Below are 42,525 nucleotides of genomic sequence, written 5' to 3'. Positions count from 1 at the left end.
CAGCGCATAACGCACCGGCACGACGAACAGCTCGGCCTGGCTCGCCGGGCACGGCATCACCGGGCTGTTGATGTCCACATGGGGCTGGGCTCTGGCCGCACGCTCGGCCTGAGCAGCCTGGTCAACCATGGCCAGTTTTTCGGCGCTCATGGGGCGAGGTCCTTGTCAGTCAGTGACGGCTGCGTCAATGCGCTGTTGAGGTTGTCCAGCCGCTGACGGGGTGTTAAGCCGGACTCAACGTGGATGCGGCAGGAGGTGCCGGAGTCTTCGGTGCTGCTGAAGGCCAGCACCCTGGAGTCGTGACGGAAAGGGGGAATCCGCAACGCGAAGTGCGCCGCGTCGGACGGCCGATACATACGCTTATCCTTGCGCAATGAGGAAAGGAGCGCGATGTCCAAACCCTCCATGGTTCGTGCTCGCGAGAATGGGCGGGCACGCTACCAAGGCCAAAAACGGATAGATGTAGGGATAATCTCCAAGTTTTGAAGGACGCTTCCGGTACGAGGATCCGCTGTTCAACAAGCGCAAAAAAAGCCGCGATCATGTCGCGGCTACTTTTCATGAACGCCCGTTCAGTCCCGGGCCAGCGCCTCGATCGGGTCGAGCCGGGACGCGTTGCGCGCCGGGACGAAGCCGAAGACGATGCCGATCAGGCTCGAACAGACCACGGCGGTGAGCACCGCCAAAGGCGAGAACACCATCTCCCATTCCTTGATGAACACCGAGAACAGGTGGCCGATGGCGTAGCTCAGGGCGATGCCGACGGCGCCGCCGAGCAGGCAGACCATCACCGCCTCCACCAGGAACTGCTGACGGATGTCCGACTGCCGGGCGCCGACGGCCATGCGGATGCCGATCTCGCGGGTGCGCTCGGTGACCGACACCAGCATGATGTTCATCACGCCGATGCCGCCCACCACCAGGGAAATCACCGCGATCAGCGACAGCAGCAAGGCCAGCGAGCGGCTGGTCTTCTCCACGGTCTGCATGACGCTGTCGAGGTTGTTGGTGAAGAAGTCCTTGGTGCCGTGGCGCTGCAGCATCAGTTTGGTGACGTTGTCCTCCACCACTTTGCTCGGCTGGCCGTCCTTGATGCGCACGCTGATGCTGTCCAGGTAGCGCTGGCCCAGCAGGCGCCCGGCGGCGGTCTCGTAAGGCACCCAGACGTTGAGGGTCTTGCTGGCGAACAGGTTGCGGTTCTCCGCCGCCACGCCGATCACCGTGCACGGCAGGTTGCCGATCAGGATCACCTGCCCCAGCGGATCGACGCCTTCGCCGAACAGCCGGTGGCGGGTGTTGTAGTCGATCACCACCATCTGCGCCTGGCGCCGGGCATCGCTGTCGCTGAACGGGATGCCCGCCTCCATCTTGATCCCGCGCACCTGGAAGTACTGGTGGCTGACGCCGTTGACCTGGGCATCGACATCGATGTTGCGGTAGCGCAGCAACTGGTTGCGCCCCACCACCGGGGTGGCGCTGTCGACGTAGTACAGCCCGTTGAGCGCGGTCACGTCGGCAGGCACCAGGGTTTCGATGACGCCTGAGCGGCTGTCGCCGAAACTGGCGCCGGGGTAGATGTCGATGGTGTTGCTGCCGATGGCCTGGATGTCGTTGAGCACATAGCGCTTGGCGCCCTCGCCGATGGCCGAGATCGACACCACCGAGGTGATGCCGATGACGATGCCGAGCATGGTCAGCAAGGTGCGCATGCGGTGCGAGATCAGCGCGACCCAGGCCATGTTGAACGCTTCCTTGAACAGCCCCAGGCTCGCCACCAGGCGCCTTGTGGTGCCGGGCCTGGGCGCGGCGGCGGTGTCGTTGGGCAGCGCGTCGGTGGCGCGTTCGTTGCGCCGGTCGCTGAGGATCTGGCCGTCGCTGACTTCGATGATCCGCTCGGCGTTGGCGGCGACCTTCGGGTCGTGGGTCACCAGGATCACCGTGTGCCCGGCGGCGTGCAGCTCCAGCAGGATGCGCATCACTTCCTTGCCGCTGGCGGTGTCGAGGGCGCCGGTGGGTTCGTCGGCGAGGATCACTTCGCCGCCGTTCATCAAGGCGCGGGCGATGCTCACCCGCTGCTGCTGGCCGCCGGAGAGCTGGCTGGGCCGATGGGTCAGATGGCCGTCCAGCCCCAGCCGCGCCAGTAGCTCCTTGGCCCGGGCATGGCGCTGCGGTTCCGGGGTGCCGGCGTAGATCGCCGGCATCTCGACGTTGTGCACCGCGCTCAGGTGCGGCAGCAGGTGGTAGCGCTGGAAGATGAAACCGAAATGGTCGCGGCGCAGTTCGGCCAGGGCCTGGTTGTCCAGGTCGCGGGTTTCCTGGCCGTTGATCTTGTAGCTGCCGGCGGTGGCGTAGTCGAGGCAGCCGAGCAGGTTCATCAGGGTCGACTTGCCGGAGCCCGAGGCGCCGATGATCGCGACCATTTCCCCGGCCTCGATGGTCAGGCTGATGTCGTTCAGCGCCAGGAACTCGCGGTCGCCGGCGGTGAAGCTGCGGCGGATGCCGCTCAGTTGCAGCAACGGTTCGGTCATGCTCACGCCCCTGCCGTGCGGGTCACCGGATCGCCGATCACCACCCGGTCGCCTTCGGTCAGGCCCTGGTTGATCTGCACCTTGACGTTGTTGTTGATGCCGGTCTGCACGTTGCGCGCCTGGGCATGGCCCTTGGCGTCCAGCACCCGCACCGGGAAGCTGCCGTCGGCGTTGCGCGGCCCCAGCGCGGCCACCGGCACGGTCAGCACCGACTTGGCGGTGTCGAGCACCACCCGCACCTGGGCGGTCATGGCGATGCGCAGGCGGTGGTCGGGGTTGGGCACGTCGAACAGGGCGTTGTAGAACACCGCCGTGTTCTGCTTCGGCGTGCCGGCCGGCGGGGTTTCAAGGAAGTTCTGCGGCGCCGGCTCGGTGCCGCGCAGCTTGCCGTAATAGCGTTTGTCCTCGCCGAGGATGGTGAAATACACCTCCTGCCCCGGCGCGATGTGGATCACGTCGGCCTCCGACACCTGGGCCTTGACCGTCATGGTGTCCAGGTCCGCGAGCTTGAGCAGCACCGGCGCCAACTGGTTGGCGATCACGGTCTGGCCTTCCTGGGTGACGATGCCCACCACGTCGCCGTCGATGGGCGCGACGATCCGGGTGTAGGCCAGGTTGACCTTGGCCGTGTCGATCTGGATGTGCGCGCTCTTGATCTGCGCATCCAGCGCCAGCAGGTTGGCGGCCTGCACTTCGTAGTTCGACTGCGCGGTCTCGAAGTCCTGCCGCGAGATCGACGCGTCGTCCTGCAGGTCCCGGTAGCGCTCGTAGATCGCTTTGGTCTGCTTGAGCTGGGCCTGGGTCGCCCGGCGCTGGGCCTGCAGGTTCTCTTCATCGACCAGGGCCTGGCGCAGGGTGTTCTGCAGCACCAGCGGATCGATCTCCGCCAGCCACTGGCCCTTCTTCACCTTGTCGCCGACCTTGACCTTGAGCGACTTCAGTTGCCCCGAGACCTGGGCGCCGACGTCCACCTGGCGGATGCCCTCCAGCAGACCGGTGGCCAGCACCGCGTTTTCAATGTCACCGCGTTCCACCGTGGCGGTCAGGTACTGCGGCGCCTCGGCCGGTGCCTGCACCGTGTAGAACACCAGCCCGGCCACCAGCGTCAGCGCCACGGCCAGACCGACTTTGCGCAACTTCGACTGTTCCATAAATGACCACAATTCCGTTCAGGGTTGGGCCCGGTCGGTGACCGGGCCCGGTTGGAGAAACACCGCTCAGGACAGCACCTGCCCCGCCGGCACGGTCAGCCCGTCATGCCACCACGCCGCGAGACTGAAGACGTTGGGCGCCTTGAGGATCGTGAAGTGGTTGCCCGGCCCGTACCACACCGCCAGGTCCGTGGCCTGCCGCCGCCAGCCCTCGACCATCGCCGCCTGCTCGCGCTGGTTGCCCGCCGCGTCCAGGGTCGGGTCGTCCACCAGCGCCAGCCGCACCGGCCCGGTGTAGGCCAGCGCCGGTCGGTAGACCGTGCGCAGCGCCGTGGCGAAGGTGCGCACCGGGCCGTCCATGGCCTGGGGCGAGGAACGCTCGGAAAGAATTCCCGCGCGCACCATGCCCCTATGCAACAGGCGCATCTGGGTGTCCCCGTCGGCCTCGGCGAAGGCCGGCGGGTCGATGCCCAGGGACTTGCCGCTGGCCAACTGCAGCGACTCGACCAGCCGCTGCAACGCCGCCGTGGCGGTGTACGGTTTGCCCGCCACGCCGTTGCCGCCGGGGGACTCGCTGTCGATCAGGCTCAGGGACGCCACCTCGCGGCCCTGGGCTTGCAACAGCGCCGCCATGGCGTACGCCACCCAGCCGCCGAACGAGTGGCCGATCAGGTGTACCGGCCCCTGTGGGTAGAGCTGCCCGAGGGCCTGCACATAGAACGCGGCGGCCGCCTCGACCCGGCTGTGCGGCACCGTCACGCCGTCGAGGCCACGGGGCTGCAAGCCGAAGATCGGCCACTCCGGCCCCAGCGCCTCGGTGAGGTGGACGAAACCGATGACGTTGTCCCCCGCCCCCGGCACGCAGAAGATCGGCGCATGGCCGGGGTGGCCGCTCTGGATGGTGAGCAACGGCTGGTAGCTGGCCGGTTCCGGCGCGGCCGCCGCCTCCAGCGCCTGAGTGAGGGCATGCCCCATCGCCTGGACAAGGGGCGGTTTCATCAGAGTGCGGTGATCGCCGGGCACGTCGATGCAGCGCAGCAGGTCTTGCGGCACATGCCCGCCCCAACCGCGCAGCGGGTCGGGCTGTTCCTGCCCGGGCATCAAGTCCTGCGCCCGGAACAGGTGCACGGCCTGGCTGGCCGGGCTCACCCGGTAGTGCTCCAGCGCCTGCCCATGGGCCGCCTCACGGTCGAAGTAGTGCCAGGCGTCGGTGACCCCGGCCGCCGAAAGTTCAGGGTCCGACAACTGCTGATCGCGGCAACGCGCGAACAGCTCATTGAAGTCGAGCCGTTCGATCTCGGCCTCCAGCAACGCCACTTGCGCGAGCGCCGCTTCGCCCTCCTCGCCACGGTCCAGGGAATAGGCCCGGCAGTGTTGCAGCAACTGGTGCCTGTCCAGGTGTTCGCCGGTCCAGCGCGACTTGTCCTGGTGGGCGGGGTGCGGCGCGTAGGTGTCGATCAGGCCGACGAAGGCCACCGGCTCGTCCATGCCGATCAGTTGCTGGGCGATTTCGTACGACAGCAGCCCGCCGAACGACCAACCGGCCAAGCGGTACGGCCCATGGGGCTGAACCGAACGCATGATGCCGATCATCCTCGCCGCCATGCATTCCACTGTACGCAGCTGCGGTTGGCCGAGGGTGACGCCGGGCAGGCCGTAGACCGGGAAGTCGCCGCCGATGTGCAGGGCCAGCGCCGGGAAGTACATCTCCCGGCCGCTGAACTCGTGCACCAGGAACAGCGGCGTGCCCTGGTCGCCGGGACGCACCACGATCAGGCCGTCAGGCTGTTGCTCGCCCTCCTGGCGCCCGGCAAGCCGCGTGCACACCCCTTCCACGGTCGGGGACTGGAACAGCTCGGCCAGCGTCACCGCAAGGCCGGCTTGTTTCATCTGATTGATCAAACGGATCGCCAGCAGCGAATGCCCGCCCAGTTCGAAGAAGCTGTCGTGGCGGCCGACCCGGCCGATGTCGAGCAGCTCGGCCCAGATCTGCGCCACCGCCTGTTCGGTCTCGCCTTGCGGCGCGACGTAAGGACGGTCGCGCAGCATTTCGGCATCCGGCGCCGGCAGGGCCTGGCGGTCGACCTTGCCGTTGGGCGACAGCGGCAAGGCGTCCAGCGGCACGAAGGCCCCCGGTGCCATGTACTCCGGCAGCCGCTGCGTGATGTGCGCCCGCAGCGCCTCCGCGGTCGGCATTTCGCTGCCGGTGCGCAGGGTGAAATAGGCCACCAGCCGCTCGTCGCGCATCAGCACCACTGCCGTCCGCAGCGCGGGGTGCTCGATCAGCCGCGCTTCGATTTCGCCCAACTCCAGACGCAGGCCGTGCAGCTTGACCTGAAAGTCGTTGCGCCCCAGGAACTCCAGGTTGCCGTCGGTGCGGTAGCGCACCAGGTCCCCCGTGCGGTACAGGCGGTCGCCGGCCACGAACGGGCTGTCGATGAACCGCTCGGCCTGCAGCTGCGGCAGGTTCATGTAGCCCCGCGCGACCCCCACGCCGCCGATGTGCAGTTGACCGCTGACACCCAAGGGCACCGGCAAGTCATTGGCATCGAGGACATACAGGCGGGTGTTGCAGATGGCCTTGCCGATCGGCAGCTCGGACTCCGGCACCGGCCGGTCCGGCTCCAGCGTCCAGGCCGTGCTGTCGACCGTCGCCTCGGTCGGCCCGTAGACGTTGTGCAAGCGCACCCACGGCAGGCGCCGGCGCACCGCACGGGCCAGCGCGGCGGTGAGTTCCCCGCCGCCGCAGAACACGTCGGTGAGGCTGGTGCACTGGCCGGCCTCCTCCAGTTCGAGGAACTGCTCCAGCAACGCCGGCACGAACTTGACCACGGTGATCTGCCGCTCACGGATCACCCGCGCCAGATAGGCCGGATCCCGGTGGCCGTCGGGCCGCGCGAGCTCCAGCCGCACGCCGCTGGTGAGGGGCCAGAAGAACTCCCACACCGACCCGTCGAAACTGAACGGTGCCTTTTGCAGCAGCGCGGCGGACGCCGTCGGCGGGCAGATCTGCGAGCCCCAGTGCACCAGGTTGCACAGGCCTCGGTGTTGCAGCATGACGCCCTTCGGCGTACCGGTGGAGCCTGAGGTGTAGATCATGTAGGCCAGGTGGCCGGCACTCAGGCCCGGCACCGGAACGTCATGGGCCGGAGCATCCTGCCAAGTGCAGCGGTCGAAGTCGATCAACAGGCTGTCGGCCCCGTCGAACAGCGGCCGAGTGGCCGGGTGCACCAGCACCGCCACCGGCGCGCTGTCCTTGAGCATGTAGGCCAGCCGGTCCGCCGGGTACCCCGGATCCAGCGGCACATAGGCGCCGCCGGCCTTGAGGATGGCCAGCAAGCCCACCACCAGGTCCAGCCCGCGCTCGACGCAGATCGCCACCCGCGCATCCGGCTGCACGCCTTGGCTGCGCAGGTGATGGGCGAGGCGGTTGGCCTGGGTATTGAGCTCGCGGTAGGTCAGGCGCTGCGGCCCCGCCGCGACTGCCACCGCATCTGGCGTGCGCGACACTTGCGCCTGGAACAGCTCATGCACGGTTTGCTCCAGGTCATAAGCGGTTTCGGTGGCGTTGAACTCGCCGAGTACGCGTTGCCGTTCCTGCGGCCCCAACAGGTCCACCCGATCCAGCACGGCCTGGTCATCCTCGACCATGGCCTGCAACAGACGCTTGAAGTAGCCGACAAAGCGTTGCACCGTCGCTTCGTCGAACAGCGCCGTGGCGTAGGTCAACGCACCGCGGACGCCGTCCGGCGTCTCGCCCAGCCGCATCGACAGGTCGAACTTCACGAAGCGGCTCGGCTCGGCAATGCCTTCGAGGGTCAGCTCGCCCAACGCCAAGACCGGCGCCATGCTGCTGTCCCAGCCCAGCAAGGTCTGGAACAGCGGGCTGTGCGACAGACTGCGCACCGGCCGGCTGACCTCCACCACTTGCTCGAACGGCAAATCCTGGTGGGCCTGGGCCTCCAGCGTGCACGCCTTGACCCGCGCCAGCAGCGCAGCGCCGCTCAGGCCCCCGGAGGTGTCGATGCGCAGCGCCAGGGTGTTGACGAACATGCCGATCAAGCCTTCGATCTCGGCCCGGATGCGGTTGGCCACCGGTGAGCCCACCACCACCTCGGACTGGCCCGAGAGCCGGGTCATCAGCACCGCCCAGGTGCCCATCATCACCATGTACGGGGTCACGCCGTGGCGCTGGCACAGCGCCTTGAGCCCGGCGCTCAAGCCGGCGTCGAACCAGACCTCCACACTGCCGCCGGCATGGTCCTGACGGGCCGGGCGCGGCCGGTCGGTGGGCAGGGTCAGCAGGGTCGGCGCACCGGCCAGGGCTTGCTGCCAGTAGTCGCTCTGGCGCTGCAGCACCTCGCCGCTGAGCCAGCGCCGTTGCCACACCGCGTAGTCGCTGTATTGCAGCGCCAACGGCGGCAACGGGTCGGCCTCGCCGCGGCTGAAGGCCTGGTACAGCGCCGTCAGCTCGCGGGTCAGCACCCCCATGGACCAGCCGTCGGAGATGATGTGGTGCATCGTCAACAGCAGCACATGATGGTCGTCCGCCATGCGCAGCAACCGTCCGCGGATCAGCGGATCGTCCTGCAGGTTGAACGGCTCGCGCGCCTCTCTCTCGATCCGCACCTGCAGAACGTGTTCAGGCCGCTCGACGTGCCGCAGGTCCTCGACCTGCAGCAACAGGCCGCTGTCGTCCGGCATGATCAGCACTTGAGGCCCGTCGTTGACGGCCGCGAAGCGGCTGCGCAAGGTCTCGTGGCGGGCGACGATCCGCGCCAATGAGCGCTGCAGCGCGTCTTCGTCGAAACGCCCGCGCAGGCGCAGGGCAAACGGAACGTTGTAGGCGGTGTTGCCACCTTCCATCTGCGCCAGGAACCACAGCCGCTGCTGGGCGAACGACAGCGGCAGCGCCTGGTCACGGGGCGCCGGCACGATGTCCGGCAGCGTGCTGCGGCCCGCGCGGGACAGCACCTCGGCCACGGCGGCCAGTTCGGCGTTGGCGAACAAGTCGCCCAACGCCAGTTCCACGCCCAGCCGCTGACGCACCTGGGACACCATGCGCATCGCCAGCAGCGAATGCCCGCCCAGTTCGAAGAAGTGGTCGTGACGCCCCACCCGCTCCACTTGCAGCACCTCGGCCCACACCTGCGCCAGGGTCTGCTCCAGCGCCGTGGCCGGCGCCTCGTAGGCGCGGGTCAGCAGCGCGTCCTGTTCGGGGGCCGGCAAGGCCTTGCGGTCGACCTTGCCGTTGTTGTTCAGCGGCAAGGCGTCGAGCCGCACCCAGGCCGACGGCACCATGTAGTCCGGCAGCCGCGCCTGCAACTGCGCGCGCAGGCCGGCGCTGTCCACGGACGCGTCATCGGCCGAGTAGTACGCCACCAGGCGCAGCGGCTCTTGGCCATCACGACGGGCCAGCACCACCGCTTCCTTGAGCCCGGCGCAACCGAGCAGGCGGTTTTCGATTTCCCCCAATTCAATGCGGAAGCCGCGCACCTTCACTTGATCGTCGTTGCGCCCCAGGCACTCCAGTTGACCCGGCGCGATCCAGCGCGCCAGGTCGCCGGTGCGGTAGAGCAAGGCGCCCGGGTGGTCGCAGAACGGATCCTTGAGGAACTTCTCGGCCGTCAGGTCGGGGCGGTTCAGGTAACCCATCGCCACGCCCTGCCCGCCGATGTACAGCTCGCCGGTCACGCCGAAAGGCACCGGCTGCTGCCGCGCATCGAGGACGTACACCTGGGTGTTGGAGATCGGGCCGCCGATGGACACGCTCTCGGCGTCGGTCGCCACCTCCTGCACCTCGAAGGTCGTCGCGTAGGTGGTGGTTTCGGTGGGGCCGTAGCAATGCACGATGCGCAGGTCCGGCGCCTCGGCCCGCAGACGGCGGAACGCCGCCGGGTCGCCGCGCTCGCCGCCGCACAGCAGGATGCGCAGGCCTTTGAGCGCCTGCGGAATCAGCTGCACGTACTGGTTGAACAGCGCGGTGGTGACGAACAGCACCGTCACCCCGCTTTCGGCCAGCTCACGGCCGAACAGCGCCGGATCGAGCAGCGTGCGGTGGTCGATCACCACCACCCGGCCGCCGTTGAGCAGCGGGCCCCAGACGTCCATGGTGCTGGCGTCGAACGCCGGGTTGGAGGCGAACGCCACCCGGTCCTGCGGGTTGAAGTCGGCGTAGCCGTTGTTGATCGCCAACCGGCCGATGGCCCGGTGCGGCACCATCACGCCTTTCGGCGCGCCGGTGGAGCCGGAGGTGTACATGATGTACGCCAGCGATTCGGACGACTGCGGCAGGTTCGGGTCGTGCGTCGGTTGCCCGTCCAGCGCCAGGGTGTCCAGGTCGATGCGGAGCACCGGGTGGTCGGCCTCTTCGCCGCTGAAGGTCAACAGCAGCATCGCTTCGCAGTCCTGCACCATGAACGCCTGGCGCTCGGCCGGGGCGTTGATGTCCAGCGGCACGTAGGCCGCCGCGCATTTGCTGATCGCCAGTTGCGCCGCCAGCAGGTCGAGCGAACGCGGCAGCAGGATCGCCACGTTGTCGCCCGGCTCCACGCCGTGCTCGATCAGGTGATGGGCCAGACGGTTGGCCCATCGGTTCAGCTCGGCGTAGGTCACCGAAGCCGCGCCATGCACCGCCGCCACGGCGTGCGGGTGTTCCTCGGCCTGCCACTCGAACAGACGGTGCACGGTCAGGGCCGCCGGGTATTTGCGGAACGTGGCGTTGAATTCCGAAAGCAAGCGCGTGCGCTCGGTGTCCGGCAGGATCGAGAGCCGGTCGAGCTGCAGTTGCGGCGTCTGTTCCAGCGCCTGCACCAGGTTGCCCACCGCCTGGAGCATGTACCGGCAGATCCGCTCGGCTTCGATCCCGGCGGCCGTCAGGGCCGTGAGGCTGAAGTCCTCGCCCAGGTCATCGACGCTCAGGCTCAGGCGGTAGCTGCTGTGCTCCTCGGCATTGAGCAGTTGCATGCCCTCCCACGCGGCACCGGTCTCGGCGGACGGCGCGGCCGCCGCACCGCTGTGGCGGTAATTGAGCAACGCATTGAACAGCGGCGCGCCGGAAGCGATGCCGCTGCACCGCTGCGCCAGCGCCAATGACGCTTGTTCGTGGCGCAACAGACGGTTGAGCCGCTCATGGACGGCCAATACCCCGTCCTTCACCGTCTGCCCGGTCATCTCGACCCGCAGCGGCAGCGTGTTGATGAACACCCCCAGCGCCCGCTCGACGCCTTCGCCGCCGTTCAGCCGCCCCAGCAGGACCGTGCCGAACACCACGTCGTCGCGGCCCGACAGTTGCCCCAGCACCTGGGCCCACGCCAGGTGCATCAGGCTCGCGGCGCTGACGCCCAGTTGCCTGGCCTGGGTTCTGACCCGGAGGCTGAGGCCACGATCCAGCGACTGTTGCGAATGGCCGGTGCAGAGGTCGTCTGCCGTGCCCTGGCCGAACGGCACGGTCGGCTCGTCGACATCGCCGAGCATCTCGCTGAAGAACGCCAAGTGCTCCTGCTCGCCCAACCCCAGACGGGTCTGGGCCACGTGGTTGCGGTACGGCACCGGTGCCGGCAGTTGCTCCACCCGGTCGAGCAGCACGGCGTTCATCTCGTGCTGCAGCACTTGCAGCGCCACGTGGTCCATCACCAGGTGATGGAACAGCAGCAACGCCACCACGCGCCGGTTGTCCGCGTCCCAGGCATGCACCACCCGCATCAGCGGCGCCTGATCGACGGCCATGCGGTAGTGCCCGACATCGAAGCGCGCGCGCAGCTGCGCCAGTGCGTCACCGCCGCCGATGTCCAGCGCTTCGCACACCAACGGTGCCCGGCGCCAGACCACTTGCACCGGCTCGTCCAGCCCTTCGTGGAACAGCGACGTGCGCAGGATGTCGTGACGCTCGATCACCCGTTGCAACGTCTCGACGAAGGTGTTCAGGCGTTTTTCGTCGGCAAACGCGAACTGCGCCTGCAGCACGTACGGATCGCCCTGGGTGGCCGACAGGTGATGGAACAGGATCCCGGCCTGCAGCGGCGCCAGCGGGTAGATGTCCTGCACGTTGGCCGCACCGCCCGGAATGCTGGCGATGATGCGGTCGATGGCGGCCTGATCGAGCGCAACCAGCGGCAGCAGCTCAGGGGTGATCCGCCGGCAGTCCGGCGTGATGCGGTTGGCCGGCACCTCGACCTCCGGCGCGCTGCTCACGGCGGCGGCCAGTGCGGCGAGGGTCGGCTGGCTGAACAGCGCATGCACGTCCACCGCCAGCCCGGCACGGCGCATGCGCGCCGCCAGGTTGACCGCCAGCAGCGAGTGGCCGCCCAGTTCGAAGAAGTGGTCGTGGCGCCCCACCCGCTCGACGTTGAGCAGTTCGCACCACAACCGCGCGAGGGTGATTTCCGTCTCGCCGACCGGGGCTTCGTACTCGCGCACGATCACCGAAGCCTGATCCGGCGCCGGCAACGCGCTGCGGTCGACCTTGCCGTTGGGGCTCAGCGGCCAGGCGTCGAGCCGCACCCACGCCGACGGCACCATGTAGGCCGGCAGGCGGGCGTGCAGATGCGCATGCAGGCTCTCGATGGCAGGCGCGTGTTCGCCGACGGTGTAGTACGCGACCAGCCGCACATCACCCGGCGCATCTTCGCGGGCCAGCACCAACGCCTCGCGCACGCCTTCGGCTTGCAGCAGGCAAGCCTGGATTTCGCCGAGCTCGATGCGCAGGCCGCGGATCTTCACTTGGTCGTCGTTGCGCCCCAGGTACTCGATGTTGCCGTCGGCCCGGTGACGGGCCAGGTCGCCGGAGCGGTAGATCCGTGCGTCGGCCTGCTCACTGAACGGATCCTTGAGGAAACGTTCCGCCGTCAGGTCCGCACGGTTGAAGTAGCCCCGAGCGACTTGCACGCCGCCGATGCACAGCTCGCCGACCGCACCGCGCGGCACCGGTCGGCCGTGGCCATCGAGAAGGTACACGCGGGTGTTGCTGACCGGTTTGCCGATCGGCGGCGCGCCTTCCGGCAGCGCGGCGCCGGGCTCCAGCGTCCACACCGTGCTGTCCACCGTGGCCTCGGTCGGGCCGTAGACGTTGTGCAGCCGCACCTGCGGCAAGCGCTCGCGCACGCTGCGCACCAGCGCTTCGGTCAACTCGCCGCCCCCGCAGACGATGTCGGTGAGGCTGGCGCACTGGCCGACCTGCTCCACGTCGAGGAACTGCTGCAGCAGCGCCGGCACGAACTGCACCACGCCGACCTGTCGCTCACGGATCACCTGCACCAGGTACGCCGGATCGCGGTGCCCCTCGGGGCTGGCGAGCACCAGGCGCATCCCGGCGGTCAGCGGCCAGAACAGCTCCCAGACCGAGGCGTCGAAACTGAACGGGGTCTTCTGCAGCAGCGCATGGCCTTCGCCCTGCGGACACAGCTGCGCGCTCCAGTGCAGCAGGTTGTTCAGGCTGCGGTGCTCGACCATCACGCCTTTCGGCGTGCCGGTGGTGCCGGAGGTGTAGATCACGTAGGCCAGGTGTTGCGGGGTCAGGCCTTCGGCCGGCAGGTTGTCGTCCGGTTGCGATGCCCAGACGGCCTTGTCCAGATCGACCACCGGCGCGGCGACGTCCCCGAGCAGCGTGCGGGTCGCACCGTGCACCAGCACCGCCACCGGCGCGCTGTCCGTCAGCATGTAGGCCAGACGCTCCGCCGGGTACGCCGGATCCAGCGGCACGTAGGCGCCGCCGGCCTTGAGGATGGCCAGCAGGCCGACCAGCAGCTCGGGGCTGCGCTCGACGCAGATCGCCACCCGCGCATCCGGGCCCACGCCCAAACCGCGCAGGTGACGGGCCAGTCGGTTGGCCTGGTGGTTCAGCTCGGTGTAGTTCAGCGCTTGATCGCCGCTCTGCACGGCCACCGCAAGCGGTGTGCGCAATGCCTGGGCCTCGAACCGGCCATGAACGGTCCCGTCCGCCGCGTCCGACGACGCGGTGGCGTTGAAGTCGAGCAGCAGGGTCCGTCGTTCGTCCTCAGACAGGATCTCCACCCGCTCAAGGATCGCTTGATCGTTGCCGACCATGGCCCGCAGCAGTTGCCGGAAGTAGCCGACAAAGCGCTGCACGGTCGCCTCGTCGAACAGCGCCGTGGCGTATTCGAGCGAACCGCCGATCACGCCCCGGGCCTCGCCCAGGGTCAGCGACAGGTCGAACTTGGCGACCGGGTTCTGACCGGCCAGCCCTTCCAGCGTCAACTCGCCCAACGCCAGGTTTGGCGCCACGCTGCTGTCCCAACCGAGCAGGGTCTGGAACAGCGGGCTGTGGGCCAGGCTGCGCTCCGGCTTGACGATATCCACCACCTGCTCGAACGGCAGGTCCTGGTGGGCCTGGGCTTCCAGCGTGCGCGCCTTGACCTGGGCCAGCAGCGCCTCGGTGCTCAGCTCGCCCGAGGTGTCGATGCGCAGCGCCAGGGTGTTGACGAACATGCCGATCAGGCCTTCGATCTCGGCCCGGCCACGGTTGGCCACCGGCGAGCCGATCACCACGTCCGTTTGGCCGGACAGGCGACCGAGCAGCATCGCCCAGGCGCTCATCATCACCATGTACAGGGTCACGCCGTGGCGTTGGCTCAGGGCCTTGAGCCCGACGCTCAGGGGCGCGTCGAGGATCACCTCGACGCTGCCGCCGGCATACGCCTGACGGGCCGGGCGCGGACGGTCGGTGGGCAGCGAAAGCAGCGTCGGCGCACCGGCCAATGCCTGCTGCCAGTAGTCGCTCTGGCGTTGCAGCACTTCGCCGCTGAGCCAGCGGCGCTGCCACACGGCGTAATCGGTGTACTGCAAGGCCAGCGGCGGCAACGGATCGGGCTCGCCATGGCTGAAGGCCTGGTACAGCGCCGTCAGCTCGCGGGTCAGCACGCCCATGGACCATCCGTCGGCGACGATGTGGTGCACGGTGACCAGCAGCACATGATGGTCATCCGCCAACTGCACAAACTGCCCGCGAATCAACGGGCCGGCCTGCAGATCGAACGGTGCCGAGGCTTCCCGGCCGATCAGCGCCTGCAAGGCCTCTGGCGCAGCGTTGCGCAAATCCACGGTCGGCAGCGTCAGACCTTCGCTGTCCGGGGCGATCAGCACCTGCGCTTCGTCGTTCACCGCTGTGAAGCGGCTGCGCAGGGTTTCATGGCGGGCCACGATCCGAGACAGCGCACGTTGCAGCGCGTCCCTGTCGAGGGTTCCGCGCAGGCGCAGGGCGATCGGGATGTTGTACGCCGTGTTGGCCCCCTCCATCTGCGACAGGAACCACAGCCGCTGCTGGGCGAACGACAGCGGCAGCGCCTGGTCGCGAGGCGCCGGCACGATGTCCGGCAGCGTGCTGCGGCCCGCGCGGGACAGCACCTCGGCCACGGCGGCCAGTTCGGCGTTGGCGAACAGGTCGCTCAGTGCCAACTCCACGCCCAGCCGCTGACGCACCTGGGACACCATGCGCATCGCCAGCAGCGAATGCCCGCCCAGTTCGAAGAAGTGGTCGTGGCGCCCCACCCTTTCCACTTGCAGCACCTCGGCCCAGACCTGCGCCAATGCGTTCTCCAGCTCGCCCTGCGGCACCTCGTACTCGCGGGTGAACAACGCGCTGCGCTCGGGTTTCGGCAAGGCCTTGCGGTCGAGCTTGCCGTTGGCGGTCAGCGGCAAGGCCTCCAGACGGACGAACGCGGAAGGCACCATGTATTCCGGCAGCTGGGTCAGCAGGTGCGTGCGCAGTTCGCCCACCTCCAGCGGCTCGACTTGTGTCTGGGCGGTGAAGTACGCCACCAGGCGCACTTGGCCGGGTTCATCCTCCCGGGCCAGCAGCACCGCTTCCTGGATGCCCGGCAGGTGGTTGAGGCGGTTCTCGATCTCGCCCAACTCGATGCGCACGCCGCGGATCTTCACCTGGTCGTCGTTGCGGCCCAGGTACTCGATGGAGCCGTCCTCGCGCCAGCGCGCCAGGTCGCCGGTGCGGTACATGCGGCCGGGGTTGAACGGGTCTTGCAGGAAGCGTTCTTCGGTCAGCTCCGGCCGGTTCAGGTAGCCCCGGGCGACGCCGGCGCCGCCGACGTACAGCTCGCCGGCCACGCCGATCGGCACCGGGCGCTGCTGTTCGTCGAGCAGGTACACCGTGGCGTTGGCCACCGGGCGGCCGATGTGCAGGGTCTGCCCCGCCTCGATCAGGCCCGAAGTCGCGACCACCGTGGCCTCGGTCGGGCCGTAGTTGTTGATGACGTCGAAGGTCTGGCTGCGGCCGAACTGGCGCAGGCGGTCGCCGCCGATCAGCAGCGTGCGCAGGGTCGGGTGTTCCAGGTTCTGGCCGAAGGCGTACTCGGCCACCGGGGTCGGCAGGAAGCTGACGTCCAGCGGCTGCTCGCGCCACCAGCCGAGCAGCGCGTCGATGTCCTCGGTGCCGTCGTGGACCGGCGCCAGGTGCAGGGTCGCGCCCGCGCACAGCGCCGGCCAGACCTCCCAGGCCATGGCATCGAAGCCGAAGCCGGCCAGGCTCGAAGTGTGACGGCCGGCGCACAGGTCGAACGCCGCGCAGTGCCAGTCGATCAGGTTGCCCAGGGTCTGGTGCTCGACCATCACGCCTTTCGGCAGGCCGGTGGAGCCGGAGGTGTAGATCACGTAGGCCAGGTGCCCGGGGGTGAGGCCTGGGATCTGCGGGTTGCCGGTGTCGTCCGCCGGCCATTGTTGGAGGTCGAGGTCGAGCACCGGCACCGCCAGCGCCGGCAACCGTTCGCGCAAACCGCTTTGGGTCAGCACCGCGACCGGGGCGCTGTCGCCGAGCAGGTACTCCAGGCGCTCGGCCGGGTGCGCCGGATCCACCGGCACGTAGCCGGCGCCGGCCTTGAGGATCGCCACCAGGCCGACCAAGGTGTCGAGGCCACGGCGGGCGACGATGGCCACGCGGTCGTCGGGGCGCACGCCCAGCCCGGTCAGGTGCCGGGCCAGGGCGTTGGCGCGGCGATTGAGGTCGGCGTAGGTCAGCTGTTCGCCGAGGAATGCGGCGGCCACGGCGTCGGGCCGCTGTTCGGCCTGGGCTTCGAAGCGTTGCTGGGTGGTGAGGCCTTGCGGGTAGGCGGCGGCGCTGGCGTTGAAGCCGTGCAGCACTTGCTCGCGTTCCGCCGCCGTCAGGATCGTCAGTTGATCGATCGGCAGGTTCGGCGACTGCTCCAACGCAAGCGCCAGGCGCTCCAGCGCGCCGTGCATGTATCCGCAGATCCGCCGGGCCTCGATCCCCGCCCCGGTCAACGCCGTCAAGCTGAAATCCTCGCCCAGGTCATCGACGCTGAGGGTCACGGGATAGTTGGTGTGTTCCTCGGCCTCCAGCAATCGCATGCCCTGCCAGGCGCGCTCCGCCTCGGCGGAGGCTGCACCCTGCGGTGCGCTGTGGCGGTAATTGAGCAACGTGCCGAACAGCGGCGTGCCCGGCGCCATGGCGCTGCAATGCTGCACCAGCGCCAGTTGCACGTGTTCATGCTCCAGCAGTTGGTTCAAGCGTTGCTGGACGGCCAGCGCGGCGGCCTTCACGGTTTGCCCGGTCAGGCCGATGCGCAGCGGCAAGGTATTGACGAACACCCCCGGCGAGCGCTCGACACCCTCGCCGCCGTGCAGGCGGCCGAGCAGGACGGTGCCAAATACCACGTCGTCGCGGCCCGCCAGTTGCCCCAGCACCTGAGCCCAGGCCAGGTGTATCAGGCTGGCAACGCTGATGCCCAGACGTCGGGCCTGGCGCCGCAGCGTACGGCTGAGCGGATTGTCCAGCGTCAGGTGCGCCCGCGCCGTCTCGCCGCCCTGGGCGGCATGGCGGCCATAGGGCACGGTCGCTTCCTCGACATCGCCAAGCATCGCCCGGAAGAACGCCTCGTGCGCCCGGTCGTCGAGGCCCGAATGCGCGCGGGCCACGTGGTTGCGGTACGGCACCGGTTCCGCCAAGCGCTGCTCGTGACCGAGCAGCACGGCGTTCATCTCGTGTTGCAGCACCTCAAGCGCTACGTGATCCATCACCAGGTGATGGAACAGCAGCAGCGCCACCACGCGCCGGTTGTCCGCATCCCAGGCATGCACCACACGCAGCAACGGTGCCTGATCCACGGCCATGCGGTAATGCCGGACATTGAACCGCGCGCGCAACTGCGTCAGCGCGTCCCCCGCCTCCGCGTCCAGCTCCAGCGTTTCGCTCACCAGCGACGCCTGGCGCCAGACCACCTGCACCGGTTCGTCCAGCCCTTCGTAGTAGAACGAGGTGCGCAGGATGTCGTGACGGTCGATCACATGCTGCAAGGCCTCGGCGAACGCGTTCAGACGCTGCTCGTCGGCGAAGGCGAACTGCGCCTGCAGCACGTACGGATCGCCCTCGGTGGCCGTCAGGTGATGGAACAGGATCCCGGCCTGCAACGGCGCCAGCGGGTAAATGTCCTGCACGTTGGCCGCGCCGCCAGGGATGCCGGCGACGATGCGGTCGATGTCGGCCTGCTCCAGCGCAACCAGCGGCAACAGCTCAGGCGTGATCCGCCGGCAGTCCGGCGCGATGCGGTTGGCCGGCACTTCGGCTTCCGGCGCCCCGCCGACGGCGGCCGCCAGTGCGGCGAGGGTCGGCTGGTTGAACAGCACGCGCACGTCCGCCGTCAGGCCGGCGCGGCGCATGCGGGCGACCAGATTGACCGCCAGCAGCGAGTGCCCGCCCAGTTCGAAGAAATGGTCATGACGCCCGACCCGCTCGACGTTGAGCAGCTCGCACCACAGTTGCGCAAGGGTGATTTCCGTCTCGCCGACCGGGGCCTCGTACTGGCGCACGCTCGCCGCAGCCTGATCCGGCGCCGGCAATGCCTTGCGGTCGAGCTTGCCGTTGGGGCTCAGCGGCCAGGCGTTCAGGTGCACGAACAGCGCCGGCACCATGTAGTCCGGCAGGTGTTCGAGCAGCCGTGTGCGCAGGTCCTCCACCGATTGCGCTGTGCCGGTGTAGTACGCCACCAGCCGCTTGTCCCCCGGCACGTCCTCCCGGGCCAGCACCGCCGCTTCCTGCACGCCGTCCAGGGCGCTCAGGCGCGACTGGATCTCGCCCAGCTCGATGCGCAGGCCGCGGATTTTCACCTGGTCGTCGTTGCGGCCCAGGTATTCGATGTTGCCGTCGGCCAGCCAGCGGGCGACGTCGCCGGTGCGGTACATCCGGCCCTGCGGCCGGAACGGATCCTCCAGGAACCGTTCGGCGCTGAGCGGCGCACGGTTGAGGTAACCCCGCGCCACTTGCACCCCGCCGATGTACAGCTCGCCGACTACGCCCAGCGGCACCGGTTGCCGTTGCCCGTCGAGGATGTACATCCGGGTGTTGGCGATCGGTTTGCCGATGGGGGTGTTGTCCGGCGTGGTGTCGAGGGGGCCCGCGCAGTCCCACGCGGTGACGTCCACCGCCGCTTCGGTCGGGCCGTACAGGTTGTGCAGGCCGATACCCGGCAACTGCCGCTTGAAGCGCCGCACCAGGCTGCCCGGCAGCGACTCGCCGCTGCACATCACCTGACGCAGGCCGGCGCAGCGGGCGGTGTCACCATGGGAGAGGAACACGTCGAGCATCGACGGCACGAAGTGCAGCGTGGTGACGCGCTCCGCCGCGATGATGTCGCTCAGGTACTGCGGATCCTTGTGGCCCTCGGGCCGGGCCATGACCAGCCGCGCCCCGGTCATCAGCGGCCAGAAGAACTCCCACACCGACACGTCGAAGCTGAACGGGGTCTTTTGCAGCACCGTGTCCTCGGCGCTCAGGCGGTAGGCGTCCTGCATCCACAGCAGGCGGTTGACCACGCCGGAATGCTCATTGATCACGCCCTTGGGTTGGCCGGTGGAGCCGGAGGTGTAGATCACGTAGGCCATGTGCTGCGGGGTCAGGCCCTGCGCCGACAGGTTGTCGGCAGGTTGCGATGCCCAGACCGCTTCGTCGAGGTCGACCACCTGGGCGGCGGATTCGCCGAGCACACTGCGGGTCGCGCCGTGCACCAGCACCGCCAGCGGGGCGCTGTCGTCCAGCATGTAGGCCAGGCGTTCCGCCGGGTAGGCCGGATCCAACGGCACGTAGCCGCCGCCGGCCTTGAGGATCGCCAGCAGGCCCACCACCATCTCCGGGCTGCGCTCGACGCAGATCCCCACCCGCGCATCCGGGCCCACGCCCAAGCCGCGCAAGTGACGGGCCAGGCGGTTGGCCTGGCGGTTCAGCTCGGCGTAGCTCAAGGAACGGTCGCCGCTCTTGACCGCCACGGCCTGCGGCGTGCGCAAGGCCTGGGCCTCGAACAGGCCATGGATCGTCTGTTGCAGGTCGTAGTCGACGTCGGTGGCGTTGAGATCGAACAGCAGCGCCTGCCGCTCGCCTTCCGCCAGCATCGGCACCTGCTCCAGCACCGCGTGGTCATCACTGGCCATCGCTTGCAGCAGCCGCTGCAGGTAACCGAAGTAACGCACGACCGTCGCTTCGTCGAACAACGCCGTGGCGTACTCCAGCGTGCCGCGAAGCTCGCCTTGCGCCTCGCGCAGGGTCAGCGACAGGTCGAACTTGGCGAAGTGGCTGGGCTCGGCGACGCCTTCGAGCGCCAGGTTGTCGAGGACCAGGCGTTCGCCCTGACGGCTCTCCCAACTGAACAGGGTCTGGAACAACGGGCTGTGGGCCAGGCTGCGCTCCGGCTTGACGATGTCCACCACTTGCTCGAACGGCAGGTCCTGGTGGGCCTGGGCTTCCAGCGTGCGGGCCTTGACCTGGGCCAGCAGCGCTTCGGTGCTCAGCTCGCCCGAGGTGTCGATGCGCAGCGCCAGGGTGTTGACGAACATGCCGATCAGGTCTTCGATCTCGGCCCGGCCACGGTTGGCCACCGGCGAGCCGATCACCACGTCCGCTTGGCCGGACAGGCGCGCCATCAGCATCGCCCACGCGCCCGTCAGAGCCATGTACAGCGTCACGCCGTGGCGCTGGCACAACGCGTTGAGGCCGGCGGTCAGGCGTTCATCCAAGGTGATTTCGATCTGGCGGCCGGCGTAGTCCTGCTGCGCCGGCCGCGGCCGGTCGGTGGGCAAGGCCAGCAAAGCCGGCGCGCCGCTCAGGGTCTGGCGCCAGTAGTCGCTCTGGCGTTGCAGCACCTCGCCGCTGAGCCAGCGGCGTTGCCACACGGCGTAGTCGGTGTACTGCAAGGCCAGCGGCGGCAGCGGATCGGGCTCGCCGTGGCTGAAGGCCTGGTAAAGCGCCATCAGCTCGCGGGTCAGCACGCCCATGGACCAACCGTCGGTGACGATGTGGTGCAAGGTCAGCAGCAAGACGTGGTGATCATCGGCCATGCGCACCAGCCGTCCGCGGATCAGCGGATCGCCCTCCAGGTCGAACGGGGCCGACGCTTCGCCCTCGATCAACGCCAGCAACGCGTCTTCGGCCTGCGGGTGGCGGCGCAGGTCTTCAGCCTGCAACGGCAAGCCGCTGTCCACCGGGGCGATCAGCACCTCGGCTTCGTCATTGAACTGGGCGAAGCGGCTGCGCAGGGTTTCGTGGCGGGCGACAATCCGCGCCAATGAGCGCTGCAGCGCGTCTTCGTCGAGGCGCCCGCGCAGGCGCAGGGCGATCGGGATGTTGTACGCCGTGTTGGCCCCCTCCATCTGCGACAGGAACCACAACCGCTGCTGGGCGAACGACAGCGGCAGCGCCTGGTCGCGCGGCGCCGGCACGATGTCCGGCAGCGTGCTGCGGCCCGAACGGGACAGCACCTCGGCCACGGCGGCCAGTTCGGCGTTGGCGAACAGGTCGCTCAGTGCCAGTTCCACGCCCAGGCGCTGACGCACCTGGGACACCATGCGCATCGCCAGCAGCGAGTGGCCGCCCAGTTCGAAGAAGTGATCGTGGCGCCCTACCCGCTCCACCTGCAATACCTCGGCCCAGACCTGCGCCAATGCGTTCTCCAGCTCGCCCTGGGGCGCCTCGTACTCGCGGGTGAACAACGCGCTGCGCTCGGGTTTCGGCAAGGCCTTGCGGTCGAGCTTGCCGTTGGCGGTCAGCGGCAAGGCGTCGAGCCGGACAAACGCCGACGGCACCATGTATTCCGGCAGTTGGCTCAGCAGGTGCGTGCGCAGTTCGCCCACCTCCAGCGGCTCGACCCCAGACTGGGCAGTGAAGTACGCCACCAGCCGCACTTGGCCAGGCTCATCCTCCCGGGCCAGCAGCACCGCCTCCTGGATCCCCGGCAGGTGGTTGAGGCAGTTCTCGATCTCGCCCAACTCGATGCGCACGCCGCGGATCTTCACCTGGTCGTCGTTGCGCCCCAGGTACTCGATGGAGCCGTCCTCGCGCCAGCGCGCCAGGTCGCCGGTGCGGTACATGCGGCCGGGGTTGAACGGGTCTTGCAGGAAGCGTTCTTCGGTCAGCTCCGGCCGGTTCAGGTAGCCCCGGGCGACGCCGGCGCCGCCGACGTACAGCTCGCCGGCCACGCCGATCGGCACCGGACGCTGCTGTTCGTCGAGCAGGTACACCGTGGCGTTGGCCACCGGGCGGCCGATGTGCAACGTCTGCCCCGCCTCGATCAGGCCCGAAGTCGCGACCACCGTGGCCTCGGTCGGGCCGTAGTTGTTGATGACGTCGAAGGTCTGGCTGCGGCCGAACTGGCGCAGGCGGTCGCCGCCGATCAGCAGCGTGCGCAGGGTCGGGTGTTCCAGGTTCTGGCCGAAGGCGTACTCGGCCACCGGGGTCGGCAGGAAGCTGACGTCCAGCGGCTGCCCGCGCCACCAGCCGAGCAGCGCGTCGATGTCCTCGGTGCCGTCGTGGACCGGCGCCAGGTGCAGGGTCGCGCCCGCGCACAGCGCCGGCCAGACCTCCCAGGCCATGGCGTCGAAGCCGAAGCCGGCCAGGCTCGAAGTGTGGCGCCCGGCGCACAGGTCGAACGCCGCGCAGTGCCAGTCGATCAGGTTGCCCAGGGTCTGGTGCTCGACCATCACGCCTTTGGGCAGGCCGGTGGAGCCGGAGGTGTAGATCACGTAGGCCAGGTGCCCGGGGGTGAGGCCTGGGATCTGCGGGTTGCCGGTGTCGTCCGCCGGCCATTGTTGGAGGTCGAGGTCGAGCACCGGCACCGCCAGCGCCGGCAACCGCTCGCGCAAACCGCTTTGGGTCAGCACCGCCACCGGGGCGCTGTCGCCGAGCAGGTACTCCAGGCGCTCGGCCGGGTGCGCAGGGTCCACCGGCACATAGCCGGCGCCGGCCTTGAGGATCGCCACCAGGCCGACCAAGGTGTCCAGCCCACGGCGGGCGACGATGGCCACGCGGTCGTCGGGGCGCACGCCCAGCCCGGTCAGGTGCCGGGCCAGGGCGTTGGCCCGACGGTTGAGGTCGGCGTAGGTCAGCTGCTCGCCGAGGAACGCGGCGGCCACGGCGTCGGGCCGTTGCGCGGCCTGGGCCTCGAAGCGTTGCTGGGTGGTGAGGCCTTGCGGGTAGTCGGCGGCGGTGGCGTTGAAGCCGAACAGCACTTGCTCACGCTCGGCCGTTGGCAGCACCGACAGTTCATGGACGGGCAGATCCGGCGTCTGCTCCAGCGCCTGGACAAGGCCTTCCACCGCGCTATGCATGTAACCGCAGACCCGCTGCGGATCAAGCTGCGTGGAGGCCAGCAGCATCAGGCGGAAGGCGTCGCCGAAATCGTCGACGCTGAGCGTCAGCGGATAGTTGCTGCGTTCCTCGGCATGCAGGTTGGTGATGCCTTCCCAGGCCGTCTGCGCCTGAGCGTGCGCAGCCGCCGCGCCATGGCTGTGGCGGTAGTTGAACAATGCGCTGAACAACGGCGTCGGCGCGGCCACCTGGCTGCACCGCTGGGCCAGCGCCAGCGGCGCATGTTCGTGGCGCATCAGGGTGGTGAGGCGCGCGTGGGTCGCCTGGACGGCGGCGCGTACGCCCTGCCCGTCGATGTCCAGCCGCACCGGCAGCGTGTTGATGAAGATGCCCAGGGCCCGGTCAATGGCTTCGGCGCCTTGCAGGCGCCCCATCAGCACCGTGCCGAACACCACCGACGGCTTGCCGGTGAGCGTGGCGAGCACCTGTGCCCAGGCCAGGTGGAACAGGCTCGCCGCACTCACGCCGAGTTGCCGCGCCTGCGTGCGCAGGCGCTGCCCCAGCTCCGCCTCCACCGGCATGCCCAGCTCGGCGATGCCTTGACCGTCACCCTGCACGTCCTGCAAGCCGAACGGCAGCGTCGGTTCGTCGATGTCGCCGAGCATGTCGCGAAAGAACGCCTCATGTTCCGCTTCGCTGATGCCCAGCCGCGCCTGGGCCACGTAGTTGCGGAACGGCACCGGCCGCCCCAGCCGTGCGCCCTGCCCCGACAGGCACTCGCGCATCTCGTGGCTCACCACCTCCAGCGCCGAGTGGTCCATCGCCATGTGGTGGAACAGCAGCGTGGCGATGATGCGTTGCCCGGCGGTGTCTTGGGCATACGCCAGACGCACCATCGGCGCCCGGCTGACGTCCAGGCGGAAATGCCGTGGGTCAAAATGTTCATTCAATTGCGCCAGCGCATCGGCTTCGCCGTCCTGCGGCACGAATTCTTCCAGCGGCAGGTGCGCCCGGCGCCAGACCACTTGCAGCGGCGCGTCCAAACCTTCCCAGACCACGGCCGTGCGCAGGATGTCGTGGCGGTTGATCACGGTCTGCAAGGCCTGGGCGAACGCCTGGAAACGCTGCATGTCGGTGAACGCGAACTGCGCCTGCATCACGTAGGGATCGCCTTCGCCGCCGCTGGCGTGGTGAAACAAAATGCCCTCCTGCAGCGGCGCCAGCGGGTAGATGTCCTGCACGTTTTCGGCGCCGCCCGGTACGTCGGCGACGAGGTGGTCGAGGGTGTCCTGGCTCAGCTCCGCCAGGGTGACCATCGCCGGGGTGATGCGGGTGGTGCCGGGGACGATGCCGTTGGCCGGCACCTCCACCTGGCCGTGTTTGGCGGCGGCATACCCGCCGGCCTTGATCAGCTCGATCAGCGCGGCCTTGTGCTCGCGCAGCAGCGCCAGCACCGCCGGATCGCTCAGGGCCTGCTTGTTGCCTTGCACCCGCAGTTGGTCGTCCGTGACCGCCAATTGGATGTCTTTCGCTTTGAGTGTCGCCAACAGTTCGATCAGGTTCACAGAACGATCTCCATTCTTTCCGTAATTGCCGCGTAACCGGCCAGGGTCGGGTGTTCGAACAGCGCCCTGACGTCGGCTTCCATGCCTTCTTGTCGCAACCGGCCGATCAGACTGACCGCCAGCAGCGAGTGCCCGCCCAATTCAAAGAAATGGTCGTGCCGGCCGATCCGCTCCACCTTGAGCAGTTCGGCCCACAGCCGCGCGAGGATGATTTCCGTCTCCCCCTGCGGGGCTTCGTATTCGCGGGTGATGACCGAGGTCTCATCCGGCGCCGGCAGCGCCCGGCGGTCAAGCTTGCCGTTGGGGCTCAGCGGCAACGCCTCCAGGTGCACGAACGCGGTCGGCACCATGTAGTCCGGCAAGCGCGCCAGCAGATGGCTGCGCAGGCTCGCGGCGTCTTGGCGCTCGCCGGTGCAGTAGGCCACCAGCCGCTTGTCTCCGGACGCCTCTTCGCGGATCAGCACCGCTGCCTCGCGCACGCCGTCGACCTGCTCCAGGCACGCCTGGATCTCGCCCGGTTCGATACGCAGCCCGCGCAGTTTCACTTGGTCGTCGTTGCGCCCCAGGTACTCAAGCTGGCCGTCGGCCCCGTACCGGACGATGTCGCCGGTGCGGTACATCCGGGCGCCCGGCCGGGCGCTGAACGGATCCTTGAGGAAACGCTCGCCGGTCAGCTCCGGTCGGTTCATGTACCCCCGGGCCACCTGCACCCCGCCGATGCACAGTTCGCCCGGCACCCCTTGCGGCACCGGTTGTTGCCCGGAGTCCAGGACGTACAGCAGGGTGTTGTCCACGGCACGGCCGATGGGCGGCGCGTGCTGCGGAGCGGGAGCGGACGGGTCCAGCGTCCACACCGTCGCATCCACCGTGGTTTCGGTCGGGCCGTAGACGTTGTGCAAACGCACCTGCGGCAGACGCTCGCGCACCTTGCGCGCCAGCGCGGCGCTCAGCTCGCCGCCGCCGCAGAACACATCGGTGAGGCAGGTGCACTGGCCGGCCTGCTCAAGTTCGATGAACTGCTGCAGCAGCACCGGCACGAACTGGATCACGCTGATGCGCTGCTCGATGACCAAACGCACGAGCTCGGCCGGGTCGCGGTGGTCGTCCGGGCCGGCCAGCACCAACCGCAGACCGGCGGTCAGCGGCCAGAAAAGCTCCCACACCGACGCGTCGAAACTGTACGGCGTCTTCTGCAACAGGGCGCCATCCACCGCCTGCGGGCAGTGCCGGGCGCTCCAGTGCACCAGGTTGACCAGGCTGCGGTGCTCGACCATCACGCCCTTCGGCCGCCCGGTGGTGCCGGAGGTGTAGATCACGTAGGCCAGGTTCGACGGGCTCAGGCCCGGCACCGGCGGGGCCGTGTCCGGGTTGGCCTGCCAGGTGCAGCGTTCGAGGTCGACCTGCGCCACCCCGGTGCCCTCCAGCAAGGCGCGGGTGGCGCCGTGCATCAGCACGGCCACCGCTGCGCTGTCCTTGAGCATGTAGGCCAAGCGGTCCGCCGGGTAGCCCGGATCCAGCGGCACGTAGGCACCGCCGGCCTTGAGGATCGCCAGCAGGCCGACCACCATGTCCGGCCCGCGCTCGACGCAGATCGCCACACGCGAGTCCGGCCCGACGCCCAGGTTTTGCAGGTGATGGGCCAGGCGGTTGGCCTGCCCGTCCAGCTCGGCGTAGCTCAGGCGCTGCCCGCCGCACTGCACCGCTACGGCCAGCGGCGAACGTTGCGCCCGGGCCTCGAACAGAGCGTGGACGGTCCGCTCCAGGTCGTGGCCGATCTCGGCGGCGTTGAGGCCGGACAGCACCTGGCGGCGCTCCTCGTCCGGCAGCACCGCCAACCGGTTCAACGGTTGCTGCGGTGACTGCTCCAAGGCGTCGACCAGCGCCGTCAGCGCCTGCTGCATGTAGCCGCACACCTTCGCGGCGCCGATGCGGGCCGGTGTCATCGCCGTGAGCGTGAACCCGCTGCCCAGATCGTCGACACTCAGGCTCAACGGATAGTTGGTGCGTTCCTCGCTGGCCAGGACCTCGACGCCCTGCCAGGCCTCGCGGATGGCCTGTTGTCGCGCTTCGCTTTCGCCATGGCGATAGTTGAGCATTGCGCTGAACAGCGGCAACGTCGCGGCCACCCCGCTGCAACGCTGGGCCAGCGCCAGCGAAGCGTGCTCATGCCCCAGCAGGGCCGTGAGCCGGTCATGGGTCGCCTTGACCCCGGCCCGCACGCCGGTCTCGCCCAGGTCCACCCGCAGCGGCAAGGTGTTGATGAACATGCCCATTGCCCGGTCGGCGCCGCTGCCGCCCTGCATCCGGCCCAGCAGCACGGTGCCGAACACCACCCGCTCCTGGCCGGACGCTGCCCCCAGCACCCGCGCCCAAGCCAGATGGAACAGGCTGGCGGCGCTCACCCCGGCGAGCCGCGCCTGGCTGCGCAGGCGCAGGGCCAGCGCTTCAGGCAGCGCCCGGCTGGCCTCTTCGATGCGATTGCCGTCACCGCGCACATCCTGCAAGCCGAACGGCAACGTAGGTTCGTCGATGTCGCCGAGCATGTCGCAAAAGAACGCTTCGTGCTCCTGCTCGCTGACGCCCAGACGGGTCTGGGCCACGTAGTTGCGGTAAGGCACCGAGGCCACAGGCACGCGGTCTTCGCCCCGCATGATGGCCTGCATTTCATGGCCTACCACGTCCAGCGCCGTGTGATCCATGGTCAGGTGATGGAACAGCAGCATCGCGGCGATCCGGCCATTGGCCGGATCCTGCGCATGCACCAGCCGGATGATCGGCGCCTGGCTGATGTCCAGGCGCACCTGCCGCGCATCGAACCGCGCCTGCAACTGCCCGGCCACGTCGCCCTGCGCCGGATCCGCCGTCACCTCTTCGAGCGACAGCGCGGCATGGCGCCAGACCACCTGCACCGGCGTCGCCAACCCCTGCCAGACCACGCCGGTGCGCAGGATGTCGTGCCGAGCGATGACTTGATCGAGCGCTGCGGCGAAGGTCGCCAGCCGCGCCGGGCTGTCGAACGCCATCTGCGATTGCAGCAGGTACGGGTCGCCCTCCACGGCGCTGAGGTGGTGATAGAGAATCCCCTCCTGCAACGGCGCCAGCGGGTAGATGTCCTGCACGTTGGCCGCACCGCCGGGCACCGTGGCGATCACCCGGTCGATGCTGTCTTGATCCAGCTCGATCAGGGTCAGCAGGTCCGGGGTGATGCGGGTGCAGCCGTCCGGGATACGGTTGGGCGGCACGGCCACTTCGCGCCCGCTGCCCACCGCCGCGGCCAGCGCCGCCAAGGTCGGCTGGCTGAACAGCACGCGCACGTCGGTGCTCAGGCCGATCTGGCGCATGCGCTCGATCAGGCTCACCGCCAGCAGCGAATGCCCGCCCAGTTCGAAGAAATGATCGTGGCGGCCGACCTGCTCCACCTTCAGCACGTCCGCCCAGATCTGCGCCAGCGCGGTTTCGACCGGGCCCTGCGGCGCTTCGTAGCCACGGCTCAGCCAGGCGTCCGGCCCCGGCTCGGGCAAGGCCTTGCGGTCCAGCTTGCCGTTGGCGGTCAGCGGCAAGGCGTCGAGCCGCACATAGGCCGCCGGCACCAGCGCCTGCGGCAACAGGCTGTGCAGATGGCTGCGCAGTTCGTCGATGCCGACCGCTGCCTGGGCGGTGAACCACGCCAGCAGTTGCCCGTCGCGCACCAGCGCCACGGCCTCCTGCACCGCCGGATGGCGGGTCAGCGCCGCTTCGATTTCCCCCAGCTCGACCCGCACGCCGCGCAGCTTCACCTGATCGTCGTTGCGGCCCAGGTACTCGATGTTGCCGTCGGGCCGCCAGCGCGCCAGGTCGCCGGTGCGGTACATGCGCGCCTGGGGCTCATCGCTGAACGGGTCGTCGAGGAACCGTTCGGCCGTCAGCGGCGCCCGGTTCAGGTAACCCCGCGCTACCCCGGCGCCGGCCACGTACAGCTCGCCGGCCACGCCGACCGGCACCGGCCGCTGCTGCTCGTCCAACAGGTAGACCCGGGCGTTGGCCATCGGCTTGCCGATGTGCAGCGCGCCGCCCGCCTCCACCGGCCCGGAGGTGGCGACCACCGTGGCCTCGGTCGGGCCGTAGTTGTTGACCACCGCGAAGGTCTGTCCGCGGTTGAACTGGCGCAGGCGGTCGCCGCCGATCAGCAAGGTGCGCAAGGTCGGGTGCTGCAGTTCGCGGCTGAACGCGTACTCGGCCACCGGCGTCGGCAAGAAGCTCACCTGCAACGGCTGCGCCCGCCACCAGTCGAGCAGTTCGTCCAGGTGCTCATTGCCGATCGCGGCCGGCGGCAGGTGCAGGGTCGCGCCCATGCACAGCGCCGGCCAGACTTCCCAGGCCATGGCGTCGAAGCCGAACCCGGCGACGCTGGCGGTGTGGCTGCCGGCGTGCAGGTCGAAGGCTTCGGCGTGCCAGTGCACGAGGTTCTCCAGGGTCGCGTGCTCGACCATCACGCCCTTGGGCTGGCCGGTGGAGCCGGAGGTGTAGATCACGTAGGCCAGGTGCGCCGGGGTCAGGGTCGGCAGTTGCGGGTTGCTGTCCGGCTGCGCCTGCCAGTCGCCGGCGTCCAGGTTCACCGCCGGCAGTGGGCCGGTCAGGTGCAGGGTCGCAGCCTGCGCGAGCACCGCCACCGGGGCGCTGTCCTGCAACAGGTAAGCGATGCGCTCGGCCGGGTACGCCGGATCCACCGGCACATAGCCGGCGCCGGCCTTGAGGATCGCCAGCAGCCCCACCAGCATGTCCGGGCCGCGGTTCACGCAGATCGCGATGCGATCGTCCGGCCGCACGCCGAGACCGAGCAAATGATGGGCCAGGCGGTTGGCGCGGCGGTTGAGCTGAGCGTAGGTCAGTTGTTCCGCGCCTTGGATGACCGCAGGCGCCTGCGGGTCGCGCTCGGCCTGGGCCTCCACCAGGGCATGGATCGTCGCGCCCCGGGGATAGGCCGTCACCGGCGGGTTGAAGCCTTCCAGCAATTGTGCCTGCTCTTCGGTCGAGAGGATCGGCAGACAGTTCAGCGCCACCTCCGGCGACTGCTCCAGCGCGTCGACCAAGCGCTCCAGCGCCGTGTGCATGTAGGCGCAGATGCGCTGCGCGCCGATCCCGCCCGCCGCCAGCACCGCCAAGGCGAACCCTTCGCCCTGGTCATCGACGCTGAGGGTCAGCGGGTAGTTGCTGCGCTCTTCGCCGCCCAGCAGCTGCACGCCCTCCCAGATCCCTTCGCCGTCGCGGGCCTGGTGTTCGGCCGCGCTGTAGCGGTAGTTGAGCAGCGCGCTGAACAGCGGCGACGAGCCCGGCACGCCGCTGCAACGCTGGGCCAACGCCAGCGAGGCATGCTCATGGCCCAGCAGCGCGGTGAGCCGGCCATGCACGGCCCTGACCCCGTCGCGCACGCCTTGGCCGACGTCGACCCGCAACGGCAAGGTGTTGATGAACACCCCCAGCGTCCGGTCGGCGCCCTCGCCGCCCTGCATCCGGCCCATCAGCACGGTGCCGAACACCACGTCGCGCCGGTTGGCCAGCACGCCCACGACCTGCGCCCAGGCCAGGTGCATCAGGCTCGCGGCGCTGACGCCCAGTTGCCGCGCCTGGCCGCGCAGGCGAAGGCTCAGGCCGTCGTCCAGCGGTTGCTGGGCTTCCTCGATGTCGCGTCCGTCACCTTGCACATCGTGCAAACCGAAAGGCAGCGTCGGCTCGTCGATGTCGCCGAGCATGTCGCGGAAGAACGCCTCATGTTCCTGCTGGCCCGCGCCCAACCGGGCCTGGGCCACATAGTTGCGGTACGGCGTCGGCGCGGCCAGCGTGTCGGCGCGGTCGAACATGAACGCGCGCATTTCCTGGCCCACCACCTCCATGGCGGTGTGGTCGAGGATCAAGTGATGGAACAGCACGATCGCCACCACCCGCCGCTGCGCCGGATCCTCGGCGTAGACCATGCGCAGCAGCGGTGCGCGGCTCAGGTCGAAGCGGTGATGGCGGGCGTCGAAGCGTTGGTGCAGCTGTTCGAGGATGTCGCCGTCCGCAGGCGCCAGCGCCACGTGCTGCAACGCCAGGTCGGCATGGCGCCAGACCACTTGCTGCGGGCTCGGCAAGCCTTCCCAGACCACGCTGGTGCGCAGGATGTCGTGGCGGGCGATGACCTTCTGCAACGTCGCGGCGAAGGCATGCAGGCGCTCGACGCTGTCGAAGGCCATGCGCGACTGCAGCAGGTACGGGTCGCCCTCTTCGGCGCTGAGGTGGTGATAAAGGATGCCCTCTTGCAGCGGCGCCAGCGGGTAGATGTCCTGCACGTTGGCGGCACCGAACGGCACCGTGGCGACGATGCGGTCGATGGCGGCCTGATCCAGCTCGGTCAGGGTGAGCATGTCCGGGGTGATGTGCGTGCAGCCCTCGGGAATGCGGTTGGCCGGCACGTCGATCTCGCGCCCGCTGCCCACCGCAGCGGCCAGCGCCGCCAGGGTCGGCTGGCTGAACAGGGCGCGCACGTCGGTGCTCAGGCCGATCCGGCGCATGCGTTCGATCAGGCTGACCGCCAGCAGCGAGTGGCCGCCCAGCTCAAAGAAATGGTCGTGCCGACCGACGCGCTCGACCTTGAGCAAGCTGATCCAGATCTGCGCCAGGGCGGTTTCGACCTCGCCCTGCGGGGCTTCGAAACCACGGCTGATCAGCGCCTCCCGGTCCGGCGCCGGCAAGGCCTTGCGGTCCAGCTTGCCGTTGGCGGTCAGCGGCCAGGCGTCCACGCGCACGAAGGCGGACGGGATCATGTAGTCCGGCAGTTGGTCTTGCAGGGCCGCGTGCAGTTCGGCGGCGGTCGGCGCCGAAGCGTTGTTGCCCGCGATGAACCACGCCACCAGGCGCTTGTCGCCCGGTTCGGCCTCACGCACCAGCACCACGGCTTCGCTGACGCCGGCGCAGGCGGCGAGGCGGGTCTCGATCTCGCCGAGTTCGATGCGGAAACCGCGCAGCTTCACCTGATCGTCGTTGCGCCCCAGGCACTCCAGTTGGCCCGGCGCCATCCAGCGTGCAAGGTCGCCGGTGCGGTAGAGCAAGGCACCGGGCCGGTCGCTGAACGGATCCTTGAGGAATTTCTCGGCGGTCAGGTCCGGCCGGTTCAGGTAACCCAGCGCCACGCCGTCCCCACCGATGTACAGCTCACCGGTCGCGCCGCACGGCACCGGCTGCTGCCGGGCGTCGAGCACGTACACCTGGGTGTTGGAGATCGGCCCGCCGATGGACACGCTCTCGGCGTCCGCCGCCACGTCGCGCACCTCGAAGGTGGTCGCGTAAGTGGTGGTTTCGGTCGGTCCGTAGCAATGCACGATGCGCAGGTCCGGCGCCTCGGCCCGCAGACGGCGGAACACCGCCGGATCGCCGCGCTCGCCGCCGCACAGCAGGATGCGCAAGCCTTTGAGCGCCTGCGGGATCAGTTGCACGTACTGGTTGAACAGCGCGGTGGTGACGAACAGCACCGTCACCCCGGACGCCGTCAGCGCCCGGCCGAACGCCTGCGGATCGAGCAAGGTGCGGTGGTCGATCACCACCACCTGGCCGCCGTTGAGCAGCGCACCCCAGACGTCCATGGTGCTGGCGTCGAATGCCGGGTTGGAGGCGAACGCCACCCGGTCTTCGGCATTGAAGTCGGCATAGCCGTTGTTGATCACCAGCCGCGCGACGGCGCGGTGCGGCACCAGCACGCCTTTGGGGGTGCCGGTGGAGCCGGAGGTGTACATGATGTACGCCACCGATTCGGACGACTGGTGCAGCTCCGGGTTGTGCACCGGGTGATGGTCCAGCGCCAGGGTGTCGAGGTCGAGGCGCCACGGGGCATATTCGGCGGCCTCGTCGGTGCGGGTCAGCAGCATGACCGCCCGGCTGTCCTGCGCCATGAACGCCTGGCGCTCGGCCGGGGCGTTGATGTCCAGCGGCACGTACACCGCCGCGCATTTGCCGATCGCCAGTTGCGCCACCAACAGGTCCAGCGACCGGGGCAGCAGCGTCGCCACGCTGTGGCCCGGCTGCACGCCCAGTTCGATCAGGTAGTGGGCGAGCCGGTTGGCGCGCTGGTTGAGTTCGCGGTAGCTCAACTGCGCCTCGCCCTGCACCGCCGCCAGCGCATCCTGACGCAGCGCGGCCTGGGCTTCGAACAGGCGGTGGACGGTCTGCTTGCACGGGTATTCGCGGCCGGTCAGGTTGAAGCCGATCAGCAGCCGCTGGCGCTCGCCCGGCGACAGCACCGACACCTGATGCAGCGGCCTGGCCGGGTCGTGCTCCAGTGCGTCGGCCAGCCCCAGCAGGGCCGTCTGCAGCAGGTGGCAGACCCGCGCCCCGTCCACGTCCGGCACGGCCTGCACCGTCAGGCGCAGCCCTTGGCCGAAGTCGTCGACGTTGACCGCCAGCGGGTAGTTGCTGCGCTCGCGGGAGCTGAGGACGTGGATCCCGTCCCAGTCCAGCGCCGGCGCCTGCGGCGCGCTGTGGCGGTAGTTGAGCAAGGTGCTGAACAGCGGCAACGCGCCCGGCACGCCGCTGCAACGCAGGGCCTGGGCCAGTGACGCCTGTTCATGGCCGAGCAGTTGCGCCAGCCGTTGATGAGTGGCACGCACGCCCTCTTCCACCGGCGCCGATCCGGCGCCGACCCGCAGCGGCAACGTGTTGATGAACATGCCCAGCGCCCGCTCGGCGCCCTCGCCGCCCTGCATCCGCCCGAGCAGCACGGTGCCGAACACTACGTCGTCGCGGCCGGACATCTGCGCCAGCACCTGGCCCCAGCCTTGGTGCACCAGGCTCGCCAGGCTGATGCCGAGCCGTCGGGCCTGCTCGCGCAGGCGTTCGACGAGGCTGTCGTCCAGGGCCATCTCGCTTTCGATGACGGTGCTGCCGTCGCCGTGCACGTCGTGCAGACCGAACGCCACGGTCGGCTCCTCGATGTCGCCGAGCATCTCGCGGAAGAACGCCTCGTGGGCCTCGGCCGCCGCGCCGAGCCGCGCCTGCGCCACGTAGTTGCGGTACTGCACCGCCGCCGGCCCTTGAGCGGCGCGGTCGTTGAGGGCATCGCCCATCTCCGCCACCAGCACCTCCAGGGCGGTGTGGTCGAGCACGATGTGATGCAGCAACAGGATGCCGACCCAGCGGTTGCGTTGCGGATCCTGGGTGTAGGCGAACCGCATCAGCGGCGCGCGCTCGAGATCCAGGCGATAGCGGCGCGGATCGAAGCGTGCCTGCATCTGGCGCAGGACATCGCCGTCCAGCGGATCGACATCGACCCGTTCCAGCGCCAGCGGCGCCTCGCGCCAGACCACTTGCACCGGCTCCTCAAGGCCTTCGCCGACCACGCTGGTGCGCAGGATGTCGTGACGGGCGATGACGCTGTTCAAGGCCCGCACGAACGCCTTGACCTGCGTCAGCGTATCGAAGGCGAACTGCGCCTGGAGCACGTACGGATCGCCGTCGGCGGTGGCCAGGTGGTGGTAGAGAATCCCGGCCTGCAGCGGGGCCAGGGCATAGATGTCCTGCACGTTGGCGACGCCGCCGGGCACGGTCTCGACGATGCGGTCGATGGCCGCCTGGTCCAGCGTGGCCAGCGGCAGCAGGTCCGGGGTGATGCGGGTGCAGCCAGGCTCGATGCGGTTGGCCGGCACGCTGACCGTCTGCGCCGCGCCCAGGGTCGCCGCCAGCGCAGCCACGCTCGGCTGGCCGAACAGCACGCGCACGTCGCAGTGCAGTTCCTGCTGGCGCATGCGTTCGATCAGCTTGACCGCCAGCAATGAATGGCCGCCCAGTTCGAAGAAGTTGTCATGCCGGCCGACCGAGTCCAGCCCCAGCACCGCCTGCCAGATCGCGGCGATGCGGGTCTCCGTTTCGCCGACCGGCGCTTCGAAGCCACGACGGGCGAAGGCCTCGCCGTCAGGCTGCGGCAACGCCTTGCGGTCCAGTTTGCCGTTGGCGGTCAGCGGGAAGGCGTCGAGCCGCACGAACGCGCTCGGCACCATGTAGTCGGCCAGCGACAGCAGCAGGCGGTCGCGCAGGTGCGCCGCGCTCGGCTCAAAGCCCTCGTCGGCCAGCCAGTACGTCACCAGGCGTGGCTCGCCGGGGGTGTCCTCGCGGGCGATCACCACCGCTTCGCGCACCCCGTCGCACTCGGCCAGGCGCGCTTCGATCTCACCCAGCTCGATGCGGAAACCTCGGATCTTCACCTGATCGTCGTTGCGCCCCAGGTATTCGAGGCTGCCGTCCGCCGCCCGGCGCGCCAGGTCGCCGGTCTTGTACAGGCGGGCCTCGGCGCGGTGGCTGAACGGGTCGGCGATGAAGCGTTCGGCCGTGAGGGTCTCTCGGTTCAGGTAGCCGCGGGCCACCCCGGCGCCGCCGACGTACAGTTCACCGGCCACACCCACCGGCAACGGTTCGCCGCGGGCGTCGAGCACATACAGTTGCAGGTCGGGGATGCGCACGCCGATGGGGCTGGCGCCGACCGATTGGGCGTCCGCCGCCTCCAGCGGCCGATAGGTCACGTGCACCGTGGTCTCGGTGATGCCGTACATGTTCACCAGCCGGGTGCCGGCGTTGCCGACCCTCGCGTACCAGGGCTTGAGCGAGCCGGGTTCCAGCGCCTCGCCGCCGAAGATCACCTCGCGCAGGGAATGCTGCAACGGGCTGCGGCCCTGGGCTGCGATCAGCTGGCGGAACGCGCTGGGCGTCTGGTTGAGCACCGTGACGCCGGCGCGGCACAGCAGCGCGTAGCACTCGTCCGGCGAACGGCTGATGCGCTGCGGCACCACCAGCAACTGCCCGCCGAACGCCAGCGCGCCCCAGATCTCCCAGACCGAAAAGTCGAAGGCAAAGGAATGGAACAGCGCCCAGACGTCCTTCGGGTTGAACTGGAACCAGTCGTGGGTCGCCGAAAACAGCCGGGCCACGTTGCGGTGCTCGACCATCACCCCTTTGGGCTGGCCGGTGGAGCCGGAGGTGTAGATCACGTAGGCCAGGTGCGCCGGCGTCAGCTCCGGGACCTGCGGGTCGAAGTCCGGTTCGGCCTGCAGGTCGTGGTCGTCGAGGTCGACCGACGGCGCCGTGGTTGCCCCCAGCCGGTCCCGTGTGCCGGCCTGCATCAGCACCGCCACAGGCGCGCTGTCTTTGAGGGTGAAGGCGATCCGCTCCAGCGGATAGGCGGGATCGATGGGGACATAACCGGCGCCGGCCTTGAGCACCGCCAGCAGGCCGACGATCATCTGCGGACCGCGTTCGACGCAGATCGCCACCCGGTCATCCGGGCGGATGCCCATGGCCAGCAGGCGGTGGGCCACCCGGTTGGCCTGGCGGTTGAGCCCGCCGTAGCTGTAGGTCTTGCCTTCGAACAGCAGCGCCACGGCCTGGGGCCGGCCCTGTGCGTGGGCTTCGAACTGCTGATGGATCAGCGGCGTGTCGGGGAACGTGCGCAACGGCGCGTTGACGCCATGCAGCAGGTATTCGCGCTCGGCGGCCGGCAGGATGTTCAGGCTGTGCAGCGGCGCCTGCGGGCGCTCCTGCAAGGCATCGGCCAGGCTCTCCAGCGCCGTGTGCAGGTAGCCGGCGATACGCTCGGCGCCCAGGGCTTCGTCGGCCAGCGCGGTAATGCGCAGGTCCTCGCCCAGATCGTCGATGTTGACGGTCAATGGGTAGTTGGTGCGTTCGCGGGCGCCCAGCACCTGCACGCCGGGCGCCAGGTCGATCACCTCGGCCACCTCTTCGGCGCTGCTGTGGCGGTAGTTGAGCATGGCGCTGAACAGCGGCGTCGGCACCGCCACGGCGCTGCAGCGCTGGGCCAGCGCCAGCGGGGCCTGCTCATGGGCGAGCAGCGCGGTCAGGCGCCGATGGGTCGCCAGCACACCGTCGCGCACGCTGCCGTCGCCGACATCCACCCGCAGCGGAAGGGTGTTGATGAACATGCCCAGGGCCTGCTCGACACCGTCGCCCGCCTCCATCCGCCCCAGCAGCACGGTGCCGAACACCACCGCCGTGCGCCCGGACAACTGCCCCAGCACCCGCGCCAGCGCCAGGTGCATCAGGCTCGCCACGCTCACCCCCAACTGCCGGGCCTGCCCGCGCAGGCGCAGGCTCAGGTCGCTATCGAGCATGCGCCAGGCCTCTTCGATGCCTTGGCCGTCGCCCTGCACGTCGTGCAGGCCGCCGGGCAGCGTCGGCTCGTCGATGTCGGCGAGCATGTCGCGGAAGAAGGCCTCCTGCGCCGCCTCGTCCGCCTCCAGACGGGCCTTGGCCAGGTGATTGCGAAACGGCACCGCTGCCGCAACCTCTTCGCCGCGGCCGAGCAGGTGCGCCTGGATTTCCCGGCGCACCACGTCGAGGGCGACGTGATCCATGATCATGTGGTGGAACAGCAGCAGGGCCACCACCCGGCCGTTGGCCGGATCTTCGGCGAACGCCAGCCGCAGCAGCGGCGCATCGATGTCTTCGCCGCCCTCCTCAAGCGGGGCCTGCACCGGGGCCAGGTGCAGGGTCGCGCCCACGCACAGCGCCGGCCAGACCTCCCAGGCCATGGCGTCGAAGCCGAACCCGGCCAGGCTCGACGCATGGCTGCCGGCGCGCAGGCCGAAGGCCTCGCAATGCCAGTCGATCAGGTTCGACAGGGTGCGGTGCTCGACCATCACGCCCTTGGGCAGGCCGGTGGAGCCGGAGGTGTAGATCACGTAGGCCAGGTGCCGGTGGGTGAGCGCCGGCACATCGGGCCTGGCCGGGTTGATCGGCCAGCGGCGCCGGTCCAGCTCAACCACCGGCACGGCGGAGTTCGGCAGGCGTTCGCGCAGATCGCTCTGGGTCAGCACCGCCACGGGGGCGCTGTCCTCCAGCAGGTAGCGCAGCCGTTCGGCCGGGTGCGCCGGATCCACCGGCACATACCCGGCGCCCGCCTTGAGGATGGCCAGCAGGCCGACCAGGGTGTCCAGCCCGCGCCGGGCGACCACCGCCACCCGGTCGTCGGGGCGCACGCCGAGGCCGATCAAGTGGTGCGCCAAGCCATTGGCCTGCCCGTCGAGATCGGCGTAGGTCAACGGCCTGCCTTCATGGATGGCCGCCAGGGCCTGGGGACGCTCCGCCGCCTGCGCCTCGAAACGCCGGTGCACGGGCTGGCCCTGGCGGAAGTCGGTGCGCGTATTGTTCCAGCGCTGCAGCAACGCTGCCTCCGCCGGGGTGGCCAGGCTGAAGTCGGCCACCGCCAGGCCGGCGTCCTCCAGCCCTTGCTCCAGCACCCACAGCAGGCGCTCGGCCAGGGCCTTGATGTCGTCGGCGTCAAAATAGGCTTCGTTGTAGACCAGGTACAGGCTGTCCTTTTCGTTGCTGCGGTTGCTGAGCAGATGTACCGACAGCGGCGTGCCTTCCTCGTGGTTCGAGACCTTGACCACCTCCCCTCGGGCCTCGCCGTAGCGGTACTCGTGGATGTCCTGCTCGTAGGACACCGTCAGTTCGAAGAGCTGCGAGCGGTCCTCGCGCAGCAGGCCCAGCGCCCGGTTCATTTCGCTGAGGGGAAAGCGCTGATGGCGGAAGTCCTGTTTCAGCTCATCGCGGATCGCCACGATCAATTGGCTGAACGACAGCTCGCGGCCAAACCCCATGCGCACGGCGCTGACTTGGGTGAAGAGACCGAGGGTGGACTTGAAACGGGCCCCGGAGCGGTTGAGCAGCGGCACCCCCACCACCCATTCGTCGCGCTGGGCGGAGCGGCTGAAATAGACGTGCATCGCCGCCAGCAGCACATGGAACGCCGAGGCGCCGAACTCCCGCGCCACCTGCTTCATGCGCTCGTGCAGGCTGACCGGGAACGGCTGGGAAAAGATCCGGCTCGGTGCCGCAGCCGGCCCGTGGCGTTCCTGATGACGGGGCAGCAGCAGGCGCTCGGGCACGTGGCGGTACTTGTCCAGCCAGTAGGCACGGTCTTGTTCGTACCGCGCACTGCCGTGGTAACGCGCATCGTCGAGGATGAAGTCGACGTAGGACGGCGCCTCTTCGGGTGGCTGGTCGCCGCTGGCCAGCGCGTTGTAGATCTCGTCCAGCGACTTGAGCATCTCGCCGAACCCCCAGCCGTCGGTGATCAGGTGGTGGGCCAGGATCGACAGCCAGTGCCGCTGACGGTCCAGCCGTATCAGCAGAAAGCGGAACAGCGGCCCGCCGTCCAGCGTGAAGGGCTGTTCGATGCGCTCCTGGATCAACGCCCGCGCCGCCGCTTCAGGGTCGGGATGGCTGGAGAAGTCATGCAGCGGCATCGGCGCCGGCAGCGACCGCGCAAAGCGCTGCAGCGGCATGCCCTGCTCGCCCGCCCCCGGCAGCAGCACCGTGCGCACGGCGTCGTGGCGGGCCACCAGGCGTTCGAGCGCCGCCTGCATCAGCTCAGGCTCCAGCGGGCCGCTCAGGTCGACATAGCCGCCGATGTTGTACAGCGGCGAATCGCCCTGACGCAGTTGATCGAGCCAGATGTCACTCTGGGCGGCGGTCAGCGCAAAGGTTTCGGCGGTCGCGGACAGTCCGTCCGCCGCATCGGCAGCAAATGAGTTCATAAGATCCTTCTCATGTGATTGTGCCGGTATTCAAGCACCGGCCCCGGAAGCGGCATGACACGTGAAACCCGGACACCCGGGCCGGGCGCCGCGCCTGCCTTTTGCGCGGGGCCACGACGGGCGCTCGGCAACCGCCCCTTACGTCCCGAAAGGAATAGCTGAAAGTCTTGTAGGACAATTGCCATACCTGCAGCCCGCTCTAGATCCGGTTTTGCCGGCCAATCTCGCCGATCCTCCCGATTTAGTGCCCCTGTGATTAACCGTTCAATCACCGGGGCGATTTTCGCAGCCCATTCCGCGTAGGAATCGTGGGCGCATCAATTCAGAAAAGATGGCAATTTGTGTCCCCGCTTTCCCTTACAGACGCAAGACAAACCCATAGGCTTAAATCCCTGCTCAAGGAGAAACGGGACTTGCAGGGGCGTGTGCACGGCAGACGATTCGGTAAAGGCGTGAAGACAAGGATGACAAAGACATGAATCTGACCGGCAGTATCCGCAACACGGAAAACCCGCACTTCTACTGGCAACTGGGCGAATTGATCGCCAGCACCGGCGACGAACGGTTCGCCACCAACCTGTTCCAGTTGGTCGATACCCTGGTGCCGGTCAACCGGGTCGACCTGAGCGAATGGACGCTGGACGAGCGCCAGGCCAGCGTGGTCGAGGTCAAGGCACTGGGCAGCGCCGGCCAGCCGCAGACGTTCCCGCCCCCGGATCCCCTGCAGCGGCCGGACGACCATCCGTTGCTGCAGAAAATGATCGAGATGAACGACTCGCTGCTGATCCAGCTCAAGGCCTCGCTCCAGCACCGCCACCCGCATTTGGGTGTCCATCAATGCAATCTGGTGTCGCGCAACTCCAATCGCCGCTGCGTCATTTCGTTCTACCGCCCGCAAACGCACCGGGTGTTTTCCCTGCCGGAGCTGTCGTTCCTCAAGAGCCTGTCCGACACCCTGCTGCCGTTGATCGAGCGCCACGCCCACCTCAGCCGGCAGACCACCGCCCGACACCTGCGACCGCCCGTGGCCGACCAGGACCAGGCGCCGTTGCACCAGGTGTTCGAGGAGCGCCTGACCCTCAGCGAAATCAACCTGTCGGTGCGGGAAAAGGAAGTCTGCCTGGGCCTGCTGACCGGCGGCACCGTGCCGCAACTGGCCGAGCGGCTTCGGGTGAAGAACAGCTCCGTCGAGACCTACCTCAAACGCGCGACGGCCAAGCTGGGCGTCAGCGGGCGGCACGGTCTGGCGAAATGGATGGCCGGCGCCTGATCCGGCGGTCGGTTCACTTCGGGCCCCTGCACAGCGGCGCCCGTTCTTTGCGTGCATGAGGCTGTTTGATGTCCAGGTTGCCCTTTTCCCTGCTGTGCGCCGCCCTGCTTTTGAGCGGCTGTTCGTTGATTCCCGAGTATCGCCGCCCCGAGTCGCCCAATGCCGCGCAGTATCCGCAAGGCCCGGCCTACGCGGCGAAGACGCAGCCTGCGGTCGGCGTCGACGACTGGCGGGGGCTGTTCAACGATCCGGCCCTGGAACAGTTGATCGAAAGCGCGTTGGCCAACAACCGCGACCTGCGGGTAGCGGCGCTCAACGTCGAGGCCTTCCAGGCGCAGTACCGGATCCAACGCGCCGACCTCTTTCCGGCGGTGTCGGCCAACGGCAACGAACTGCGCCGGCGCATGCCGCCCAGCGTCACCCGGACCAAGGCGATGATCACCTCGACCTATGCGGTGAACCTCGGGGTCAGCGCCTACGAGCTGGATTTCTTCGGCCGGGTGCGCAGCCTCAGCGAGCAGGCGCTGATGACCTGGCTGTCCACCGAAGAGGCCCGGCGCAGCGCACAGCTGAGCCTGGTGGCCAACGTCGCCAGCGCCTACCTGACCTGGCGCGCCGACCAGGAACTGCTGGCCCTGACCCAGGAAACCCTGGCCGCCGACGAACAGAGCCTGCGCCTGACCACCCGCAGCCGCGAGGCCGGCAAATCGTCGGCGCTGGAGCAGATCCAGGCGCAGACCAGCGTCGACAGCACCCGCGCCAGCCTGGCGCGCTATCAGCGGCAGGTGGCTCAGGATCTGAACAGCCTGACGCTGCTGGTGGGGGCGCCGATCCCCGAACACTTGCCGGCGCTGCCGCTGGCCAACGACCTGGTGGCGCAGCTGCCGGCGGGGTTGCCGTCGGACCTGCTGCAGCGCCGCCCGGACATCCTTCAGGCCGAGTACAAGCTCAAGGCCGCCAACGCCAACATCGGCGCGGCGCGGGCGGCGTTCTTTCCCAGCGTCAGCCTGACCGCCAATGCGGGAACGTCCAGCACCGACCTGGCCGGGCTGTTCAAGGGCGGCTCCGGCGCCTGGACGTTCCAGCCGCAGCTCAACCTGCCGGTGTTCAACGCCGGCAGCCTGCGCGCCAGCCTGGACTACGCCAAGCTGCAGAAGGACATCACGGTGGCCGAGTACGAAAAGTCGATCCAGACCGCGTTTCAGGAAGTGGCCGACGGCCTGGCGGCGCGCAAGACCTACCGGGATCAGCTTCAGGCCCAGCACGACCTCGTGCAGGCCACCCAGGACTACTACGACATGGCGCAGCACCGCTATCTGAGCGGCGTCGACAGCAGCCTGACGTTCCTCGACGCCCAGCGCTCGCTGTTCAGTTCCCAGCAAGGCCTGATCAACGACCGGCTGGCGCAACTGGTCGCCGAAGTGAACCTGTACACCGCCCTGGGCGGGGGCTGGAAGGCGCTGCCGGACGCCGCCCGCTGATCGCGGCCATTTGTCGCACCATGTGTCTAGACCGCCGTTCGGCAGCCGGGAGCGCTCCCCGCTTTGCTATCATGCGCCGCTTTTACGGTAACCCCGCCCGGACGGCTGCACGCCGACGGGCTCGCAAAGGGCGCTAAATCGATGACCGCTTCGTTGACCCGCCGCCAGGTGCTGGCCGGCATGGGTGTGCTGGGCCTGGGCCTGCTCGCCGGCTGCGACACCCGTGGCGAACTGTCGTACAAGTACGGCAAGGATCTGAGCAACAAGATCCTGGGACGCACCTTCAAGCTCAAGGACACCGAAGGCAACACCCTGACGCTGTCGAGCTTTCGCGGCATGATGCCGATGGTCTTCTTCGGCTTCACCCAATGCCCGGCCATCTGCCCCACCACGCTTGCCCGTGCGGCGAAGATCAAGAAGCTG

8 protein-coding genes (1 of these 8 only partly in view) are annotated in these 42,525 nt (G+C 68.8%); 3 read left to right on the top strand and 5 right to left on the bottom strand.

Annotation, left to right across the window (positions count from 1 at the left end; all coding sequences use genetic code 11):
- Positions 1–146 precede the first annotated feature (146 nt).
- The 5 genes from CAG31_RS18115 to CAG31_RS18095 all read right to left on the bottom strand — a co-directional run bounded on the left by CAG31_RS18115 (position 147) and on the right by CAG31_RS18095 (position 39,351).
- Positions 147–407 carry a hypothetical protein gene (locus CAG31_RS18115; RefSeq protein WP_085589476.1) on the bottom strand — a complete coding sequence of 87 codons (261 nt, stop codon included), beginning with the start codon at positions 405–407 and terminating at the stop codon, positions 147–149.
- A gap of 165 nt (positions 408–572) precedes the next feature.
- Positions 573–2,528 (bottom strand): MacB family efflux pump subunit, encoded by a 1,956-nt coding sequence (locus CAG31_RS18110; protein WP_085583615.1) that lies wholly within the window; start codon positions 2,526–2,528, stop codon positions 573–575.
- Between the two features lie 2 nt (positions 2,529–2,530).
- Positions 2,531–3,679 (bottom strand): macrolide transporter subunit MacA, encoded by a 1,149-nt coding sequence (gene macA, locus CAG31_RS18105; RefSeq protein ID WP_085583613.1) that lies wholly within the window; start codon positions 3,677–3,679, stop codon positions 2,531–2,533.
- Between the two features lie 66 nt (positions 3,680–3,745).
- Positions 3,746–24,799, bottom strand: coding sequence for a non-ribosomal peptide synthase/polyketide synthase (locus tag CAG31_RS18100; RefSeq protein WP_085583611.1), 21,054 nt, complete (start codon positions 24,797–24,799; stop codon positions 3,746–3,748).
- On the bottom strand, positions 24,796–39,351 hold the full coding sequence (locus CAG31_RS18095; protein WP_085583609.1) for a non-ribosomal peptide synthetase: 14,556 nt from the start codon (positions 39,349–39,351) through the stop codon (positions 24,796–24,798). The genes CAG31_RS18100 and CAG31_RS18095 overlap by 4 nt, the downstream gene beginning before the upstream one ends.
- Before the next feature lie 475 nt (positions 39,352–39,826).
- On the opposite strand from CAG31_RS18095, the gene CAG31_RS18090 reads away from it, so the two are divergent.
- The 3 genes from CAG31_RS18090 to CAG31_RS18080 all read left to right on the top strand — a co-directional run.
- Entirely contained in the window at positions 39,827–40,621 is a 795-nt protein-coding gene (locus tag CAG31_RS18090) for a helix-turn-helix transcriptional regulator (protein WP_085583607.1), read from the top strand.
- Between the two features lie 68 nt (positions 40,622–40,689).
- Entirely contained in the window at positions 40,690–42,102 is a 1,413-nt protein-coding gene (locus CAG31_RS18085) for an efflux transporter outer membrane subunit (RefSeq protein ID WP_085583605.1), read from the top strand.
- A gap of 141 nt (positions 42,103–42,243) precedes the next feature.
- On the top strand, positions 42,244–42,525 hold the 5' end (the start) of the coding sequence (locus CAG31_RS18080; RefSeq protein ID WP_085583603.1) for an SCO family protein. It continues 324 nt past the right edge of the window; 282 of the gene's 606 nt are visible here — the first part of the coding sequence; the start codon lies at positions 42,244–42,246; its stop codon lies beyond the right edge, outside the window.

Source organism: Pseudomonas sp. R25(2017) (assembly GCF_002112565.1).
Classification (GTDB): Bacteria; Pseudomonadota; Gammaproteobacteria; order Pseudomonadales; family Pseudomonadaceae; genus Aquipseudomonas; species Aquipseudomonas ekonensis.
The sequence above is the reverse complement of the archived record's forward strand: the minus strand, read 5'-3'. Positions and strand labels throughout refer to the sequence as shown.

Coding starts and splice junctions, on each gene's coding strand:
- CAG31_RS18115 (WP_085589476.1), bottom strand. CDS start 407: ATGGAGGGTTTGGACATCGCGCTCCTTTCCTCATTGCGCAAGGATAAG.
- CAG31_RS18110 (WP_085583615.1), bottom strand. CDS start 2,528: ATGACCGAACCGTTGCTGCAACTGAGCGGCATCCGCCGCAGCTTCACC.
- macA (WP_085583613.1), bottom strand. CDS start 3,679: ATGGAACAGTCGAAGTTGCGCAAAGTCGGTCTGGCCGTGGCGCTGACG.
- CAG31_RS18095 (WP_085583609.1), bottom strand. CDS start 39,351: ATGAACTCATTTGCTGCCGATGCGGCGGACGGACTGTCCGCGACCGCC.
- CAG31_RS18090 (WP_085583607.1), top strand. CDS start 39,827: ATGAATCTGACCGGCAGTATCCGCAACACGGAAAACCCGCACTTCTAC.
- CAG31_RS18085 (WP_085583605.1), top strand. CDS start 40,690: ATGTCCAGGTTGCCCTTTTCCCTGCTGTGCGCCGCCCTGCTTTTGAGC.